This is a genomic window from Pseudomonas mendocina (genome assembly GCF_003008615.1).
GTDB classification, from domain to species: domain Bacteria; phylum Pseudomonadota; class Gammaproteobacteria; order Pseudomonadales; family Pseudomonadaceae; genus Aquipseudomonas; species Aquipseudomonas mendocina_C.
The window spans coordinates 4,763,330-4,821,000 of the sequence record NZ_CP027657.1 but is presented as its reverse complement, the minus strand read 5'-3'; the positions used below and the strand labels follow the sequence as shown (position 1 = coordinate 4,821,000).

General features: G+C 62.4%; 48 protein-coding genes (2 of these 48 running past the window's edge). 15 read left to right on the top strand and 33 right to left on the bottom strand.

Annotated features, from left to right (window positions below; all coding sequences use genetic code 11):
- The 5 genes from prpF to C7A17_RS22235 form a co-directional block, all read right to left on the bottom strand.
- On the bottom strand, positions 1-983 hold the 5' portion of the coding sequence (gene prpF, locus C7A17_RS22255; protein ID WP_106740639.1) for a 2-methylaconitate cis-trans isomerase PrpF. It extends 205 nt beyond the left edge of the window; only the first 983 of its 1,188 coding nucleotides appear in the window; its start codon is at positions 981-983; its stop codon lies off the left edge, out of view.
- 126 nt (positions 984-1,109) lie between these two features.
- Positions 1,110-3,719: a Fe/S-dependent 2-methylisocitrate dehydratase AcnD gene (acnD, locus tag C7A17_RS22250; protein WP_199796461.1), complete on the bottom strand. Its 2,610-nt coding sequence runs from the start codon at positions 3,717-3,719 to the stop codon at positions 1,110-1,112.
- A 14-nt stretch (positions 3,720-3,733) separates the two neighbouring features.
- Positions 3,734-4,891 (bottom strand): bifunctional 2-methylcitrate synthase/citrate synthase, encoded by a 1,158-nt coding sequence (prpC, locus tag C7A17_RS22245; RefSeq protein WP_106740635.1) that lies wholly within the window; start codon positions 4,889-4,891, stop codon positions 3,734-3,736.
- Between the two features lie 29 nt (positions 4,892-4,920).
- A complete protein-coding gene (gene prpB / locus C7A17_RS22240) occupies positions 4,921-5,808 on the bottom strand; it encodes a methylisocitrate lyase (RefSeq protein ID WP_106740632.1) in 888 nt (295 codons plus the stop codon).
- Complete coding sequence (locus C7A17_RS22235) at positions 5,805-6,542, bottom strand: GntR family transcriptional regulator (RefSeq protein ID WP_106740630.1); 738 nt, start codon at positions 6,540-6,542, stop codon at positions 5,805-5,807. The genes prpB and C7A17_RS22235 overlap by 4 nt, the downstream gene beginning before the upstream one ends.
- 299 nt (positions 6,543-6,841) lie before the next feature.
- Between C7A17_RS22235 and rloA the strand changes: the two genes are divergently transcribed.
- From rloA to C7A17_RS22220, 3 genes are read left to right on the top strand one after another with little or no spacing between them, the layout of a single operon-like run.
- On the top strand, positions 6,842-7,378 hold the full coding sequence (rloA, locus tag C7A17_RS22230) for a retropepsin-like aspartic peptidase RloA (protein ID WP_106740627.1): 537 nt from the start codon (positions 6,842-6,844) through the stop codon (positions 7,376-7,378).
- 5 nt (positions 7,379-7,383) lie between these two features.
- A complete protein-coding gene (rloB, locus tag C7A17_RS22225; protein ID WP_106740625.1) occupies positions 7,384-8,910 on the top strand; it encodes an osmotic stress tolerance membrane protein RloB in 1,527 nt (508 codons plus the stop codon).
- A gap of 4 nt (positions 8,911-8,914) precedes the next feature.
- Positions 8,915-9,901 (top strand): alpha-L-glutamate ligase-like protein, encoded by a 987-nt coding sequence (locus C7A17_RS22220; protein ID WP_106740623.1) that lies wholly within the window; start codon positions 8,915-8,917, stop codon positions 9,899-9,901.
- A gap of 169 nt (positions 9,902-10,070) precedes the next feature.
- On the opposite strand, the gene C7A17_RS22215 is transcribed toward C7A17_RS22220, so the two are convergent.
- From C7A17_RS22215 to C7A17_RS22185, 7 genes are all read right to left on the bottom strand, one after another.
- A complete protein-coding gene (locus C7A17_RS22215) occupies positions 10,071-11,222 on the bottom strand; it encodes a MalM family protein (RefSeq protein WP_106740620.1) in 1,152 nt (383 codons plus the stop codon).
- 4 nt (positions 11,223-11,226) lie between these two features.
- Entirely contained in the window at positions 11,227-12,816 is a 1,590-nt protein-coding gene (locus C7A17_RS22210; RefSeq protein WP_106740618.1) for an outer membrane protein transport protein, read from the bottom strand.
- Positions 12,817-12,834: 18 nt separating this feature from the next.
- Positions 12,835-13,839 (bottom strand): transporter, encoded by a 1,005-nt coding sequence (locus C7A17_RS22205; protein WP_106740616.1) that lies wholly within the window; start codon positions 13,837-13,839, stop codon positions 12,835-12,837.
- A gap of 38 nt (positions 13,840-13,877) precedes the next feature.
- A complete protein-coding gene (locus C7A17_RS22200) occupies positions 13,878-14,639 on the bottom strand; it encodes a C39 family peptidase (RefSeq protein WP_106740613.1) in 762 nt (253 codons plus the stop codon).
- A gap of 84 nt (positions 14,640-14,723) precedes the next feature.
- Positions 14,724-15,146 carry a DUF6160 family protein gene (locus tag C7A17_RS22195; RefSeq protein ID WP_106740610.1) on the bottom strand — a complete coding sequence of 141 codons (423 nt, stop codon included), beginning with the start codon at positions 15,144-15,146 and terminating at the stop codon, positions 14,724-14,726.
- A 238-nt stretch (positions 15,147-15,384) separates the two neighbouring features.
- Positions 15,385-18,108 (bottom strand): helix-turn-helix transcriptional regulator, encoded by a 2,724-nt coding sequence (locus C7A17_RS22190; protein ID WP_106740607.1) that lies wholly within the window; start codon positions 18,106-18,108, stop codon positions 15,385-15,387.
- Positions 18,105-20,819, bottom strand: a complete 2,715-nt coding sequence (locus tag C7A17_RS22185) for a LuxR C-terminal-related transcriptional regulator (RefSeq protein ID WP_106740604.1) — start codon at positions 20,817-20,819, stop codon at positions 18,105-18,107. The genes C7A17_RS22190 and C7A17_RS22185 overlap by 4 nt, the downstream gene beginning before the upstream one ends.
- A gap of 429 nt (positions 20,820-21,248) precedes the next feature.
- On the opposite strand from C7A17_RS22185, the gene pabB reads away from it, so the two are divergent.
- On the top strand, positions 21,249-22,592 hold the full coding sequence (gene pabB / locus C7A17_RS22180; protein WP_106740602.1) for an aminodeoxychorismate synthase component I: 1,344 nt from the start codon (positions 21,249-21,251) through the stop codon (positions 22,590-22,592).
- A gap of 63 nt (positions 22,593-22,655) precedes the next feature.
- Here the strand turns inward: pabB and thrH are convergent, their stop codons facing one another.
- On the bottom strand, positions 22,656-23,273 hold the full coding sequence (gene thrH, locus C7A17_RS22175; RefSeq protein WP_106740600.1) for a bifunctional phosphoserine phosphatase/homoserine phosphotransferase ThrH: 618 nt from the start codon (positions 23,271-23,273) through the stop codon (positions 22,656-22,658).
- A 174-nt stretch (positions 23,274-23,447) separates the two neighbouring features.
- Here thrH and C7A17_RS22170 point away from each other — a divergent pair, with 174 nt between their 5' ends.
- Positions 23,448-24,068: a phosphoadenosine phosphosulfate reductase domain-containing protein gene (locus C7A17_RS22170; protein ID WP_106740597.1), complete on the top strand. Its 621-nt coding sequence runs from the start codon at positions 23,448-23,450 to the stop codon at positions 24,066-24,068.
- Between the two features lie 56 nt (positions 24,069-24,124).
- Here C7A17_RS22170 and cysB read toward each other — a convergent pair whose 3' ends face one another.
- From cysB to C7A17_RS22145, 5 genes are all read right to left on the bottom strand, one after another.
- On the bottom strand, positions 24,125-25,099 hold the full coding sequence (gene cysB, locus C7A17_RS22165) for an HTH-type transcriptional regulator CysB (protein WP_037003999.1): 975 nt from the start codon (positions 25,097-25,099) through the stop codon (positions 24,125-24,127).
- A 103-nt stretch (positions 25,100-25,202) separates the two neighbouring features.
- Complete coding sequence (locus C7A17_RS22160; protein ID WP_106740595.1) at positions 25,203-25,703, bottom strand: universal stress protein; 501 nt, start codon at positions 25,701-25,703, stop codon at positions 25,203-25,205.
- A 128-nt stretch (positions 25,704-25,831) separates the two neighbouring features.
- Complete coding sequence (locus tag C7A17_RS22155) at positions 25,832-26,737, bottom strand: 5'-nucleotidase (protein ID WP_106740592.1); 906 nt, start codon at positions 26,735-26,737, stop codon at positions 25,832-25,834.
- A 2-nt stretch (positions 26,738-26,739) separates the two neighbouring features.
- Positions 26,740-27,696 (bottom strand): putative 2-dehydropantoate 2-reductase, encoded by a 957-nt coding sequence (locus tag C7A17_RS22150; protein WP_106740589.1) that lies wholly within the window; start codon positions 27,694-27,696, stop codon positions 26,740-26,742.
- Entirely contained in the window at positions 27,696-28,082 is a 387-nt protein-coding gene (locus tag C7A17_RS22145) for a thioredoxin domain-containing protein (protein WP_106740586.1), read from the bottom strand. The genes C7A17_RS22150 and C7A17_RS22145 overlap by 1 nt, the downstream gene beginning before the upstream one ends.
- Here C7A17_RS22145 and C7A17_RS22140 point away from each other — a divergent pair.
- Both C7A17_RS22140 and C7A17_RS22135 read left to right on the top strand, forming a co-directional pair.
- Positions 28,081-28,494 carry a PilZ domain-containing protein gene (locus C7A17_RS22140; protein WP_106740584.1) on the top strand — a complete coding sequence of 138 codons (414 nt, stop codon included), beginning with the start codon at positions 28,081-28,083 and terminating at the stop codon, positions 28,492-28,494. The two genes, C7A17_RS22145 and C7A17_RS22140, sit on opposite strands and share 2 nt — an antisense overlap.
- A 162-nt stretch (positions 28,495-28,656) precedes the next feature.
- A complete protein-coding gene (locus tag C7A17_RS22135) occupies positions 28,657-29,733 on the top strand; it encodes a 3-deoxy-7-phosphoheptulonate synthase (protein ID WP_199796358.1) in 1,077 nt (358 codons plus the stop codon).
- 61 nt (positions 29,734-29,794) lie between these two features.
- On the opposite strand, the gene C7A17_RS22130 is transcribed toward C7A17_RS22135, so the two are convergent.
- Both C7A17_RS22130 and C7A17_RS22125 read right to left on the bottom strand, forming a co-directional pair.
- Positions 29,795-30,073, bottom strand: a complete 279-nt coding sequence (locus tag C7A17_RS22130) for a GNAT family N-acetyltransferase (RefSeq protein WP_106740578.1) — start codon at positions 30,071-30,073, stop codon at positions 29,795-29,797.
- Between the two features lie 140 nt (positions 30,074-30,213).
- Positions 30,214-31,587 (bottom strand): GntP family permease, encoded by a 1,374-nt coding sequence (locus C7A17_RS22125; protein WP_106740576.1) that lies wholly within the window; start codon positions 31,585-31,587, stop codon positions 30,214-30,216.
- A gap of 263 nt (positions 31,588-31,850) precedes the next feature.
- Here C7A17_RS22125 and oprI point away from each other — a divergent pair, with 263 nt between their 5' ends.
- The gene (gene oprI / locus C7A17_RS22120; protein ID WP_106740573.1) at positions 31,851-32,102 is read left to right on the top strand and encodes an outer membrane lipoprotei OprI; all 252 of its coding nucleotides are present in this window, start codon (positions 31,851-31,853) and stop codon (positions 32,100-32,102) included.
- A gap of 129 nt (positions 32,103-32,231) precedes the next feature.
- Here the strand turns inward: oprI and C7A17_RS22115 are convergent, their stop codons facing one another.
- The 3 genes from C7A17_RS22115 to C7A17_RS22105 form a co-directional block, all read right to left on the bottom strand.
- On the bottom strand, positions 32,232-33,188 hold the full coding sequence (locus C7A17_RS22115) for a L,D-transpeptidase family protein (protein ID WP_106740571.1): 957 nt from the start codon (positions 33,186-33,188) through the stop codon (positions 32,232-32,234).
- A 70-nt stretch (positions 33,189-33,258) separates the two neighbouring features.
- Positions 33,259-33,540 carry a hypothetical protein gene (locus tag C7A17_RS22110; RefSeq protein WP_106740569.1) on the bottom strand — a complete coding sequence of 94 codons (282 nt, stop codon included), beginning with the start codon at positions 33,538-33,540 and terminating at the stop codon, positions 33,259-33,261.
- A 56-nt stretch (positions 33,541-33,596) separates the two neighbouring features.
- The gene (locus tag C7A17_RS22105; protein WP_106740567.1) at positions 33,597-34,202 is read right to left on the bottom strand and encodes an arylesterase; all 606 of its coding nucleotides are present in this window, start codon (positions 34,200-34,202) and stop codon (positions 33,597-33,599) included.
- Between the two features lie 11 nt (positions 34,203-34,213).
- Between C7A17_RS22105 and C7A17_RS22100 the strand changes: the two genes are divergently transcribed.
- Genes C7A17_RS22100 through greB form a run of 3 tightly spaced genes read left to right on the top strand, consistent with a single transcriptional unit; the run spans position 34,214 to position 37,947 of the window.
- Positions 34,214-34,897 carry an ABC transporter ATP-binding protein gene (locus C7A17_RS22100; RefSeq protein WP_106740565.1) on the top strand — a complete coding sequence of 228 codons (684 nt, stop codon included), beginning with the start codon at positions 34,214-34,216 and terminating at the stop codon, positions 34,895-34,897.
- Positions 34,897-37,395 (top strand): ABC transporter permease, encoded by a 2,499-nt coding sequence (locus C7A17_RS22095; protein ID WP_394337051.1) that lies wholly within the window; start codon positions 34,897-34,899, stop codon positions 37,393-37,395. Before C7A17_RS22100 ends, C7A17_RS22095 begins: the two co-directional genes overlap by 1 nt.
- A 54-nt stretch (positions 37,396-37,449) precedes the next feature.
- Positions 37,450-37,947 carry a transcription elongation factor GreB gene (greB, locus tag C7A17_RS22090; RefSeq protein ID WP_106740560.1) on the top strand — a complete coding sequence of 166 codons (498 nt, stop codon included), beginning with the start codon at positions 37,450-37,452 and terminating at the stop codon, positions 37,945-37,947.
- A 242-nt stretch (positions 37,948-38,189) separates the two neighbouring features.
- Here greB and C7A17_RS22085 read toward each other — a convergent pair whose 3' ends face one another.
- Complete coding sequence (locus C7A17_RS22085; protein ID WP_106740558.1) at positions 38,190-38,498, bottom strand: hypothetical protein; 309 nt, start codon at positions 38,496-38,498, stop codon at positions 38,190-38,192.
- A gap of 514 nt (positions 38,499-39,012) precedes the next feature.
- Here C7A17_RS22085 and C7A17_RS22080 point away from each other — a divergent pair.
- Both C7A17_RS22080 and C7A17_RS22075 read left to right on the top strand, forming a co-directional pair.
- Entirely contained in the window at positions 39,013-39,966 is a 954-nt protein-coding gene (locus tag C7A17_RS22080; protein WP_106740556.1) for a triacylglycerol lipase, read from the top strand.
- A gap of 85 nt (positions 39,967-40,051) precedes the next feature.
- Positions 40,052-41,080 (top strand): lipase secretion chaperone, encoded by a 1,029-nt coding sequence (locus C7A17_RS22075; protein WP_106740554.1) that lies wholly within the window; start codon positions 40,052-40,054, stop codon positions 41,078-41,080.
- Between the two features lie 2 nt (positions 41,081-41,082).
- On the opposite strand, the gene gntR is transcribed toward C7A17_RS22075, so the two are convergent.
- The 4 genes from gntR to C7A17_RS22055 all read right to left on the bottom strand — a co-directional run bounded on the left by gntR (position 41,083) and on the right by C7A17_RS22055 (position 45,813).
- Positions 41,083-42,102: an HTH-type transcriptional regulator GntR gene (gene gntR, locus C7A17_RS22070; RefSeq protein ID WP_106740551.1), complete on the bottom strand. Its 1,020-nt coding sequence runs from the start codon at positions 42,100-42,102 to the stop codon at positions 41,083-41,085.
- Between the two features lie 185 nt (positions 42,103-42,287).
- Positions 42,288-43,298 (bottom strand): TRAP transporter substrate-binding protein, encoded by a 1,011-nt coding sequence (locus C7A17_RS22065; protein ID WP_106740549.1) that lies wholly within the window; start codon positions 43,296-43,298, stop codon positions 42,288-42,290.
- Between the two features lie 45 nt (positions 43,299-43,343).
- Positions 43,344-44,621, bottom strand: coding sequence for a TRAP transporter large permease (locus C7A17_RS22060; RefSeq protein ID WP_106740546.1), 1,278 nt, complete (start codon positions 44,619-44,621; stop codon positions 43,344-43,346).
- 61 nt (positions 44,622-44,682) lie between these two features.
- Positions 44,683-45,813 (bottom strand): gluconokinase, GntK/IdnK-type, encoded by a 1,131-nt coding sequence (locus C7A17_RS22055; protein WP_106740544.1) that lies wholly within the window; start codon positions 45,811-45,813, stop codon positions 44,683-44,685.
- A gap of 363 nt (positions 45,814-46,176) precedes the next feature.
- On the opposite strand from C7A17_RS22055, the gene C7A17_RS22050 reads away from it, so the two are divergent.
- The gene (locus C7A17_RS22050) at positions 46,177-48,108 is read left to right on the top strand and encodes a sigma-54-dependent Fis family transcriptional regulator (RefSeq protein WP_106740542.1); all 1,932 of its coding nucleotides are present in this window, start codon (positions 46,177-46,179) and stop codon (positions 48,106-48,108) included.
- Between the two features lie 168 nt (positions 48,109-48,276).
- Here the strand turns inward: C7A17_RS22050 and aldA are convergent, their stop codons facing one another.
- Together aldA and C7A17_RS22040 are read right to left on the bottom strand one after the other, a co-directional pair.
- Complete coding sequence (gene aldA / locus C7A17_RS22045) at positions 48,277-49,710, bottom strand: aldehyde dehydrogenase (protein ID WP_106740539.1); 1,434 nt, start codon at positions 49,708-49,710, stop codon at positions 48,277-48,279.
- A 64-nt stretch (positions 49,711-49,774) separates the two neighbouring features.
- Positions 49,775-51,952, bottom strand: a complete 2,178-nt coding sequence (locus C7A17_RS22040) for a PQQ-dependent dehydrogenase, methanol/ethanol family (protein WP_106740536.1) — start codon at positions 51,950-51,952, stop codon at positions 49,775-49,777.
- A 610-nt stretch (positions 51,953-52,562) separates the two neighbouring features.
- On the opposite strand from C7A17_RS22040, the gene C7A17_RS22035 reads away from it, so the two are divergent.
- Positions 52,563-54,638: a TonB-dependent receptor family protein gene (locus C7A17_RS22035; RefSeq protein WP_106743104.1), complete on the top strand. Its 2,076-nt coding sequence runs from the start codon at positions 52,563-52,565 to the stop codon at positions 54,636-54,638.
- Positions 54,639-54,829: 191 nt separating this feature from the next.
- Here the strand turns inward: C7A17_RS22035 and C7A17_RS22030 are convergent, their stop codons facing one another.
- From C7A17_RS22030 to C7A17_RS22020, 3 genes are all read right to left on the bottom strand, one after another.
- Entirely contained in the window at positions 54,830-55,957 is a 1,128-nt protein-coding gene (locus C7A17_RS22030; RefSeq protein WP_106740534.1) for an acyl-CoA dehydrogenase family protein, read from the bottom strand.
- 94 nt (positions 55,958-56,051) lie between these two features.
- Positions 56,052-57,242, bottom strand: a complete 1,191-nt coding sequence (locus C7A17_RS22025) for an acetyl-CoA C-acyltransferase (protein ID WP_106740531.1) — start codon at positions 57,240-57,242, stop codon at positions 56,052-56,054.
- 158 nt (positions 57,243-57,400) lie between these two features.
- On the bottom strand, positions 57,401-57,671 hold the 3' end of the coding sequence (locus C7A17_RS22020) for a 3-hydroxyacyl-CoA dehydrogenase (protein WP_106740528.1). The gene runs 497 nt beyond the window's last position; 271 of the gene's 768 nt are visible here — the last part of the coding sequence; the start codon falls outside the window, past its right edge — the gene reads right to left on this strand; the stop codon is at positions 57,401-57,403.

Sequence of the window (57,671 nt, the reverse complement as noted above, 5' to 3'; positions counted from 1 at the left end):
GCCGCCGTACCGATGGCCACCGCGCAGGTGCCCATCATCGCGTGGTGCAGCTTGCCCATGGACAGCGCGCGCACCAGCAGGTCGACCTCCCCGGCCTTGATATCCTTGCCACTGGAGGTGCGGTAATCCTTGGGCGGACTGACGAAGGCGATCTTCGGGGTGTGCTGACGTGTCGCAGCCTCCTCGGCCGTCTTGATCAGTCCCATGCGCAGGGCGCCAGCGATACGAATCTGCTCGAAGCGCGCCAACTGCGCCGGGTCACCGTTGATGGCCTCACGCAGCTCGGTGCCCTGGTAGCCGATATCCTCAGCGTTGACGAAGACCGTCGGAATGCCCGCAGTGATCATCGTCGCCTTGAAGGTACCGATGCCGGGCACATCGAGGTCGTCGACCAGGTTGCCGGTCGGGAACATCGAGCCACCCTCCTCGCCATCATCGGACGGGTCGAGGAACTCCAGCACGATCTCCGCCGCCGGGAAGGTCACCCCGTCCAACTCGAAATCGCCGGTTTCCTGCACCTCGCCAGCCGTGACCGGCACATGGGCGATGATGGTTTTCTGGATATTGGCCTGCCAGATGCGCACCACACAGGTACCGTTTTCGGGAATCCGTGCGGGATCGACCAGGCCGGCATGGATGGCAAAGGCGCCGGCCGCGGTGGACAGGTTGCCGCAGTTACCACTCCAGTCGACGAAGGCCTTGTCGATGGAGACCTGGCCGTAGAGGTAATCGACGTCGTGCTCTGGCTGGCTGCTTTTCGACAGGATCACGCACTTGGAAGTCGACGAAGTAGCGCCGCCCATGCCGTCGATATGCGCCGAGTACGGGTCAGGGCTACCAATCACGCGCATAAATAGCCTATCGCGCGCCTCGCCTGGCACCTGGCAACGCTCGGGCAGATCCTGCAGACGGAAGAACACACCCTTGCTAGTGCCGCCACGAATGTAGGTAGCGGGGATTTTCACTTGAGGTACATGGGACATACACACAGCCCTGAAAAAGTAGCCCGGATGCAATCCGGGAATGACGGCGCGGTTCTCCCGGATTGCATCCGGGCTACGCGCACCTACAGGAGTTGTGCCGGCCCGTTGACGGGCCGGCATGTCACGTCAAGCCACAGCGCCCTTGAGGAAGTCCTTGGCAAAACGCTGCAGCACACCACCGGCCTTGTACACACTGACATCGGCTGCGGTATCCAGACGGCAGGTCACCGGCACGCGCACCACCTCACCGCTGCGGCGATTGACCACCAGGGTCAGGTCGCAGCGCGGCGAAATATCGCCCTCGATGTCATAGGTCTCGGTGCCATCCAGGCCCAAGGTCAGGCGCGTGGTGCCCGGTTTGAACTCTACCGGCAGCACACCCATACCCACCAGGTTGGTGCGGTGGATGCGCTCGAAGCCTTCGGCGACGATCACTTCCACACCCGCCAGGCGTACGCCTTTGGCCGCCCAGTCACGAGACGAACCCTGGCCGTAGTCGGCACCGGCAACGATGATCAGGTTCTGCTTGCGGTTCATGTAGGTCTCGATGGCTTCCCACATGCGCATCACCTGGCCTTCAGGCTCCACGCGGGCCAGCGAACCCTTCTTCACCTGGCCGTCGACCACGGCCATTTCGTTGACCAGTTGCGGGTTGGCGAAGGTGGCGCGTTGCGCGGTCAGGTGGTCGCCACGGTGGGTGGCGTAGGAGTTGAAGTCCTCTTCCGGCAGGCCCATTTTCGCCAGGTACTCACCTGCAGCCGAATCCGCCAGGATGGCATTGGACGGTGACAGGTGATCGGTGGTGATGTTGTCCGGCAGGATCGCCAGCGGCAGCATGCCCTTGAGCGTGCGCTCGCCAGCCAGCGCGCCTTCCCAGTATGGCGGACGGCGAATATAGGTGGACATCGGGCGCCAATCGTACAGCGGGCTCTCGGCCTCCTGCACGCTACCCAGATCGAACATCGGGATATAGATCTGCTTGAACTGCTCGGGCTTCACACTCGCCGCGACGATGGCGTCGATCTCCTCGTCGCTCGGCCACAGATCCTTCAGCGTGATGGGGTTGCCCTGAGCATCGGTGCCCAGCGCACCCTGCTCGATATCGAAGCGCACGGTGCCAGCGATGGCGTAGGCCACTACCAGCGGCGGCGAGGCGAGGAAGGCCTGCTTGGCGTAGGGGTGGATGCGCCCGTCGAAGTTGCGGTTACCCGAGAGCACGGCGGTGGCGTACAGGTCGCGATCGATGATTTCCTTCTGGATCACCGGATCCAGCGCGCCGGACATGCCGTTACAGGTGGTGCAGGCGTAGGCGACGATGCCGAAGCCGAGCTTCTCCAGCTCTGACAGTAGACCGGCCTCTTCCAAGTATAGCTTGGCGACCTTGGAGCCTGGCGCGAAGGAGGTCTTCACCCAGGGCTTGCGCACCAGACCCAGCGCGTTGGCCTTCTTCGCCACCAGGCCGGCGGCGATGACGTTGCGCGGGTTGGAGGTGTTGGTGCAACTGGTGATGGCAGCGATGATCACCGCGCCATCGGGCATCAGGCCTTCGGCCTCCTCAACCTTACCGCTCTGCAGCTTGGTCTCGTCGGCAATGCCACGCTCGGCCAGTGCCGAGGTCGGCAGGCGGCGATGCGGGTTGCTCGGGCCGGCCATGTTGCGCACTACGCTGCCCAGGTCGAAGCGCAACACACGCTCGTACTCGGCGGTTTTCAGCGCGTCGCTCCACAGGCCGAGGGTCTTGGCGTAGGTTTCCACCAGCGCCACCTGCTCAGGCTCGCGACCGGTGAGCTTGAGGTAGTCGATGGTCTGGCCGTCGATATAGAACATCGAGGCCGTGGCGCCGTATTCCGGGCACATATTGGAGATGGTCGCGCGGTCGCCGATGGACAGGCTGTCGGCACCCTCACCGAAGAACTCGACCCAAGCGCCAACCACCCTTTCCTTGCGCAGGAATTCGGTGATCGCCAGAACGATGTCAGTGGCAGTGATGCCCGGCTGACGCTTGCCAATCAACTCGACACCGACGATATCGGGCAGGCGCATCATCGACGGATGGCCGAGCATCACGGTCTCGGCCTCCAGACCACCGACGCCAATGGCGATCACGCCCAGAGCGTCCACATGCGGCGTGTGCGAGTCGGTGCCGACGCAGGTGTCGGGGAAGGCAATGCCGCCGCGCGCCTGGATCACCGGGCTCATCTTCTCCAGGTTGATCTGGTGCATGATGCCGTTGCCCGCAGGGATCACATCGACGTTCTTGAACGCGGTTTTCGTCCAGTCGATGAAGTGGAAGCGATCCTCGTTGCGACGATCCTCGATGGCGCGATTCTTCTCGAAGGCGTCCGGGTCGAAACCCGGCGCCTCCACGGCTAGCGAATGGTCAACGATCAACTGGGTCGGCACCACCGGGTTGACCTTGGACGGATCACCGCCCTGCTCGGCGATGGCGTCGCGTAGACCTGCCAGGTCGACCAACGCGGTCTGGCCAAGAATGTCATGGCAGACAACGCGCGCCGGGTACCAGGGAAAGTCCAGGTCGCGCTTGCGGTAGACCAGCTGCTCCAACGACGCGGTCAGATCCTGCGGGTCACAACGGCGGACCAGTTGCTCGGCGAGCACCCGCGAGGTGTAGGGGAGCCTCGCCCAGGCGCCGGCCTGGATCGCCTCGACCGCCTCACGAGCATCGAAGTAATCCAGCGCGGTACCGGGCAGACGCTTGCGGTATTGGCTATTCACGGTGTCGTTCATGGTTATTTACGATCCTTGAGCGGCACGAACTTCAGGTCTTCAGGGCCTGTGTAGTTGGCGCTCGGGCGGATGATCTTGCCGTCGATGCGCTGCTCGATGACGTGAGCGGACCAGCCGGCGGTACGGGCGATGACGAACAGCGGGGTGAACATGGCGGTGGGCACGCCCATCATGTGGTAGCTCACGGCGCTGAACCAATCGAGATTGGGGAACATCTTCTTGATTTCCCACATCACGCTTTCCAGGCGCTCGGCGATGTCATACATCTTGGTATTGGACTGCTCAACGGACAGCTGCTGGGCAACTTCCTTGATCACCTTGTTGCGTGGGTCGGACACGGTATAGACCGGGTGGCCGAAGCCGATCACCACTTCCTTCTTCTCGACACGGGCGCGGATGTCGGCCTCGGCCTCGTCCGGATTGTCGTAGCGTTTCTGGATCTCGAAAGCCACTTCGTTGGCGCCGCCATGTTTCGGGCCACGTAGCGCGCCGATGGCACCGGCGATGCAGGAGAACATGTCCGATCCGGTACCGGCGATCACCCGCGAGGTGAAGGTCGACGCATTGAATTCGTGCTCGGCGTACAGATTCAGCGAGGTGTGCATGGCGCGCACCCAGGACTCGCGCGGCTTCTCACCGTGCAGCAAGTGCAGGAAGTGGCCGCCGATGGAGTCGTCGTCGGTTTCCACGTCGATGCGCTTGCCGTTGTGGCTGTAGTGGTACCAGTACAGCAGCGCCGAGCCGAGGGAGGCCATCAGCTTGTCGGCGATATCGCGGGCACCCGGATGGTTATGGTCGTCCTTTTCCGGCGCCAGGCAACCCAGCACGGATACGGCGGTGCGCATCACGTCCATCGGGTGAGCCGAAGGCGGCAGGGTTTCCAGCGCGGCCTTGACGCCAGCCGGCAGGCCGCGCAGAGCCTTCAGTCTGGTCTTGTAACCGGCCAGTTCGGCGGCATTGGGCAGCTTGCCATGCACCAGCAGGTGGGCGATTTCCTCGAACTCGCAACGGTTGGCGAAGTCGAGCACGTCATAGCCACGGTAATGCAGGTCGTTACCAGTGCGGCCAACGGTGCACAAGGCCGTATTGCCGGCGGCAGTGCCGCTCAGGGCGACGGATTTCTTCGGTTTGAAGCCAGGGGTGGTTTCAGTGGCACTCATGGTTATCTCCTCGAATCTTCTTGTTCTTTTTACTTCTTGCCGGCGGCGAACAGCGCATCGAGCTTCTGCTCGAAGGCGTGGTAGCCAATACGGTCGTAAAGCTCGACGCGGGTTTGCATCAAGTCGATCACGTCTTTCTGGTGGCCGGTCTGGCGGATCGCGGTGTAGACAGTTTCCGCCGCCTTGTTCGCGGCACGGAATGCCGACAGCGGATACAGCTGAATGGCCACGCCGACCGAGGCCAGCTCGTCACGGGTGAACAGCGGCGTAGCGCCGAATTCGGTGATATTGGCCAGAATCGGCACGTTCAGCGCATCGACGAAACGTTTGTAGGTAGGCAGGTCGTAGGCCGCTTCAGCGAAGATGGCGTCGGCACCGGCTTCGACGTAGCGCAAGCAACGCTCGATGGCTGCGTCCACGCCCTCGGCCTGGATGGCGTCGGTGCGGGCAATGAGGAAGAAATCCGGATCGGTCTTGGCATCGGCGGCGGCCTTGACCCGGTCGACCATTTCCTCGCAGGAGACGATCTCCTTACCCGGACGATGACCGCAGCGCTTGGCACCTACCTGATCCTCGATGTGCGCGGCGGCGGCACCGGCCTTGATCAGGCTCTTGATGGTGCGCTCGATATTGAAGGCCGAAGGGCCAAAACCGGTATCGACATCCACCAGCAGCGGCAAGTCGCAGACATCGGTGATGCGGCGCACGTCGGTCAGCACGTCGTCCAGGGTGTTGATTCCCAGATCAGGCAGCCCAAGGGAACCAGCGGCCACACCGCCACCGGACAGGTAGATCGCGCGAAAACCCGCACGCTTGGCCAGCAGCGCATGGTTGGCGTTGATCGCACCGATTACCTGCAGCGGTTGCTCTTCGGCGAGGGCCTGGCGGAAGCGTTGGCCGGCGGAAAGCTGGGTCATGAATCACCTCGGGTCTTGGATGAAGTGGCGAGCGCACCTTGCCCGTTCTGAGCAACATAGTGGCGCTCGATATTGCGCTTGGAAGCGCCGATGTGACGGCGCATCAGCAGTTCGGCCAGTTCGCCGTCACGGTCGGCGATGGCATCGAGAATGCGGTGGTGTTCGGCAAAGGCCTGGTGTGGCCGATTCGGGGTAGCGGAGAACTGCAGGCGGTACATGCGCACCAGTTGGTACAGCTCATCGCACAGCAGCTTGGCCAGGGTGCGGTTACCACTGCCCTGGATGATCCGATAATGGAAGTCGAAATCACCCTCCTGCTGGTAGTAGCCGACGCCAGCCTTGAAGGCGGCGTCCTGCTCATGCAGCTCCAGCACACGACGCAGTTCGTCGATCTCTTTCTGGGTCATGCGCTCGGCAGCCAGGCGGCAGGCCATGCCCTCGAGCGATTCACGAATCTCATACAGCTCGATCAGTTCGGCATGGCTGAGCGAAACCACTCGCGCGCCCACATGCGGCACCCGCACCAGCAGCTTCTGCCCTTCCAGGCGATGAATCGCCTCGCGCAGCGGGCCACGGCTGATGCCATAGGTACGTGCCAACTCAGGCTCGGAAATCTTGCTGCCGGGAGCAATCTCACCCTTGACGATAGCGGCCTGAATCAGGCGGAAGACGTGTTCGGAAAGTGTTTCCGAATCCACCTGAGGCGCTGCGGGAACCTCTGATTCGAGCAACATGATTGTCGACACCATTGATATTAGGCACCGACAAAACTACGCCAAAAAGCCAAAATCGTCAAAGCAGACCAAAGCATTGTCGACAATATTATTGAACCAACCGACAGCATCGACCGCTGACGTTACTTGCAGAAAGCTACATAAGCGTCTGTCTGCATGGAAAATCTCCATGCTAGAATGGCGCCCGCTCACGCCGCGCCACATGCCCGGCTATGCCTGCTAGACTCCTGACAGGCAAATGCGTCGGTAAATTGCCGTCAGTCGCCCACATGCCCCTGGCAACATCCCTTCAAGGACTTATGACACTCAAGCCCTTCGCCCTGTTGCTTTGCCTGCTCGCTCTCTCCTGCCCAAGTCTTGCGGCCGGCAAAACCATTTATGGTCTCAACGAATACATCCTCATCCAGGATCTCGATCTGGTCGTTGCAGGCAAACTCGACACTGGCGCCAAGACTGCCTCGCTCAGTGCGCGCGATATCAAACGCTTCAAACGTGACGGGGAAACCTGGGTTCGTTTCGTCCTGGCCATCGACGGTGCAGAAGATCAGATCGTCGAGCGGCCACTGGCGCGTATCAGCAAGATCAAACGCCGTGCCGGTGACTTCGATCCGGACGAAGGCAAGACCTACACACCACGCCCGGTTATCGAGCTTCACCTGTGCATGGGACAGGCCCTGCGCACGATCGAAGTGAACTTGACCGACCGAAGCGCATTCCAATACCCGCTGCTGATTGGCTCCGAAGCGCTGAAAAACTTCGAAGCCGTGATCGATCCAAGCCTTAAATACGCTGCCGGCAAGCCCGGCTGCGATTCTGACGCAACCCCTGGCGAGTAATTCCCATGCGCTCTCTGAACCTACATCTGAAAATCCTGATCACCTTGCTGGTGGCTCTGGGTGTTCTGATTACGGCATATCAAATCTTCATCCTCGGCATTCCGGTGACCGAAGACGAGACCGACGACCTGTGGAACATCGACGCCAAGGTCGAATTCCAGGCCAGCCCGCGCGAACCGGTGAAACTGCAGATGTTCGTGCCGCCGCTGAACCAGGATTACGTGAGCCTCAACGAGAGCTTCATCTCCAACAACTATGGCGTGAGCGTCAACCGTGTCGACGGCAACCGCCGCGTCACCTGGTCCGCCCGCCGCGCCAACGGCAAGCAGACCCTCTACTACCGCCTGGTACTGACCAAGCGCTACAGCGGTGAACAGACTCAGGCCAAAGGCCCGATCTTCCGCGATAGCCTGCCTGTGGAAGGCCCGGAGAAAATTGCCGCAGAAGCCCTGCTGGCACCGATCCGCCAACACTCGGCGGATGTCGAGACCTTCATCAGCGAGACCATCAAGCGCGTCAACAACGTGGGTGACGATAACGTCAAGCTGCTGCTTGGCGGCGATGCCTCCACGGTAAACAAGGCCAAGGTGGTCGACCTGCTGCTGTCCATCGCCCACGTGCCGATGGAGCGCGTGCACACCATTCGCCTGCAAGCCGAAGTCGCTCAGTCGCCTGAACTCTGGCTGCGCAGTTTCAATGGCCAGAAATGGCTGTACTTCAACCCTGAATCCGGCGAGCAGGGCCTGCCTGCCGACCGCCTGGTCTGGTGGATTGGCGACGGCGACCTGGTCAGCCTCGAAGGCGGCCGCCAAGCAGCCGTCAGTTTCAGCCTGAACAACAGCGAGATGAACGCCATCCGCCTGGCCAAGCTGACCGACGAGAACACCGACGCCACCTTCCTGGAGTACTCGCTGTATGGCCTGCCACTGCAGACCCAGCAAACCTTCATGATCATGGTGATGATCCCGATCGGCGTACTGGTGATCCTGATCCTGCGCAACCTCGGTGGCCTGCAAACTCTGGGTACCTTCACCCCGGTGCTGATCGCCCTCGCCTTCCGCGAGACGCAGCTGGGCTTCGGCATCTTCCTGTTCACGGTAATCACCGCGCTCGGCCTGTCATTACGTTCCTATCTGGAGCACCTGAAGCTGCAGATGCTGCCACGCCTGTCGGTGGTGCTGACCTTCGTTGTGGTACTGATCGCCACCATCAGCCTGTTCAGCCACAAGCTGGGCCTGGAACGCGGCCTGTCCGTCGCCCTGTTCCCGATGGTGATTCTGACCATGACCATCGAACGTCTGTCGATCACCTGGGAAGAACGTGGCGGTGGCCATGCCTTCAAGGTGGCCATCGGCACCCTGTTCGCCGCGACCATCGCGCACCTGCTGATGAGCGTGCCGGAGCTGGTCTACTTCGTGTTCACCTTCCCGGCGGTTCTGCTGATCCTGGTCGGTTTCATGCTGGCGATGGGGCGTTACCGCGGCTACCGCCTGACCGAACTGTTCCGCTTCAAAGCCTTCCTCAAGGACTAAGCCTATGTTCGGTCTGATCAAGACATGGAAGGCCCTCGAAGCCAAAGGCATCATGGGCATCAACCGACGCAACGCGGACTACGTGCTGAAGTACAACAAGCGGCACCTGTACCCGATCGTCGACGACAAGATCATCACCAAGGAGCGGGCCATCGAGGCCGGTATCGATGTGCCCGAGCTGTACGGCATCATCGATACCGAGAAAGGCATCGACAAGCTCGACGAGATCATCGCCGGGCGTACCGACTTCGTCATCAAGCCAGCCCAGGGTGCTGGCGGTGACGGCATCCTGGTGATCGCCGACCGTTTCGAGGATCGCTTCAAGACGGTGTCCGGCAAGATCGTCAGCCACGAGGAGCTGGAGCAGCAGATTTCCAGCATCCTCTCCGGCCTGTATTCGCTCGGCGGCCACCGCGACCGCGCACTGATCGAATACCGAGTGACCCCGGACACCATCTTCAAGAGCATCAGCTACGAAGGCGTACCGGACATCCGCATCATCGTGCTGATGGGCTACCCGGTGATGGCCATGCTGCGCTTGCCGACCCGGCAGTCGGGCGGCAAGGCCAACCTGCACCAGGGCGCCATCGGCGTCGGCGTCGACCTCGCTACCGGCGTCACCCTGCGCGGCACCTGGCTGAACAACAAGATCAGCAAACACCCGGATACCACCAACGCGGTCGATGGCGTGCAGTTGCCGAACTGGGATGGTTTCATGAAGCTCGCGGCCGGCTGCTACGAGCTGTGCGGCCTGGGCTACATCGGCGTGGACATGGTGCTGGATCAGGACAAGGGCCCGTTGATTCTCGAACTCAACGCCCGCCCAGGTCTGAACATCCAGATCGCCAACGACTGTGGCCTGACCCATCGCGCCCATGCGGTGGAAGCCCGCCTGGAAGAGTTGAAGGCCAAAGGCATCCAGGAGAACGCCGAAGAGCGTGTGCACTTCTCCCAGGAGCTGTTCGGTCACGTCGCCAGCAAGGAAGTCTGACGCTCGCCGCGCGCACCACCAGTTCGTAGGACGGGTGCAACCCGCCAGCCCGCTAATAGCGAGTTGCACCCGCCCTACCTGGTAGTTCACGTAGCCCGGATGAAATCCGGGGGATTCGCCGGCAAACAGCCCCGGATTGCATCCGGGCTACGGGCTGATACCGCCAACCCTACCGCACTATCGCCAGCTCGAACTCTCCCTCATCGGCATGCGCATGACGCTGCATGCCGGCCTCGTCCACCGCCAACTGCTGCAACGGCCGCTTGAACGGCTTGTTGTCGAGGGTCTGCAAGCTGCGGTCTTCGTCGGTGGTGATCAGCAACACATAGCGCTCGCCACGTTCAGCCCGTACCTGCACCGTGCCTTCGATGAAGGCATAGCGGTACCAGGTTTCCGGATGCAACTGGTACACCGCATCACTGACCAGCCGCGTCGGCCGCTTGGCCTCATCGAGAAACAGCAGCGACGGATAGACCACCTGGCGGTTGGCGAAACTGCGCACGCGCAAGCCATAGCTTTGCCGTGAGGCCGGTAACTTCAACGCGGCGTAGTAACTGCGGCCCATGGGAAACTCGAAACTGGGCGAGAATCGACCCAGCTCCTCGAAGCGCGGCTCGTCCGCCGATAGCGCGGTGAAGTCGCTTTCTCGCAACTGGCCACAGCAGCGTGCCGACAACTCACCGTAGAGACTATCGCCACGCGCCTGACTGCCTTCGAGTAGCGCCTGCATGGCAGCGGTGGGCTGGCCGTCGAGCATCGGCAGCGCTGGCTTGCTGCGCTCGAACTCGATCTGCCGACCTTCGCTGTAACGAACCGTAGAGGGCGTCGTACCTGACTGGCCATCGCGCGATTTAGCGGGAACCGGCGAGTTGTGCATCCGCCCTTGCTCGTCGACCCAGGTGTAATAAGGGCTATCGTAGCTGTCGCGCGCAAAGCCACGACCTTCCAGCACCGCCGAGTCGATGTAACCCCCTGCCCGCTCACCGCTGGCCAGCACCTGATCACGCCCCGACGCACCTGCGACCTGCGTGCCGGCATAGAAGCTGTTCTGCAGCTGGCCGCTGCCATCGACCCAGGTGAAATAGCGCCGCTTGCTCTCCCCCGTGCTTGGCGCACTTCCAGGCCAGGCGCCGCCATCACCGAGGCGGGCCTGATCGCTCTGCTCGGCACGACGCTGCGCCAGTTGCTGCTGTTCAGCGAAACGAGTGTCGACGAAGGTGTTGTGCACCCGCCCCAGCTCATCGACCCAGGTCAGGTAACGGCTGCTGGCAGTGGCATGCAGCACGGGCAGCAGCATCAGGAGCAACAACAGACTGCGCATCGCCTCAGAACCTCGAGGTGTAGGTCATGGCGAAGATATAGGCCTTGACCGTGGTTTCGATATGGAGCCCGGCATAGGGGTTATAGACCAGGTTATCCAACCCTTCGCAGCTGGCGTTGCAACTGCTGCCAGCGGGAATGTTCTGTTTGGAGACGAAGTAATTGAAGCCGACATCGATGGTGGTGTCCTTGTCCCAGCGATAGCCCAGGCCAAGACCGTAGAGGTCGGCATCGCCCACCGGTGCCAGCACGTCGGCCTTGTTCTTGGGAATGGCCGAAGGACGGTACTCGTAGCCGGCGCGCAGGGCCAGGCGATCATTGACGTCGTACTGCACGCCGACGCCCCAGCTCCAGGTGTCGCGGTAACCGCGGTCGAGAATGATGCTGCGATCGGTGGCATTGCCACCGCCGAAGGTCTTGGCGATGCGCAGCAGATCCAGCTCGCGATCGAACTCGATCTCGAAGTTGTTCCAGTCGCTGTAGCCGACCCAGCGCAAATCCAGGTTGAACTGCCACTTGTCGAACGGGCGCACCTTGATACCGGTGCTGAAGGCATCCGGATAGGTCAGTTTCAGCGAGGCGTTACCGCTCTCCTCGTCGGCGCCATAGGGAAACATTGAACTAAGAATTTGACCAGCAAGAGCTTGCTGGAAGCCTTGCCAAAATCCCGCCCAGTTTTCTGTGTAATCCACACGGTATTTGCCCTGGAGGTTCATCCGCGCCTCGCTCTGGTAGGTAGCTCCCCAGGCGAACCAATCGGTCGGTTCCCAGAGAATACCCAGGTTGTAGGTCGGTGACAGGCTCTGCTGCAGATCCAGATCGAGATTGGCCAGGGAGTCGAACGGGCCGATCTTGCCACCACACACGTTGATCAATGGACCAATAATTTCCTCCAGCCCGGGCAGACACAGTGCCTCATTGAGAAGGCGGGTCAGACCGGTAAGCATGCCGGGGTTGCGAAAGTCCTGATTGAGCGCCACCGCTTGATGAGAAAAGCCAATGGACAGCCCCAGCGACAGCTCGTCATTGACCTGATAGGCCAGCGACGGCGAGAAATAGGTGATGCGCTGCAAGGACACCTGACGCCCCTGGAAACGCCCTGGATCATCGTCGGAATCACGCGAATAGCCCAGCGCCATCGGCGCATAGACGTTGGTGGCGAAAGTGAACTTGGAGCCAGGCGGATTGATCGACAAACCGGCCAGCGGCGCCACCAGCACCGGCAACTCAGTCATACCGCCGACACCCGGCAGGTACATGGTCGGCGTCAGGGTGCGGCTACTGGAGTTCTTGTAAGGATCGTCGTCATAGCCCATGAAACCGTAGTCTTTCTTGGCATTGAACTTCGCGCGGATATCCATCACGCCACTGAGCAGCTTGACCGTGGTCTGCCGCCCCTTGAGCTTGCTCAGTGCCGCCGGGTTGTAGTGCACGGCATCGATACCGGTGACATCGGCGGTGACGGCGTTGCCCATGGCCATGGCCTTGGGATTGCCGATGGTCAGGTTGTTGGCCAGTTGCGCCTGGGCAGGCAGGACGCAACCCGCGCCGAGCCCAACCAGCAGCAGAGCCTGCAGCTTGGCAAGATGAGTCATATCAGGTTCGCTCGCTGCTTACTCGGCCTTGAGGCCCTTGATATCCAGGGGCATGGAAATCCCGAGCAGGACATCGGGCGAATCTTCGGTCATACCGAAACCGGCATTGACGTTGACGATGGTATTCGGCGACGTGCGCAGGCCCAGCGAGAAGTTCATCACTGCACTGGTCTGTTCGTTACCTTCGAAGGTGGCGTCGCTGAACTTGAATTTCGGCGCCAGGTTGTGCGCCATCTGGAATGACGTGGCCAGCGACACGTCGTAAGACAGCGCGTAAGCGAAGCCCATGCTCAGCGACAGGCTCGAACCCGGGTCGACCTCCTCCAGCAAGCGCCCGCCACGCACCTGATCAGCATCGCGAATTGGCAGGTTGTAGGTGTAGCCAAGCGAGCCGAACAGCACCACCGGATCGATCACGTAGGAGAGGTTCGCGCCCACGCCCAGGCTGTAGTAACCGCTGCCGGTGGCCAGGCCGTTGTCCAGGCTGACGTCGTATGGGCTGTCGCCGGTCGGCAGGCCAAGGGTGGCGAACAAGGTGGTGACGGGGCGGCCGCGCGCCGACGACCAGGGCTGCCAGCGAAAGCTCGCGGAAATGTCGCCGAGGCTATAGGTACTCAGATCGCGTTCGGTGTCGTACTTGGCCAGGAACGGCACACGCATGCTGAAGGTGAGGTTGTCCCACACCCCGTAATCGAAGGTGAAGGAGTTGGTGAAGGTATGCTGCGCCTCGCTCTGGCCGATCACGCTGTAGACGTTCTGCCCGGTGCGGACGGTCTGGATCTGCGTATCGCGTAGCAACGAATAGTCGAAGCCGTAAGTCAGGGTACGCTCGCCCTTCTTGAGTAGCGTGTAGCTCTTCTCAGCGGCCTGGAACACCTCCTCCAGCGCCTTGGCGCTATCGGCGTCGTCGTCTTTCTTGGTCAACGCATCGCGCGCGTCGTCGACCGTGGCTTCTTCGGCCATCAACGGCTGTGTCGCAACCAGCGTCAGCATGGCCAGCCATGCATACCCCCAAACTCCCATGACGCTATCCCCAGATCGTTATTGTTATGCCGGGTGAATCACTTGCGGCGAATGTATTGAATGTCGCCTCCCGACCCCAGTTGGTCGGCCTGATTCGTCGTGAACTTGGCCATCTGCGGAAATTCGCGGAAAGCCAGCATGCTGATGGTGCGGTCGTCGATGATGCGCAGGTCGCGGTCGGTCAGCGCCATGGCATTGGGCGGCTCGTTACCACTGGGGAAGATCACGAACAGCACGTTCTGATCCCAGATTTCCTCGAAGCGCACGCGGGTGAAGCTGATGTTGCCGAGCGCAGGATCGGCAACGAACACGTGGTCGTTGTAGACGTCGCGCACCACCACGAAGTGTTTGAAGCCGGCGTACTCGATGGGCACGATGGCCGGGTGTTCGAGCTGGGCCAGATCATCGAATCCGGCGCGAAAACCACCGCTCTTGTAGCCCAGGGCGGTGACGAAGCGTTTCATGTCCAGCAGCGAGAAACCGCGGCGCTCGACGATCTTCTCCGCCTCGCCGAAGTGCAGCAGCCCTTCCATCACCTGGCGCTCTTCCAGGTTGCGCCCGAGGTAATAGTCCAGCAGCGTGGTCAACGCCGCAGAGCCGCAGCTGTAGTCATAGGCCTGGCGGATCACGTTGCGAAACTGCAACTGGCTCATCGGCTCGAGAACCACCGACTCGCGCAGCGGGCCATTGGGCACCAGTTGCTGAGTGATGTTCACGGTACCGGCGGGCTGCGGCTTGATGTCGACAGCCTCGGTAAAACCGTACAAACCGATCAGGCTGCCCACGAGAATTTCGATCATTGGTCAATCCGCAACTGCGTACAACAGGGCAGGAGCCCGGCCGCGAACGGCAGCAGAGCTCCTGTGAATCAGATCAGACGAGGATCAATGACCCCAGATCTTGACGGTGGAGCCGGCCATGTCCAGACCATTGATGGCCACGCCACCAATGCTGTTGGCGCCAATCTTCACCGCACCGACCGAAACGCCGCCGTTGATGCCCGGCAGACCGATTTCCAGTTTGTTGTCCTTGACGTCGATGGTCAGCGGGTTGGACTCATCGATGTTGAAGCCGGACAGGCTGACGGTGTTCAGGCTCAGGCTGTTGCTGCCATCGCTGACACCGGTCTCGGTGTCGGTGTAGACGATGGAGCCGATGGTGGCATCGAAGTTACCGGCGATGCTGATACCGGCCTGACCGGTTACGCCAGCCAGGTCGGCGTCGTCCAACGCCTTCAGGTCGGCCTGGGCCATGAACGGGACGGCCATGACGGCGGCGGCAAGAGCGAGTTTTTTCAGGGTCATCATTGTTGTTATCTCCACAGTTCAAATGGGGGTTCCCCGGGCTCTGCCGGTGACGTCCTGTCACGAGCAGCCTGATCGGCCCATGCCGACCACCAGACCTGTCGCGGCTTCCCTAAGTACGCCAGGTTTGGATTCGCGAAACGCACTGCGCTTCGAGATGGCTACAAGCTACTAATCCACCATTGAACTGCCAGCCCATCCAAGGGATGGAGCATGACGCTCCCAACCCCTACCACTTCCATCACGCCTCACTCAGCAGCCCCAGGCTCTTGCCCTTGAGCACGGCCTGAGTACGGCTGCGTACCCCCAGCTTGGAAAACAGATTGTGCAGATGCCACTTGATGGTGGCCTCCGACAAGTGCACTGCCTGAGCGATATCACGGTTGGAAAGCCCTGCCGCGACGAGCCGCAGGATCTCTCGTTCCCGATGGCTAACATCCTGATTTTCCTCAAAACTTTCAGTATCCACGGCCAGTCTGCGGCACTGCTCGCGGAGCATTTCAGCGACGCCCTGCCAGGCTGCGGCGCGCTTGGGCTCGGCGCTGTTCCAGGCGTCCCAGAGCGGCAGCAACCACAGGGCATCATCCTGGAACAACCGGCGATAGCCGCATTGCCAGGCTTCTTCGAGGGTCGCGCGCAACAAGGTGAAGGCTTTTTCGCTGTTACCTTTGCGCCAGTACGCCACAGAAAGTAACAGGCTCAAACGCAAACGCCGGTCGCGTTGGTGCTCGGCGCCCTGCTTGGCCAGGCATGCTTCCAGGCTGGCCTGGGCCTTATCCACCCGTCGCTCGCTCAACGCCAGCCGCGCCTGGCTCAGCGCCAGGGCAGTGTGAGCATCGCCATAGCGTTCGATGGGCAGCGCAGCCAGATGACGCTCCAACTGCATGTAAATGCGCTGCGCCTCGTTAGGCCGACGCAACCACAACAGGAACTGCACCTTGCAACCCATACCGAGGGCGAACACCCGCTCGTAGCCTGGCCCTTGCAAACCAGCCAGCCACTCGTCGAGTTCTTCCAAACCCTGCTCAGCGGCACCGGCGAAGAAACGCGCACGTGCCATGACCAGCTTGCCGCGGCTGATCAACTCGACTGGCGTGGCGACATCGCGCCAGGTCGTGGCCAGCGGCAATTCGGCGAGGATCGCGCCATGGCGATCCTGCTCGTACAACAGATCGGCATACGCCAGCCCCAGCGGGCCACCGACCCGACTGCGCCGGCCGAACACCTGCTCGACCCGCGCCCGCGCGGCCTCGGCCAGGGCGCGGCCACGCTCCAGTTCGCCATATTCCTTGCAGATCAGCGCCTCGATCAGGCTGGCCATCACATGCAGGTATTCGCTCTCGCACTCGCGCAGGCACTCGCGCGCGACGGCAATGGCCTTGGCCGCTTCGCCGAACTCGCCCAGTAGAGCGAATGCCGCGGCCTGCACGCACGCCAGGCTGGCACGAAACACCGGCTGGTTCTGCGGCACCAGGGCCAGCCAGTGACCGGCGACCTTGAGGCAGGCCTCGAGTTTGTCCTGATACAGCAGCACCAGTGCCTTGAGCACCTGGGCCGCGGCCAGCAACTCGATCAGGCCGAAATGAATGCCCTTGCCACGCCCTTGGGTCAGACGCGTGCTGACCTCTTCGATCAGCGCCTCGGACTCGGCGAACTTCTGTTCGAAAGCCAACTGCCAGGCGTAGAAGATCTGGAACACCGGTTGCTCGGCGATCACCACCGACGGAATGTCCTTGAGAATGGCCAGGATGCCGTACACCCGGTTGCCGGCGATCAGGCGCGCACCCTGGCGCTCCAGCAGTTCGGCAGCGAAGGCGTAATCGCGTGCGCGCAGGGCGTACTTGATCGACTTGTCGGCCAGATCATGGCTTTCGCACCAGCGCGCGGCGGCATGCAGCAGATGTGCCGGGTCACCCCGCTTGGCCAGTCGCGCCTGGAGAAACTCGGCGAACAGGTGGTGATAGCGAAACCATTCACCCTGCTCGTCCAGTGGTATCACGAACAACTGCTCGCCTTGCAGCCTACGCAACATGTCACGCCCGTCGTGACGACCAGTCAGTGCGTTGCACAGGTCGGCATTGAACTCGTCGAGCACCGAGGTCTGGTCGAGAAACAACTGCAGGGCCTCAGGCAAACTGGCCACTACATCCTCGGCCAGGTAATCGGCGATATTGCGCTCAGAGCCCGAGATACCGGCCAGAAAAGCCGCACGATCATGCTGCCGCGGCAGCGCCAGGGCGGCCAGGTGCAAGGCGGTGATCCAACCCTCGGTGCGGGCATAAAGCTGGTTGAGTTCACCTTCATCCAAAGCCAGGCGCTTGATGTCGCGGAAATAGGCTGCGGTCTCGGCACGCGTCAGGCGCAAATCCTCGGCCTTGAGCCAGAATGCCCAGCCGCCGAGCGACGGCGGCTCTTCGAGAAAGCGCGGCTGATAACGCGTACTGACCGCCAACCGCACATGCTTGGGTAGACGCTCTACCAGGTAGCGCGCGCCCTGCCCGAGAGAGGGATGCCGAATGCGATGAAAGTCATCCAGCATCAGGTACAGCTCGCCAGGAATTCCCTTGAGGTCTTCGAGAAAGGCATCGATCACGGCTTCGATCGGCCAGTTGACCTCGCCCTGGAGCAGCGCCGAAGCACTGCGACCCACACCCGGGCAAGCCGCTTCGATGGCCGCCACCAGGTACTGGAGAAATCGTGGCGGCTCACTGTCGGCCTCATCGCAGGATAGCCAGGCGACTCGCGCGCCTTGCTCCTGCAGGCGACGACGCCACTGGCTGAGCACGGTGCTCTTGCCAAATCCGGCCGGAGCACTGAGCACGATCAGGCGTTGCTCGCGGGCAGCCTGCAAGCGTTCCAGCAACGCCGAACGTTCCAGCAGCGGAGCGCCTTCGCCATGGGCGGGATAGAGCTTGGTACGCAGCAATGGAATAGGGGACGGACAGGACGGGGTCTGATTGATCATGATTCGAGCAGGCTCAATTCGCGGGCACGGCGGATGGCTTGGGTGCGGTTACGCACCTTGAGCTTTTCGTAGATGTTGTGCAGGTGCCACTTGACGGTTCCCAGCGCCAGCGACAGTTGCTGACCAATCTCTTCGTTGGACATGCCCTTGGCGGCGAGACACACGACTTCACGCTCGCGATCGGTCAGCCCCTCCTCCAGCACATCCAGCGCCTGGCGGGAGTCCTGGCCAGGCCAGATCGTCAGCAGGCTACGGATGAAGCCCTGCAGCGCCGGCTGACGCTCCGCCGACTCCAATTGCTGCAGCAGTTGGCGAATGGCCTCGCCCTCTTCGATGAACAGGCTGCGTGCTTCCTCTCGCTCAGCGCCAATCAGGCACTGCACCAACAGGCTCTGCGAACGCTCCTGATAGCCCAGGCGCTGATAGCTCAGCGCTGCCAGCAGATCCAGTCGCAGGCGCTGCAGTCCGTGCCAGTTGTTCTGTAACTGGCTGCGCAGTTGGGTGATCTCGTGCAGGGCTTCACTGTAATGGCCACGCGCCTGCTGCAGGCGAATACGGCTCAGGCCCAGTACCCAATTGACCGGATTGAAATTGCGCTGCTTGTAATGGTTGGCCAGCTTGGCCCAGTCCACCGATTTCAGGCGCTGCTCGGCACGCTTGCTGCGATCGGCGGCAGGCTCCTGCAGGATCAGCGCAATTTCATCGCCAATCGCTTGTACATAGAAACGCCAGGAATGGTTTCGCGCTGCCAGGTTCTGCATCAGCACCAGCGTCGCAGCCGCCTCCTTCGGCGTATCCTGCAAACGCTGCACGCGCGCCAGGCAGAGCATGGCCTGGGCGTAGAGATCGATGGGGTTGATCACATCGACCGTGGCCAACGCCCAACGCAGCCGCTCCTGCAAACCCTCCATGCGTCCCTGATGGTAGGCGATCAGCGCTTCACTGATGGTCGGCAGCACCAGTGCCCGCGACTTCTCGCCGAACCAGGGCATCATTCGCGCACGCAGTTGCTCGAATAGCAGTTGCGCCTGCTTGACCCGTCCCTGCTCCAGGCAAAGCAGGACTTCCACGTTGGCCAGTTGCATGTCCAGGTAGCGGCCTTCGAGAAAATGATTGCGCTGCTGCGCCAATGCCAGCAGTTTGCGCGCCTGCTCGACCTGACCGAGCATGACGTTGGCCAACGCCCCAACGGTGAGAATCGCCACCTCGAGAAATGCAGTGTGCTGGCCGAGTTGCGCCTCGATGCGTCGCGCCAGGTTCACGCAGGTGTCCAGATCGTCCTTCTGCAAGGCGATCACCGCCTTGATCGCGAGGGTCGCCAGCAACTTGTCGCTGAGCGGGCCGGACGTGCGGGATTCGCCCCAGCGCTCCAGCAGCTCGTCGAGCATGCGATTGGCCTCGCTCAGACCCAACTCGGTCGCGCGCGTCCAGACATCGGCCAGTACCAGCACGGGGAAACGTGCGGCAACCTCATCCGGCACATGCTGGCGCCACTTGTAGATGAGATTGAGCTGCCCGCGGTTGATCAGCTCCAGACCGCAGCCGTCGAGCAGCGCGGCCAGCATCTCGGCATCCTCGGCAAGACAGGCATGCTCAATGGCCAGGTTCTGCATATGGTGATTGGTAAACCACAAACTGGCGTTGAAATGCAGCTGCTTGAAGCGCTCCGGATCCCGCTCCTTGAGGCGGTTGCGCAAGAACTCAGCAAACAGGTTATGAAAGCGATACCACTGTCGCTCACGATCCAGCGGCAACAGGAACAGCTGCATGGCCTCCAGTTCCTCCAGCAACTGCTGGCCGTCGTGCCGCCCAGTCAGGGCGTTGGCCAGGTCACCGCTGAGCTGCTGCGCCACGCCCAATGCCAGCAGTTGCTCCTGGCGATCGGCGGGCAGTTGCTCGAACACCGAACGCAGCAGGTAATCGCCGACTGCCGTTTTGTCAGCGCCCAGTTCGGTCATGCGTTCGACCGGCCGTGGTTGATGGCGCAGCCACAGGCTGGCCAGGTGTACGCCAACCATCCAGCCCTCGGTATGGCTGTACAGCTCGCCGAACGCTTCGTTATCGAGCTGCAGACCGCTGCGTTCGAGGTAACCGCGCGCTTCCTCCGGATTGAGCCGCAACTCTTCGCTGCCGAGCTCCAGAAGCAAACCCTTGGCGCGCAGCGTGGCCAGGCTCAACGGCGGTTGCGAGCGGCTGCCGATAGCCAGGGTGAAGGTCGGCGGCGTCAGTTTGATCAGGCGATTGAGGGCAGCCAGCAACTCTGCATCCTGAATCAGGTGCAGATCGTCGAGCACCAGCAACAACGGCTCCTGATGCTGCGCCAAATCCACCAGCAGGCTTTCCATCACCGCTTCGACCGGCACCCGCATGGTGTTGCGCAAATAGCCCAGCGCGTCTTCGCCCAGTCCCGGTAGCACACGACTCAGTGCTTCGATGAGTTGCTGAAAGAAACGCACCGGGTCGTCATCACCAGGACCAAGCGAAAGCCAGGCAACAGCGGAGCCGGCATTACGACGCTCGGCAGCGAACATCGCCAAAGCCGTAGTCTTGCCAAAGCCGGCAGGCGCGGAAAACAGCACGAGACGAGCATGAGGATGGGCACAAAGCGCGGCTTCGACCTGGGGTCTTGCCAGATAGTCAGCGCAAGCCTGGGGCGGCGAAAGCTTCGAGCGCAGCAGGCTGCCAGCGGCTGGACCTACGACGTCATCCATAGCCTGGATCCCTTCATTAATTATTGTTCTGGTACTAGGGTTGTTCCCATTTCATTCGCGGCCGCGCCGGAGCCAGTTTTAGCGCGGGGCTAGGCGCGAGACGCAAAGTTTGGCGCCCCAATGAGCCGTCGAGTAACAACGCCCCCACGCTAAAACTGGCCCGGCCCTTCGGGTTGCGCGGGAAATGACCCCGCTGTCGTTGCAGGACTTGGCAAGGGAATCACCATTACCGGCGTCCTGCGCCTAATCGGGAGCTATTTCTCGCGGCAACGGGGCTAGCGATGAAACGGGAACAGACCCTAAATTCAACGTCCTGGCACCGCTCCATACTAATCAGCAGGACACATCCGAGTAAACACGGGCAGAAGCTCTAGGATGAATGTTAGCGGCAGACTACAATCGTTCTTCCACCCCTCCCGACGACCACGCATGCCCAGCTGTTCCCTGCACCCTCTGCCTTATCGCGCCGACCCTGCGGAGTACTTCCAGCGTATCCGACAAGCACCGGGCGCTGTCTTGCTGGATGCCGGGCGACCGGGTGCCGAGCGTGGACGCTATGACCTTATGAGCGCTTGGCCATTGGCAGAGCTGGCACCGACTGCCGACGAATCGGCCAACGCTTTCCTGCAACGCCTACGCGACGCGCTGCAGAGCCTTGGGCCGGCACAATTGGCGGACGGCCACAGCGCACCATTCGTCGGCGGGCTGATCGGATACCTGGCCTATGACTTCGGTCGTCGCCTGGAAGAGCTGCCCAACCAGAGTCGCGATGACCTGGGCCTGGAGGATGCGTGCTTCGGCCTGTACGGCTGGGCGTTGATCAGCGACCACCTGCTTGGCACCAGCGAGCTGCTGTTCCATCCCGCCCTGGCGCAACCCGAACGTGAGCGTCTGCTGGCGTTGTTCCAGGCGCCACACACGGATGTGCCTGCAAGCTTTCGCCTCAGCCAGGCCTTTCATGCCGATCTGACTCAAGCCGACTATCGTCAGGCCATCGAACGCATCCAGGCCTACATCCTTGCTGGCGATTGCTACCAGGTGAACTTCGCTCAGCGCTTCCAGGCACCGTGCGAGGGCGATCCGTGGGCTGCCTATCTGGCGCTGCGCAAGGCCTGCCCTACGCCCTTCTCCGGTTTCCAGACCCTGGCCGATGGCGGCGCCATTCTCAGCCTGTCACCCGAACGTTTTCTCAAGGTCAGCGCTGGCCAGGTGGAAACCCGGCCCATCAAGGGCACCCGCCCACGTGGCAGCGATGCCCAGGACGACCTGGCACAGGCGCAGGAACTGCTGAGCAGCCGCAAGGATCGTGCAGAGAATCTGATGATCGTCGACCTGTTGCGCAACGATCTCGGCCGCAGCTGCCGCACAGGCTCGGTACGAGTGCCTGAGCTGTTCGCACTGGAGAGCTACCCCAACGTGCATCACCTGGTCAGTTGCGTCACCGCCGAACTGGCGCCAGGCAAGGATGCGCTCGACCTGGTTGCCGGCAGCTTCCCCGGGGGCTCCATCACTGGCGCGCCGAAGATTCGCGCCATGCAGATCATCGACGAGCTCGAACCGACCAGGCGCGGCCTGTACTGCGGCTCGTTGCTGTATCTGGACGTACGCGGCGAGCTGGACAGCTCCATTGCCATCCGCAGCCTGCTGGTCAAGGATGGACAGGTCAGCTGCTGGGGCGGCGGCGGCATCGTCGCCGACTCCAACTGGCAGGCCGAGTATCAGGAGTCGATCACCAAGGTGAAGGTGCTGCTGGAGACGCTGGAGGGGCTTTAGAAACGTAGGGCCGGGTGCAACCCGCCAGATCGCGATGGCGAGTTGCACCCGGCCCTATGTCGGCTACAGGCTCAGCTTGCGGTTCGATGCCTTGAGGAATTCCTGCTTCAGATCCTCGTAGGTATGCACAGCCGGAAACTGCGGGAACTCGCGGATCACGTTGTCCGGCGCATGGAACAGGATGCCGGCGTGGGCCTCGCTGAGCATGGTGGTGTCGTTGTACGAGTCACCGGCCGCAATCACGCGGTAGTAGAGGCTCTTGAAGGCGAGAACGGATTGGCGCTTGGGATCCTTCTGGCGCAGCTGGTAGCTGACCACGCGATCATTTTCGTCAGTGATCAGACGATGGCACAGCAGGGTCGGGAAACCGAGCTGACGCATCAGCGGTTGGGAAAACTCGTAAAAGGTGTCAGAGAGAATCACCACCTGGAACCGCTCACGCAGCCAGTCGACGAACTCCACCGCGCCATCGAGCGGTTTGAGCGTGGCGATCACGTCCTGGATATCTTTCAGCTTCAGACCATGCTCATCGAGAATGCGCAGGCGCTGCTGCATCAGCACGTCGTAATCGGGGATGTCGCGGGTGGTCGCCTTGAGCGACTCGATGCCGGTTTTTTCCGCGAAGGCGATCCAGATTTCCGGAACCAGTACACCTTCCAGGTCGAGACACGCGATTTCCACAGGCCACTCCTCGGTTGAGCCAAAAAGGAGCCGGCACTCTAGCCGCTGGGCCTGCCAGGCGCAATGCAGCTGTTTATAACCATATTGAAGCTCTACCATCCAGCTAGTTATTTAGCGGCATAACCCGCCTTTGCTACCATCGCGCCCTCACGCACACGATCTGGAATCCTCACCATGGAACTCGACCTGGACGCGCTCAACGCCGAATTCGGTAACCAACCAGAAAAGCTGGTTCAGTGGGCCATAGGGCTGGGAAAACCCGCCATCTGCACCACCAACTTCCGCCCCTTCGAAGCGGTGATCCTGCACATGGTCAGCCAGGTCAAGCCGGATATCCCGGTGGTCTGGATGGACAGCGGTTACAACACCGAAGCCACCTACCGCTTCGCCGATGAGGTGGCCCGCAAGCTCAACCTCAATCTCATCACCTACCTGCCCAAGCGCTCGCGTGCGCACCGCGAGGCCATCGACGGCCCGGTACCTGGCCTGGATGATCCGCGTCACGCCGCCTTCACCGAAGAGGTGAAGCTCGAGCCGTTCGCCCGTGCCCTGCGCGAGACGGCGCCCAGCGTCTGGTTCACCGCCCTGCGCGCAACCGACACCGCCGTACGCGCGCAGATGGAGCCGATCAGCATCAACCCGGATGGTCTGATCAAGGTTGCCCCGCTGCTGCACTGGTCGTCCAAGGATCTTTATCAGTACCTGGTGGCCCATGACCTGCCGAACGAGTTCGATTACTTCGACCCGACCAAGGGCGAGGACAACCGTGAGTGCGGGCTGCACCTGAGCCACTGATCCTCTCCAAAAACGAAAATGGCGCCCAAGGGCGCCATTTTCATTTGCGGACGGACTCAGTGCATCGGCAACTCGACACCGCTGAACAACTCTTCCAGCTCGGACTTGTTGTGGCACTGCACCGCCTTGGCCAGCATGTCGCGGGTCAGGTGCGGAGCGAAACGCTCGATGAAGTCGCACATGAAACCACGCAGGAAGGTACCACGACGGAAACCGATCTTGGTCACGCTGGGTTCGAACAGGTCATCGGCATCGAGCACCACCAGATCCGGATCGAGCTTGGCGTCGACGGCCATCTTGGCCACGATACCCACGCCCAGGTTCAGGCGCACGTAAGTCTTGATCACGTCGGCATCGGCTGCGGTGAACACCACCTTCGGCGTCAGGCCACGGTGGCTGAAGGCCTCGTCCAGTTTCGAGCGGCCGGTGAAACCGAATACGTACGTGACGATGGGATGCTCGGCCAGGGCTTCGAGGGTCAGCTTCGGCAACTTGGTCAGCGGATGCCCCTGCGGCACCACCACGCAGCGGTTCCAGCGATAGCAAGGCATCATGATCAGGTCGTTGAACATCTCCAGCCCTTCGGTGGCGATGGCGAAATCCACGCTGCCGTCGGCCGCCATCTCGGCGATCTGAGTCGGCGTGCCCTGATGCATGTGCAGCGCGACGTCCGGGTACTGCTTGATGAATGCACTGATCACCGGCGGCAAGGCATAACGCGCCTGGGTGTGCGTGGTGGCGATGGAGAGCGTGCCCTTCTTCTCGTTGGAGAACTCCTGGGCGATCTGCTTGATGCTCTCGACCTTGCGCAGAATCTCACCGGCAGTGGTGATGATTCGCTCACCGGCCGGGGTGACACGAGTCAGGTGTTTGCCACTACGGGCGAAAACTTCCACGCCCAGCTCGTCCTCGAGCAAACGAATCTGTTTGCTGATCCCTGGTTGCGAGGTGTACAGGCTTTGAGCGGTAGCCGATACGTTGAGGTCGTGGTGCGCGACTTCCCAGATGTAGCGCAGTTGCTGAAGCTTCATATATTTCCCTCAGAGCAGTAAGGCAGACCAGTAGCCGCCAATGCCGTATATAACCATATTATTGGTTTAATCGCACATCCTAGATCATTTACTAATTTATCTCCTATAACTCACCATGCCCACGATGCTGCAGCATCGGCACCAGATAAACCGGAACATCGGCCAGCTGTACCAGCCTCGCGGCCGTGCGCCCCAGCGGTACGGCCAATGCAGGTCCATGGCTATGACTGCCTACGACCAGCAGATCCACGCCGAGTTTCTGCGCCTCCCCAAGAATCACTGCAGGCGGGTCGCCTTGCAGCACACGCACAGCTCGAATCATTTGCAGATCCTGCTGACCATCCCCCAACTCATCGCGAAAACCTTCGAGCACACGCTGTTCGATGCTTGCCATCACCGTATTCAGACCATTGCGCCTCAGCTCGACCAGGGTGTCCTCATCAAGGTAGGTCTGCAGCACGGACTCGGCGAACAGTCCCATCGGTTCGACCGCATGCACCACGTACAGATCAGCCTTGAAGCTGCGAGTCAGCGCCAGGGCATGCTGCAATACATAGGAGGCATAGAGGCCGAGATCGGTGGCATAGAGTATGGAGCGGATCACGTGGCCTCCTTGACTGCTGGCTCAGGCCCTTGATTGAGCTTAGCAGCGCGCCAGATAAAGCAAGGTGGGAGGCCTTATTTAGGACGAATGGCTATATGCAGCCATTCATATGAATGACGCACGGGCGCTCAGGGCAACAGCTCATTGCTCACGCCATGCGGCACATGACCGGTCGCCACCACCTGGCGCGCCTTCTCGCAATGCCCGGTCTGGTCATCGAAGAACACATCGGCAGCGAAGGCCTCGAGCACTGCCGACTTGTCCAGCCCGCCCAGGAAGAATGACTCGTCCAGACGGATGTTCCATTCGCGCAGGGTGCGAATCACCCGCTCATGTGCCGGGGCCGAACGCGCGGTGACCAACGCGGTACGGATCGGGCAGTCTGCCTCGGGGAACTCCTGCTGCAGGCGGTGCAAAGCTGCCAGGAAAGGCTTGAACGGCCCACCCAGCAGTGCCTGCCGCGCGGCTTCGCGCTCATGATCCTGGAAGGCATGCAGACCGCCACTCTGGTAGACGCGCTCGGAATCGTCAGAGAACAGCACCGCGTCGCCATCGAAGGCGATACGCAGCTCGTTGCTATTTGCCCGCCGCGCGCCACCGGACAGCAGGGTCGCAGCACCGAAGCCAGCCTTCAGCGCGTTGCGCACGTCATCGGCGTGGGTGGAAAGGAACAGGTGGCAACCAAAGGCCGCCAGATAAGGGTCAGGGCTGCGGCCACCCACGAAAGCAGCACGAGAGATGCCCAGGCCATAGTGCTGGATCGAATTGAACGCCCGCAGGCCGGTATCGGCGCTGTTGCGCGAAACCAGGATGACCTCGACACGCTGCTCACTGAGCCGCGTGTTGAGCCCGAGCAGCTTCTCCACCAGCGGGAAGGCGTCGCCCGGCATCAGCACTTCATCTTCGTGCTCGATCTGATATCGGCGGTAGGCCTCGACCCCTTCGCTCTCATAGATCTGGTGGCTCTCACTCAGATCGAACAGTGCTCGCGAAGAAATCGCCAGCACCAGTTTGTCCCCCAGCCCCTTGCCCATGCTCAGGCCTCCTGACGAGTCTGAATAAAACGAAGCGCCTGATACAACGCGCGCACCTTGGGCATGTCGAAACCACTAGCTTCAGCAGCTACCAGAGGTGCTTCGTAGATCGCGTGCAGTTCCGCCGGTCGCCCCTGGGCGAAGTCGTGGTACATGCTAGGCAGGTAATCGGGCATCCGCTCGGTGGCCGCCAGCAGCTTGTCGGCATAGTTCTCCGGCATGCCATGGCCGAGCGCCTGGGCGGCCTGGATCACTTCCAGCATCATGTCGCGAATCAGCGCACGACTGTCAGGGTTGGCCATCAGACGACGCGTATCGGCATCGAGCAACACGGAAAGACCGTTGTAAGGCACGTTCCACACCAGCTTCTGCCAGCGCGTCTGCGCCAGGTTGTGCATGACTGCCGAATCCAGCCCGGCCTTGCGCAGCAGGTCGGCCCCCTCCTCGACCAGCGCCAGACGCTGCCCTTCATCGCTCGCAGGGCCGGAATGGTAAGCCAGGTTGATTGCCCCCAGCGCCTGGTGCTCGATCACTCCAGGCGCGCTGCGGTGAACGCAGATGTAGCAGAGCCCGCCAAGCAGATGCAAAGCGTCGGGCAGCAAGGGGCGCAACTCGTCCTCCACAGCCAGGCCATTCTGTAGCAGGACGACCTTGGCACCAGGCGCGGCTGCCTGGGCGATCAACGGTGCCAGCTCGGCATTACCGGTAGTTTTCGCACCGACCAACAGCCAGTCGCACGGCGGCATTTCATCGACCCGCCGGTAAGCCTGTACCGACTGCAGAGACTGAGTGCCATGCACGGCGCTATTGAGCTGCAGGCCATGCTCGACCACCGCGGCATATTCGCTGCGCAGCAAAAAGTGCACGTCATAACCAGCACGTGCCAGCAGCAAGCCATAAAAGCCACCAATGGCGCCTGTGCCGATGATGCCAATACGCGGCGTGGAGGGTTGGGACATCAGGGAAGCTCCTCAGCCGGGCGAAGCGCTGCTTCGTTGATCGCGGCAACAAGATCGGTAAGGGTTAGACGTGACTGCAACGCGCCAAGGAATTGACCGTCACGCACCAGAAACAGTGCAGGCAGGTGAAAAACCTCGTAGCGCGTCACCAGACCGGCATTGTGGCCCGCATCGACCCAGCACAGACGCTCCACCGGCAGCGCCATCTCCGGCAAAGTCTGGCGCGCCCAGCGGCAGCTGGCACAGCCCGTGCTAGTGAACACCAGTAGCGACGTACCGGGCAGGTCGAGCAGAAGACGATCCGCATCCAGATCGGTCAGCTCCAATTGCGCCGCTATACTGGATTCACTGATATCAGTTTGCCTGCATTCGAGGTCGGTGTTCATGCGTAAGTTTTTGCGTCATCCAAGCGATATGCCCGTGGAACTGGTGCTGCGCAAACAGGCCTGCATTCCCAGGCAAAGGCTGAACAATATCAGCCTCGGCGGGGTCGCGTGCAACTCACCACGCGGCTTTCGCCGTGGCACTTCGGTGGAGCTGCGCATCCCGCTACTCGGTGAGCAGGCCCGCTACCCCGGCGTGATCGCCTGGTGCAAAAGGCAGGAGGCAGACTATCTGGTGGGCATCGCCTTTATCGACGAAGACACGCTGTTCCGTGCACGCATGGTCGAACAGGTCTGCCAGATCCAGCATTACCGCAAACAACTGGAGCAAGAGTCCGGTGAAACCAGAGCCATCGAACAATGCGCCAGCGAGTGGATCGCTCAACATGCCGCTGAATTCCCCTATACGACCTGATACTCCCAATCTATGAGCCTCATTGGACTTAACGCCCATTGTCGCGACGCCGCGTACGCGCTAAGGTTCCGCTCCCCCTGCGCAAACTAGCTGTGCACCGCCATAGGGGATCGCTGGCGGCCGGCACCCGTGACCTGACGACCTGACCCGATGAATAGCACGATGGCTGATTTACCGATCGACGACCTCAACGTCGCCTCCAACGAAACCCTGATCACCCCCGACCAGCTCAAGCACGAAATTCCCCTGACCGATGCTGCCCTGAAGACCGTCGCACATGGCCGCCAGGTCGTACGTGACATCCTCGATGGCAAGGATCACCGTCTGTTCGTGGTGGTTGGCCCCTGCTCCATCCATGACATCAAGGCCGCCCACGAGTACGCCGAGCGCCTCAAGGTGCTGGCCGCCGAGCTGTCCGACAGCCTGTTTCTGGTCATGCGCGTGTATTTCGAAAAGCCGCGTACCACCGTCGGCTGGAAAGGTCTGATCAATGACCCCTACCTGGATGACTCGTTCAAGATCCAGGACGGCCTGCACATCGGCCGCAAACTGCTGCGCGACCTGGCGGAGATGGGCCTGCCCACCGCTACCGAAGCGCTCGACCCGATTTCCCCGCAATACCTGCAGGATCTGATCAGTTGGTCCGCCATCGGTGCTCGCACCACCGAATCGCAGACCCACCGCGAAATGGCATCGGGCCTTTCCTCGGCGGTCGGCTTCAAGAACGGCACCGACGGTGGCCTGACCGTGGCGATCAACGCGCTGCAATCGGTCTCCAGCCCGCACCGTTTTCTCGGCATCAACCAGGAAGGTGGCGTTTCCATCGTCACCACCAAGGGCAATGCCTACGGCCACGTGGTACTGCGCGGCGGTAACGGCAAGCCCAATTATGACTCGGTCAGCGTTGCCATTTGCGAGCAGGAACTGAGCAAAGCCGGCATCCGTCCGAACATCATGGTCGACTGCAGCCACGCCAACTCCAACAAGGATCCGGCGCTACAGCCACTGGTGCTGGAGAACGTCGCCAACCAGATCCTCGAAGGCAACAACTCCATCGTCGGCCTGATGGTGGAAAGCCACCTGGGCTGGGGCAGCCAATCGATTCCGAAGAATCTTGGCGATCTGAAGTACGGTGTTTCCATCACCGATGCCTGCATCGACTGGGAAACCACCGAGAAGAGCCTGCGTAGCATGCACGCCAAGCTCAAGGACGTGTTGCCCAAGCGCCAACGCGGCTGAGGGTACTGCGCACATGAAAACGCCGGGCAATGCCCGGCGTTTTCGTATTCGATTCCAGCCCTTAGCTGGCCTGGTGGTGCTGGCGCCGCTCCATGTAGCGTTCCACGTAGGAGCAGGACGGGATCACCGTGTAGCCACGGCCTTCGGCATAGCGCAGCGCGTGCTCGGTCAGGGCCGCCGCAATGCCGCGCCCGCGCAGGGAGTTGGGCACGAAGGTGCGATAGATATCCAGCGTCTGCTTGCCCAGATCCATGTAGGCCAGATACGCACGATCACCCTCGACCGTGGTCACGAACTGGTGACTCGCCTGATCATGCTGGATGGACAACGCCTCGCTCATCTTCACTCCTCTAGCCACGAACCCGTCGCGACACCTTTGTATTTCTTACCGGCGCTTTGATAAAAGCGCAACTTTTCGTCCACACCCGGACGCTGCTTGACCCAAGCTTATCAGGCGGCAGACCGGCCAGTCATGCGCTATCACAGGCCCAGCAGCGCAATGCAGAGCAGAACGGCCACGACTGGAATCAGCACGGTGATGACGAATATATCCTTGTAGGCCTGCTTGTGAGTCAAGCCCATGATCATCAGCATGGCGATCACCGCCCCGCAGTGCGGCAACGAATCCAGGCCACCGGCAGCGATGTTGGCGATACGGTGCAGCACTTCCGGTTCGACGCCCATTTCCAGATAGTGTGGCGCCAGGGTCTGCATGAAAATCTGCAAACCGCCAGAAGACGAACCGACGATACCGGATACCACGCTGATCGAAGCGAATACCGAGAGCAGCGGAGGCAGATCCGCTGCCAGTATCCACTGCACAAACTGGCCGAAGCCTGCGGTCTGCGTGACCACCCCGCCGAAACCGATAACCGCTGCGGTATTGAGCAGCGGCATGATCGCGTCATCCGCCCCCTGCCCCAGCAACGCCAGGGTATTGCGCCGCAACGGCGCGAACATCAGCACGGCGACAACGGTGGCCAATACCAATGCCAGACTCGGCCAGAGGATCGGCTGAGCATGACTGAACGCCAGAATTGCGCCCCAAACACCATCGGCGGACAGCTCGACAGCGAACAACATCAGCAACCGCGGCAGCAGAATCACGCCCAGCACCACAATGATCGGCACCAGCGCCATGCCCCAGTGCGGTCCTGCTTCCGGAACACCAGCCAATTGCGCCATACGCTCGTCCTGAGCATTGGGCTCGAAGCCCTCGCCACACTCGCGAGCCAGCCGCCACTGCCGCTGCAGATAGGCCATTCCCAGCACCACCATCACCACCGAGGCGAACAAACCGATCCAGGCACCGGCGAACAGGTCGGTACCCAATGCACTGGCGGCGATGACGTTGTGGATCGACGGTGACCCAGGCAGCGCGGTCATGGTGAAGGTTCCCGCCCCTAGGGCGATAGCCGCGCAGAACAGACGCTTGGGCAGATTGGCCTCGCGCATCAACGTGATCCCCAGCGGATACATGGTGAAAATCACCACGAAGACCACCACGCCGCCATAGGTCAGCACCGCGCACACCAGCATCGCCACCCAGAGCGTGCGTTGAGTGCCCAGCCCCCGAGTGATCGCCTGCGCGATACTGCTGGCAGCCTGACTGGCCGCCATGACCTTGCCAAAGATAGCCCCACAGAGAAACAGCACGAAGAATTTGCCGGCAAAGGTGAATGCACCCAGCGGGCCAAAAGGAAAATGTTCGAGCAAGGCGGTCGGCACGGAGAGCGCATTGCTCACTGCAACCAGAATGGAGCAGACCAGCGCCGCGATGAAGATGTTCACGCCGCGCAACGCCATGAAAATGAGCAAGCCCAACCCCAGCAAGAGCCCTACATTACCGAGCATATTCGCCCCCGTATTTATTGTTCTAGTTTTCTAACCGGGACAGTTATAACAGCCCCCATGACGGCATGCCCTGACAACTTTGATTGTTTTTTATACAAGTAACGCAGATTCGGCACTGGCTCACCCCATCTGCTATAAAAAAAACTGCAACTCTTGCTCTACCTCCGTTTACTTACTAAAAGTAATAGGTAGTATGTAGGCCGGCTAATTTCCCGCCGTTGGGGAATTGCTTTTATGGAAAACTCCACCTCAAGGGGAACACGATGAACAACGTTCTGAAATTCTCTGCTCTGGCTCTGGCCGCAGTTCTGGCTACCGGTTGCAGCAGCATCTCCAAAGAAACCGAAGCTCGTCTGACTGCTACTGAAGACGCAGCTGCTCGCGCTCAAGCCCGTGCTGATGAAGCCTACCGCAAGGCCGACGAAGCTCTAGCTGCCGCTCAGAAAGCTCAGCAGACCGCTGACGAAGCCAACGAGCGCGCTCTGCGCATGCTGGAAAAAGCTAGCCGCAAATAAGCGACTCAGCTTTCGAAAGCCGACCCAGGCAACTGGGTCGGCTTTTTTATTGCCCGCGTTTGGCTAACTTTTCCCTCGGGCAATAAAAAGCCCGCCGGTACAAGTACGAGCGGGCGTTTGTCAGATGCGTTAGAACGGGTTGTCGCTGCTCGCGACGACATGATCGTCTTGCGTGGCGATCGGCACTGGCAAACCATCTTCCGAGGCCACCACTTCGCGCACCATCTCCCAATCCAGACGCAGGCCGCTGAGCTCTTCACGCTTGAGCAGGGTGTTGATCACCGCAGTGTGCTTGTCGACCACCGACGGGTCACCTTCATCATCCAGCGGTGCATGGGCCTCCAGATAGACCTTGCCACCACTCACGCCAAACTTGTATGGCTCGTTGAGGATACGCACTGGCGTGCCCACCGGCACCATCGCGGCCAGTTCCAGAACATTGTGGTTGAGCATGCGGAAGCAGCCATGACTAACGCGCATGCCGATACCGAACTTCTTGTTCGAGCCATGAATCAGGTAGCCGGGGAACGACAGGGTCATCTTGTAAGGCCCCAGCGGGTTGTCCGGACCAGGCGGCACCACGGTCGGCAGGATGTCGCCGTCAGCTGCGTGCTCATCGCGGATCGACTGCGGCGGATACCAGGCAGGATTCGGTGTCTTCACCGTCACGCGGCCCACACCCAGCGGCGACCCCCAACCCTCGCGGCCAATACCGAGAGGATAGGTATGCACCACGTTCTCACCTTTCGGGAAGTAGTACAGGCGGTACTCGGCCAGGTTGATCACGATGCCTTCGCGTGGGCCTGGCGGCAGCACATAGCGTGTCGGCAGGATGACCTCGGTGCCTTCGCCCGGCAACCAGGGGTCGACGCCGGGGTTGGCGGCGACCATTTCCAGATAGCCCAGGTCGTTCGCAGTTCCCAGATCAGCGAAGGTGTCCTCGTACTTGGTCTTGATCACCTGTACCTGGCCGACCACATCTTCACCCGGCGGCGGCAGTGGCAGTTCGAGCGCCTGTACGGCTGCGCTGGAGCACAGCGCCATGAGCGTCAGGCAACGGTTGACCGCAGAGAATCGCGACAACATCCGGGATGTCCTTGATGAGTTGAATGAAATTGCTGTGATTGTACACCGCCATACGGGCGTCGGGCAGACGTCAGCTATCCGCCCAATTCGAACACAGCCCCTGGCGTTGCGCCTCGAAGGTAGCCAGGCACGCCGGGCACAAGCGGCGGTCACGCAACAGAGGCTTGTCCAACTGACGCCAGCGCGGCTGCGCCGGTAACAAGCCGCCGCACAGGGTGCGGTCGGCGTGGCCGCCCAGACGCAGCTGCCGGGCAACCAAATGCAGACGCACTTCGCGGCAGGCGAACAGATCCAGCTGCTCGTCTGGCTCGATCAGTTGGTAGGCGTAAAGGGACCAGGCAAGACGCGGCATCTGGGGCTCCATGGCAGGCCGGCCACATTAGCCGAAAGGCCGGAGGCCGAAAAGCCTCAAAGCAGCGGTTTCAGGGCTGGCCAGGCATTCTCCAACAACCGTGGCTGCGCGCCCTCGGTGGGATGGATGCCATCGCTCTGCATCATCCCCTGCACGCCTCCCACCCCGTCGAGAAAGAACGGCACCAGCGGCACCTGCTTCTGCTCAGCCACATCGGTGAAGACCTGAGCGAAGGCCGTGGTGTAGCGTGCGCCATAATTGGGTGGCAGACGCATCCCCAGAAGCAGAACCTTGGCCCCGGCCTGCTGCGACTTCTCAACCATCGACGCAAGATTCTGTTGCAATTGCGCAGGGGCTTGCCCACGCAAGCCATCGTTGCCTCCCAGCTCGATGATCACCAGCTCCGGCTTGTGCTCGGCAAGCAGCGCAGGCAGCCGCGCGGCGCCGCCTGCGCTGGTATCACCACTGATCGAAGCGTTGATCACCTTGTGCTCGAAACCTTCATCGGCGAGGCGTTTTTCCAGTAGTGCGACCCAGCCCTGGCGGCTATCCAGGCCAAAAGCCGCGCTGATACTATCGCCGACCACAAGCAGGGTGCCTGCAACCGCTCCCTGGGCCCAGAACAGCAGGGCCAAGGCACCACTCAGCCACCATGCACGCATTTGGAATCTCCATGACTTCGAGCATTCTCGTTGCGCGGAACCTTAGCAAAGTGGTCAGCAGCACGGAAGGTGAGCTGACCATCCTTCACGACCTCGATCTCAGCCTGGAAAAAGGCGACAGCCTGGCAATCGTCGGCAGTTCGGGCTCGGGCAAATCCACCCTCCTCGGCCTGCTCGCCGGACTCGACCTACCCAGCGGCGGCGCAGTGCTACTGGCCGGCAAGAATCTCGGCGAACTCGATGAAGACCAGCGCGCACGCCTGCGCGCCGAGCACGTCGGCTTCGTCTTCCAGTCATTCCAGCTGCTCGACAGCCTCAACGCCCTGGAAAACGTCATGCTGCCGCTCGAACTGGAGGGCCACGCCGATGCCCGTCAACGCGCTCGGGCACTGCTCGAACGTGTCGGCCTGGGTCAGCGCCTCACTCATTACCCGCGGCAGCTGTCTGGTGGCGAACAACAGCGCGTGGCCATCGCCCGCGCCTTCGCCGCCGAACCGGATGTGCTGTTCGCCGACGAGCCCACCGGCAACCTCGACAGCCACACAGGCGAACGCATCAGCGACCTGCTGTTCGAACTCAACCAGGAACGAGGAACCACCCTGGTACTGGTCACTCACGACGAGCGCCTCGCCCACCGCTGCCATCGCCTGATCCGCCTGGAAGCCGGCCGCCTGATCGACAGCGTGGAGCCCTGATGAAACAGCCCTTCACTCGCCTGCTGTCGCTAGCTGCTCGCCAACTGCTGCGCGACGCCCGCGCCGGCGAGTTGCGCGTGCTGTTCTTCGCCCTGCTGGTGGCAGTAGCGGCCAGCAGTGCCATCGGCTATTTCAGTGCGCGTCTGAACGACGCCATGTTGCTGCGTGCCAGCGAATTTCTCGCTGCCGATCTGCGCCTGAGCGGCAGCTCGCCAGCCAGTGCCGAACAGATCGAAGCCGGGACACGGCTCGGGCTCGACCACGCCCGGATGGTGGAGTTTTCCAGCGTGGTAGCTGCCGACAACGGCATTCAGCTGGCCAGTATCAAGGCCGTCAGCAGCAGTTATCCATTGCGTGGCGAATTGAAGAGCGCAGCCGCGCCCTATGCAGCAGAAGAAACAGGATCTAGCCCGGCATCCGGAGAAGTCTGGGCCGAAGCACGGCTGATGGTCGCGCTGGATCTGCAGGTCGGCGATGAGATCGAAGTCGGCGCCAAGCGGCTGCGCCTGAGTCGCGTCCTCACCTATGACCCAGACAGCGCAGGCGACTTCTACAGCCTTACCCCGCGCGCGCTGATGAATCTCGATGACCTGGCCGCCACCGAGGTGGTGCAACCAGGTAGCCGCGTGCGCTTTCGCGAACTCTGGCGCGGCGACAGCGATACCCTGGCAGCCTACCGTCAGGCCGTGGAAAGCAGCCTTGAGCCCAGCCAGAGCCTGGATGACGCACGTGATGGCAACCGTCAGATCGGCGGAGCCCTCGGCCGTGCCGAGCGTTACCTGAACCTGGCCAGCCTGGCTGCGGTGCTCCTCGCGGGGGTGGCAGTCGCCCTCTCGGCCGCACGCTTCGCCGCACGCCGTTTCGATGCCAGCGCTCTGCTACGCTGCCTGGGCTTGTCGCGACACGAGGCGCTCGCCCTGTTCGGTTTGCAACTGGCCTTGCTCGGCCTGCTTGCCTGCCTGTTGGGTGCCCTGCTTGGCTGGGCCGGCCAGCACATTCTGTTCTACCTCCTGCAGGGCCTGATTCCGGCTGATCTGCCGCCCGCCAACCTGTGGCCAGCACTGGCGGGCATGGCCACCGGCCTGGTGGCGCTGGCCGGTTTCGCCTTGCCGCCGCTGGCCGCACTCGGCCGCGTACCGCCGCTGCGCGTACTGCGTCGTGACATGCTGCCGGTACCGGCCAGCTCCTGGCTGGTCTATGGCGCCGCGCTGATCGCGCTTGGCCTGATCATGTGGCGTCTGAGCCTGGATCTGCGCCTGACCCTGGCACTGCTCGGCGGCGGTCTATTGGCAGTGCTGCTGCTTGGTGGCCTGCTCCTGCTCGGCCTGCAGAGCCTGCGTCGCCTGCTGCAGCGCGCCGCCCTACCCTGGCGCCTGGGCCTGGGTCAACTGCTGCGCCACCCGCTGGCCGCCGCCGGCCAGTCGCTGGCTTTCGGTCTGATCCTGCTGGCCATGGCGTTGATCGCCCTGCTGCGTGGCGAGCTGCTCGACACCTGGCAGGATCAGTTGCCAGAAGATGCCCCGAACCACTTTGCCCTCAACGTACTGCCCGCCGAACGTGATGCCTTCGCCGCCCGCCTGGCAGAGCTTTCGCCGCACCCTGCGCCACTGTATCCGGTGGTTCCAGGCCGCCTGGTGATGATCAACGACGAGCCAGTACGCCAGTTGGTGACCAAGGAAAGTCGAGGCGAACGCGCCATCCAGCGCGATCTCAGCCTGACCTGGTCGCAGGAGCTGCCGGCGGACAACCGCATTACCAGCGGTGCCTGGTGGTCAGGGCAAGATGACGGCTTGCCTGGCGTCTCGGTCGAATCCGAACTGGCGGAAAGCCTGCAACTCAAACTGGGGGATCGCCTGCGCTTCAATGTCGGCGGGATCGAACGCGAAGCACAGGTCACCAGTTTGCGCGAGGTGGACTGGGACAGCTTCCAGCCCAACTTCTACATGATCTTCGAGCCGCAGACTCTGCAGGATCTGCCCGCGACCTATCTGACCAGTTTCTATCTGCCGCCCGGACAGGATGCCGAACTGGTCAGCCTCAGCCGCGCCTTCCCCAGTGTCACCCTGCTACAGGTCGACGCCCTGCTGGCGCAGCTGCGTAGCATTCTTGCGCAGGTGACCCTGGCCATCGAATACGTGCTGCTGTTCGTGCTCGCCGCCGGCATCACCGTACTGCTGGCCGGGCTGCAGGCAACCCTCGATGAGCGCATCCGCCAGGGCGCCTTGCTGCGCGCGCTCGGGGCCGAACGCAAGCTGCTGATCAACGCTCGCCGTGCCGAGTTCGGCCTGCTCGGCGCCGCCGCTGGCCTGCTGGCCGCCGTCGGATGCGAGTTGGTGAGTTTCCTGCTCTATCGCTACGCGTTCGACATGAGCTGGCAACCACACCCATGGCTACTGTTGCTGCCGGTGATCGGCGCCTTGCTGATCGGTATGGCGGGCGTGCTTGGCACCCGTCGCGCCTTGAATGCCAGCCCGCTGAGCGTGCTGCGTGAGGGCTGAGAAGGATCGGAGGGGTTTGCTAAACTGGCGCCCCCTCCAAATACCTGAGACACCATGAGCCGCTATCGCCCTCCACGCCCCGCTGGCACGCCATTGATCACTCCCGAGGGCGAAGCACGCTTGCGTGCCGAGCTGCATGAGCTTTGGCACGTGCGCCGCCCCCAGGTGACCCAGTCGGTCAGCGAAGCGGCGGCACAAGGCGACCGATCGGAAAACGCCGAATACACCTACGGCAAGAAGATGCTGCGCGAGATCGACAGCCGCGTGCGTTTTCTGACCAAGCGCCTGGAAAAACTCAAGGTCGTCAGCGACAAACCGTCCGATCCGAACAAGGTGTATTTCGGCGCCTGGGTCACCATCGAGGACGAGGACGGCGAACAATCGCGTTATCGCATCGTCGGCCCCGACGAGTTCGATCTGAAACAGGGCCTGATCAGCATCGATTCTCCGCTGGCCCGTGCCCTGGTCGGCAAGGAACTGGACGCCGAAGTCCGGGTACACAGCCCCAGCGGCGAGAAGACCTGCTACATCGTCGAGATCGAATACCTCTGAAGCCCGAACAGGCTGGCCAGGTCATCGACTCTCGAACCACCGCCATCCATTTCTCCAGCGACTCGACTGGCCAATAGCTGCCAGGCGTGAACACGCTCGGATCATGGATTCACGGAGGACAAGCGAAGTAATTGACCCAGCCCAGCCCCGTAATCTGCGCCAGAGGGACGTCGAATTCCTTGGCATAGAAGCGAGCGTCTTTCGGAAGCGGCACAGGTGACGGCAGTTGCACATCGGCACGCTCAGCGTCGGGTGATCAGCCCCTGACGCGCGACCCGCACCAGTTGGTGAACAGTGTCCGCCAGCACATCGGCGCTTGGCGCCTGGATAACCGCCAGATCGAAGCTGTCATGGGCGAAACGCGCCAGCGACTCACCGTTCTGCACGAACTGGATGCGGAAGGCACGCGATCCACTCCAGCGCTTGGGCCAGCCTTCGAGATAACGCAACAGGGTAGGTTGATGGCTGCCACCGAGCAATACACGCGGATTGCGCAGCAATAGGCCCGAAGTGATGGGCGCCAGACGAATCAGGGGTTGGGGACAGATCATTATCGAGTCTCCGCCTCGGAAATCCCGCTGGGCAGCGGTGAGAGGCGACACCGAACCAGCGCTTTAGCGGAATTTCAGGCGCTGCAAACAACACCCTGTGGCGCCCCGCAAGTAGCTGTTTAAATCGGCGCAGGGCGCATCCTAGAGACTCCCACGCAGAACTGTCAAGGCGCGCCATCATCGCACCCCAACCTTCGATTGGCCGCCTCACATTTTCACCGCTGGACGCGGGTCAAACGGCTCCGCCTGCACTCGTCAAACCGCTGCCGAGCTGAACGATTGCGGCCTGCCATCACAGCTCGGCTGTGTCGCCACGTAACAGAAAAGCTGCCGCAATCTCGCTGACAAAACAGGGTTATCTTCGGGAAAGCGCCGCAATAGAGGGGTTAATCGGGAAAACCTGGCGATGGCATGTTTCCTGCCATCGTTCTGTCGCCGTACGTGCCATGGGATGGACACGCTTGTGTTGCAGGATGCAGCCTGACTGCCTCAATAAACCCCATCGAGAGCGCCCATGAAGAACAATAAAACCCTGCTCGCCCTCTGCCTCGGCGCCGGCCTGCTCGCCAGCGGCCAGACCCAGGCTTTCTGGTTCGGTTCGTCCGGCTATACCCAGACCAAATACCCCATCGTCCTCGGCCACGGCATGCTGGGTTTCGACAGCATCCTCGGCGTCGACTACTGGTATGGCATCCCGACTGCTCTACGCCGCGACGGCGCCAGCGTCTACGTGACCGAAGTCAGCCAGTTGGACACCTCTGAAGCACGCGGCGAACAATTGCTGCAGCAGGTAGAGGACATCGTCGCCATCAGCGGCAAGGGCAAGGTCAATCTGATCGGCCACAGCCATGGCGGCCCGACCACCCGCTATGTCGCCGCCGTGCGCCCGGATCTGGTCGCTTCGGTCACCAGCGTCGGCGCTCCGCACAAGGGTTCGGCCACTGCCGACTTCCTCAAGGGCATCAGCGACGGCCCTGCCGGGCCGGTAGCGACCCCGGTGCTGGCAGGCATCATCAACGGCCTGGGCGCGCTGATCAACTTCCTCTCCGGCAGCCCCAGCACCACACCGCAGAACGCGCTCGGCTCGCTGGAGTCGCTCAACAGTCAAGGTGCCGCTCGCTTCAACGCCAAGTTCCCGCAGGGCATCCCGACCAGCGCCTGCGGCGAAGGCGCCTACAGCGTGAACGGCGTGCGTTACTACTCGTGGAGCGGCACCAGCCCGTTGACCAACCTGCTCGACCCGAGCGACCTGCTGATGGGCGCGTCCTCGTTGACCTTCGGCAGCGAAGCCAACGACGGCCTGGTCGGCCGCTGCAGTTCGCGCATGGGCCAGGTCATTCGTGACAACTACCGGATGAACCACCTCGACGAGGTCAACCAGACGCTGGGGCTGACCAGCCTGTTCGAGACCGACCCGGTGACCGTCTACCGTCAACACGCCAACCGCCTTAAGAACGCCGGGCTCTAGACTCACGGATAACTTCCGCCCGAGCCGTGCGCATCGAGATATCGGTGCGCACGGCGCATCCTACCCCTGACATCCAGAGCCGCACGTGAAGAAAGCCCTATTCGCCCTGCCTCTACTGATCGGCGCCGGCCTGGCGTTGATGCTTTACCTGCAACCCGGACATCAGCCCACCCACGTCAGCTCTCCTGCCACGGCTACAGTGACGAAACCTGTGCCGCAGGCACCTGCCGAAGCCATGACGCCGGCTGCAAGTGACACGCAGAAGAAGGCGCCCAAACTGGCCCTGCCCGCCTCCTTCGCCGGCACCGACGTCGACGGCCGCTTTCGCGTCGATGCCGCTGGCAATCTGATCATCAGCGAGGACATCCGGCGCATCTTCGACTACTTCCTGGCGAGCATTGGTGAAGAAAGCCTGCAAGCCAGCGTCGAACGCCTGCGTGGTTATATCGACGGCCAGTTGCAGGAACCTGCGCGTGCACGCGCCCAAGCCCTGCTCGATCAGTACCTCGCCTACAAGCGCGAGCTGGTGCTGCTGGAACGCGATCTACCGCAGATGGCAAACCTGGACGCCATGCGTCAGCGTGAGGCTGCGGTGCAGGCACTGCGTGCGCGCCTGTTCGATAGTGAAACCCACCAGGCCTTCTTCGCCCGAGAGGAAGGCTACAACCGCTTCACCCTGGAGCGCCTGGCCATCCAGCACGACAGCAGAATGAGCGCCGAAGAGAAAGGCCAGGCCGTCGACCGGCTGCGCGCCGCACTACCGGAGGATCTGCAAGATGCCGTACTGCCGCAATTGCAGCAGGAACTGCGGCAGAACACCGCTCGCCTGCAGGCAGAAGGCGCCAGCGCGGCGCAGATCCGGCAGATGCGCCAACAACTGGTCGGCGCTGAAGCCACGGTCCGCCTGGAAGTGCTGGATAACCAGCGGCAGAACTGGCAACGCCGGCTGGACGACTACCTCGCAGCCAAGGCACGGATCGAGGCTAGCGAAGGGCTCAGCAGTAGCGACAAGCATGCAGCCATCGAGGCGCTGGCAACGGAGCGCTTCGATGAGCGTGAACGTCTGCGCCTGGATGCGGCCGAGCAACTGGCAGCCGCCAACAAGCAGCAATAGCCTCAGGCACTGTCGCGCATGACCAGCTCGAAGCCGACGTCGATGCAGTGCTGGTCGGGCGTTTCACCGCGCATCAGGCTGAGCAGCATGTTGGCCGCCAACTCACCGATGCGGCCGCGTGTAGTGCGCACCGTGCTCAACGCCGGATGCATCCAGGCCGCCGCCGGCAGATCGTTGAAACCGGCGATGGCCAGACGGCCCGGTACGTCCAGGCCCAACTGGCGGGCACGGAATAAGGCGCCCATGGCCAGGTCGTCGTTGTTGAAGAACACCGCATCGATCTGCGGCTGCTGAGCCAGCAGGCGGTCGAGCAGCTCGGCGCCCAGGCCGATGGACGACAACTGCGGAGTCAGCAATTCCAGCGCCGGATCATGCCGGTCGAGATACTGCATCACCTGACGATAGCCCTCGGCGCGCTGCAGCGTGCGCGGGTCGAGCTGGGCTGCGGCGAAGGCGATGTGCCGATAACCGCGCTGCACCAGCGCGCGGGTCATGGCGGCGCCCGCCTCGACCTGGGAGAAACCAACGCAGTAGTCCTCGGGCTCCTCGCTCAGCTCCATCAGGGTCACCAATGGGCAACTGCTGGCACCGAGAATCTCGCGGGCTGCGTCGCTGCGCTCGAAGCCGGTAACCAGCAGGCCCGCCGGCTGGTGGGCGAGGTAGGAACGCAGCAGGCGCTCGTCCTCTTCGACCCGATAGTGGCTGACGCCGATCATCATCTCGAAACCGGCCGGCATCAGCACCCGCTGGATGGCCTCGACGGTATCGACGAATACCGAGTTGGACAGCGACGGAATCACTACGGCCACCAGGTTCGAACGCGAACTGGCCAACGCCCGCGCCGCCGGGTTGGGCACGTAGCCCAGCGCTTTGGCAGCGCGCATCACCTGCTCGCGCAGGGCATCGGAGACCCGTCCCGGTTGTGACAGCGCGCGCGAAGCGGACATGAGCGAACAACCGGCGGCTTTGGCCACATCGGACAGGGTGACGCGTTCGGCGGAACGACGACGGCGTTGAGTCATGGCGCCTCCATTGATTACCAGAGGCCAAGTCTAACAGCCCTGCCGATGAATAAAGCGCGGGACACGCCGCCCGGGGTACCACCACCATGCAATGAGTAGCACCACCTGCGTGCCCCGCGAAACCGCGTCTGTTCACATGCCTACAGGCCTGGGAGGCTACGACCTGCAGGAGCATGAACGGACTCTCAGGAAGCCGCCTTGGCGGCCTCCTGCTGAACCTGCTCGAACAGCTCCGAGCCAACGGTATCGATCACCTTCCGTACCGCCGGCGCGGCCTGCTCACGCATGCGTTGCACCTCGGCCGCCTCGATCTGATTGACTTGCATGCCCTTCTCCTGCAGTTCGGCCAATGCCCGGGCCGCCTCGTCGCGGGTGTCCTGGCGCTCGAAATCACGCGCCTTGCGCGCAGCCTCCAGGAGGATGCCCTGCTCGGCCTTGGACAACTGATCCCACCAGCGCTTGGACACGGTCACGATCCACGGGCTGTAGGCATGATTGGTCACGCTCAGGTACTTCTGCACTTCGTAGAAGCGCGAGGTGAGAATGGTGTTGAAGGGGTTCTCCTGACCGTCCACGGCTTTGGTCTCCAGCGCGGTGAACAGCTCGGAGAATGGCAGCGGCACGGCGTTGGCACCCATCAGCTTGAAGGTCTCGAGAAACACCGGGTTGGGCATCACCCGCAGTTTGACCCCGGAGAAATCCTCCAGCGCGTTGATCGGCCGGGCATTGTTGGTCAGGTTGCGAAAACCGTTCTCCCAGTACACCAGGCCAACCAGCCCTCTTTCCGCGAGCTTGTCCATGACCTGGCTGCCGACCGGGCCATCGAGCACCGCATCGGCCTGCTCGGCACTGCTGAACAGGAACGGCGTGTCCCACACCGCCATTTCCTTGGTGATACCGACCAGAGTGGCGGTCGAGCCCACCATCATTTCCTGCGCCCCACCGATCAGCGCGCTCTGCATCTGATCGTCCGAGCCGAGGCTGGCGGAACCGAACGTACGCACTTTCAGCTTGCCGTCGGAGGCCTTGGCCACCTCCTCGGCGAACAGCTTCACCGCCCGCCCCTGGTTGCTGTTTTCATTGAGGCCGTAGCCGAAGCGGATCATCCGCGAACGGACTTCGTCGGCCTGGACACTGGTGGCGAGCGGGCCGCACAGGATGGCGGCAACGAGGATGGCGATGAGCGGACGTTTCATGGGGTATGACCTCTTATTGTTGTTTAGGTGAACAGCGGGCCGGGCTCAACGCAGCCAGGCCAGAGGAGTCGTGATGATCTGCGGAAAGGCGATCAGCATCAGCACGATGCACAGGTAGGTGAGGAAGAACGGCATCACCCCGCGTACCAGCACTTCGATACGGATGCGGCCAATTCCACCGACCACGTTGAGCACGGTGCTGACCGGCGGCGTGATCAGGCCGATGGAGCAAATCAGCACGAACATCACGCCGAAATACACCGGGTCGATGCCAGCCTTGGCGGCAATCGGCGCCAGCACCGGGGCGAGAATCAGCACCGTCGGGGTCAGATCCAGCACCATGCCGACCAGGATCATCAGCACCATCACGCCCAGCATCAGCAGTTGAGGATGCTGCGCCAATGGACCGAGCATGGCGCCGATCTCGTCCGGCAACTGGGCCAGCGTGACCATGTAGGCCGAGGCCGTGGCCGCAGCGCAGAGGAACATCACCGAGGCCGTGGTGCGGCTGGCGCGTGTCAGGGTTTCGATCAACCCGGCCCAGGTCAGCTCGCGGTAGAACAGCGTGGAAACGCCCAGGGCGTAGACCGCCGCCACCACCGCCGCTTCGGTCGGCGTGAACAGGCCAAAACGCAGGCCACCGACGATGATCACCGGCAGCATCAGTGCTGCCAGACCATCGACCAGCACCCGCCGCCGCTCGGCAGTACTCGCCTTGGGTGGAGTGGGCTCGGTGAAACCACGGGTGATCAGGCTCCAGGCGATGATCAGGCCGGCGCCCATGATCAAACCCGGCACCACGCCGGTCATGAACAGCTGGCTGATCGAGGTATTGGTCACCACGCCATAGATCACGAAGGCCATGGAGGGCGGCAGGATCAGCGCGATGATGCCGCCAGCCGCCACCAGTCCCGCCGACGAATGCAGCGGATAGCCACGCTGGCGCATCATCGGCAGCAGCAGCGTAGCCAGCGCCGCGGTGTCGGCCAGCGCCGAACCGGACATGCTCGCCAGCAGCATCGCAGCGGCAATCGCCACGTAACCCAGACCACCGCGCAGGTGGCCGAAATAGGCCTGGGCCATGGCGATGATGCGCCGGGAGATGCCGCCGGCATTCATCAACTCGCCGGCCAGGACGAAGAACGGAATGGCCAGCAGCGGAAAGCTGTCGGCGCCAGCGAGCAGGTTCTGCGCCAGCAACTGCACGTCCCAGAACTCCAGGTACCACATCAGCACCGCGGCGGTGAGCAGCAAAGCGAACGCGATGGGCATGCCGAAAGCCATGAAACCCAGCAGTGACGTAAGGAAAACGGCGACAGTCATCGACAGATCCTCGGTGGGCAGTGCCCGATCTTGTTATTGGATAAGGTGAGGCGCGGAAGAGTCAGTCCGCCGTGACGTTGACCAGGGCGACGGTGCTGTCCACTGGCCGTCGCCAGACGTTCACCAGTTGCACCAGGGCGAGGATCGCCAGTACCGACATGCACGCCAGTATCGGCACCATGGTCAGCACCACCGGGTAGCCCACCACCGTGCTGACGTTGCCCCAACCGAAGTGCACCTGGCTCCATGCGCCCATGGCTGCCAGCACGCTGGCCACAGCCACCAGCAGCCAACTGCAGGAGTCCACCAGGCGGCGGGTGAATTGCGGAAAGCGATCCCGGATCATGCGAAAACTCATCAGTTCGCCGCGGCGCATGCTCGACGCCACGCCAACGAATACCAGCCAGACGAACGCCAGCCGCGACAGCTCCTCGGCTCCCGCCCAGCCGGTGCCGAAGGCGTAGCGCAGCACCACGTTGCCGAATACCGCCACCACCATGAAGGCCATCAACAGCGCCATCATGCCGTCGGTAAGCTGGTCGAACAGTCGCGCCAGGCGGCCGCCATAGATGTGTTCGGTACCTGTCACGCTGACACTGTTAGCGCTATCAACTTCGCTGACGAAAACGGTCTCGGCATCCGACAACTCCAGGGCATCACGTTGCAACCAGGTGCAGACATCCGCCACCAGCTCCTCACGCGGGCGAGCAGCGTCCAGCACCAGCACATGAGGCTCATCGAGAGGTGCTTCGAGGGTGGCGAACTGGCTGTCGACCAATGATGGCGGCATGAAATGCCCTGGGCGCTCACCGACACGCTGCAACGCGGTAGCCTGGTCGATCTGCAGGTGCACGAATTGCAGGCCTGGCACGGCATCGCGCAAGCGCTCGCGGTAGGCCCGCTTGAGCGCCGAGCAGGCCAGAACGAAGCCCTGCCCGCTCAGTTGCGCCGCCTGCATCTCCTGACTCAGGGTAGCCAGCCAGTGCTGGCGGTCGGCATCGCTCAGCGCAATCCCGGAGCGCATACGCTCGACGTTCTCACGGGAATGGAAATGATCGGCTTCGATATGCCGCCAGCCAAGGTGGGTGGCGACGGCCCGGCTGATATCACTCTTGCCAGAACCACTGACACCCATGACCACCAGGGTCATGGCGGCGGGCACAGCAACAGGTGCGAGAGGCTGCGGTTGCATGGGAACTCCTGGGCACCATCGACGTGGGCCGCTCATTGTTTGAGCTGGATGTTGGCGCTATCCAAATCGTTCGACAACCCTCCTTTTTCAACATTTCATCGTTCACCACCCAGCCTCTCGAAATCGATCTGGCGCTGATCATCACGTAGCCCGTAGCGCACTCGCAGCGCTGACGGAAACCTGCAGAAAACGGCATGCAGACAGCGCCTGGCATGCACGGTCGCCATCAGACCTGTCGGTTCCCAACCCGCCTGATTGCGGCTAGAGTTGCAGTCGTTACGGTCGCACCCACGGTCTATCCGCCGGGCGAGCCGACACAACAACAAGAGGCTGCGAGCCAACGCACCATTGTCAGGAGTGCCCATGAGCATCCATGCACCTGGGGTATGCCCTAGTGATCTCACTGCCTTCGTGGCCGATCATTTTCCGGAGCGCTGCATCCATCCCGACGAGCAGATCGCCCGCTCCTGGTACCGCAGCGTGATGCAACATCGCCTCGATCCGTATGGCCACGGCGAGAAACACGTACTGACCGCGGACGAGCTACGCGAACACCAGCGCGCACATCAGGACTATCTGAACATCGCTGGCCAGGGCGTCACCGGGCTCGCCAGGCGCGTGGTTCCGGCCGGGTTCGCGGTACTGCTCAGCGATGAGCACGGCGTCACCCTCGACACTCGCCTGCCATTGCAGTACGACACCTACACCCAGGCCGGGCTCATCGTTGGCGCCTGCTGGGACGAATCCACGGTGGGCACCAATGGCATCGGCACCGCACTGGCCTCGCGCCAGGCGATGACCATCCATCATCAGGAACACTTCCTGATCTCCAACTTTCGCCTGAGCTGCTCGGTCTCGCCCATTTACGATGCGCAGAACGTGCTGCGCGGCTGCCTCAACGCCACCTGCCTGAACAGCGAGGGGCCCAAGCAAACGCAGTATCTCACCCTGCAACTGGTGATCATGTATGCGCGGATGATCGAGAACGCCAGCTTCCGCCAACGCTATCGCGACCGCATGACCCTCTCGGTGAAATCTCACGACGACATCAGCGACCTGGCCAACGAGCAATTGCTGGCACTCGACGAACAGGGGCGGATCATCGGCGCCAACCACGCGGCCTTCGTCAGCTACCAGCAAGAGCACCAGATCGACCTGCTCGGCAGTCGTATCGACCAGTTGCTGCCGGCGGGCGTCGATGAATTGCTGAGCCTGAGCAACGGTGGCGCCCGCAGTCTGAACCTGCGCACGCTGGCGAACGAAGCGCTGGTCGGTGTCAGCCTGCGCGTGCCGGCAACACCGTCCATGCGTATCCGCTCGAGCACAGCCACAGCGGGCGAACACCCGGATCTGCAGCGCCTTGGCGGCCAGGATACGCGTCTTCTGGAGGGTGTACGCCGCCTGCGCAAAGTGCTGGACAAGGACATCCCGATCCTCATCACCGGCGAAACCGGCACCGGCAAGGAAGCCTTCGCCCGTGCCATTCACCAGGCCAGCGCCCGCGCCCGCGGCCCATTCGTCGCACTGAACTGCGCGGCGATTCCGGAAAGCCTGATCGAAAGTGAACTGTTCGGTTACCGCGGCGGCAGCTTCACCGGCGCCAACAAGAAAGGCATGAAAGGCAAACTGGAACAGGCCAATGGCGGCACGCTGTTTCTTGACGAGATCGGTGACATGCCGGCCCATTTGCAGACACGCCTGCTGCGCGTGCTGGCCGAGCGCGAAATCTCTCCACTGGGTGCCGAGAACCCTGTGCCGCTGGACGTGCAGGTGATCTCCGCCACCCACCAGAACCTGGCGCAAATGATCGGCAACAAGACATTCCGCGAAGATCTGTTCTATCGCCTCAACGGCATGCCGCTGGCCCTGCCAGCGCTGCGTGAGCGCAGTGACCGCAATGCCCTGGTCGACAGCCTGCTGCGCAGCCATGGTCAGTTCCGCCTGACCGATGAGGCGCGCCAGCGCCTGCTCAATCACCCATGGCCCGGCAATATCCGCCAACTGTCCAGCTGCCTGCGTTATGCCGCGGCGCTGGCCGAGGATGGTTGCATCGACGTGGACTGCCTGCCAGCCGAACTACAAGCGTTGAGCCAGTCTGGCGAGGAATCGGTACGTGCGCCCGAAAGCCGTCTTGCTGATCGGCTGGAAAATGACGAAGAACGCCATCTGCGCGCGGCGCTACGCGAACATCGCTGGAACATCAGCGCCGTGGCCGAAACCTTCGGCGTGGCCCGCTCGACCCTCTACCGCAAGATGAAGAAGCACGGCATCGTGCAGCCCAACGCGTTGTTCTGAAAACCAGGGAGCGGTAGGCATGTCGCACCCTACCGGTAGTGTCAGATGGCACCGTTCGGCCCCACCACCAGGTCGGCTGAAGCGTAGTCCCGCCTGTGTATCGCCTCACTCGAACAGACAAAAAGAGCGAACTGGCACTCACGCGCCGGCCCGCTCAAGCATCGCTCGTTATTCCTGCGCGTAGATCACATGGGTATGGGTGTACTCGTACAGCCCATGCTTGCCATCCGCGCCGCCGATGCCGGACTTGCGCGTGCCGGCATGGAAGCCCTGCATCGCCTCGAAGTTCTCACGGTTGATGTAGGTCTCGCCGAAGTCCAGCTCACGGCTGGCCTTGAGCGCAGCACTGAGGTTACGGGTGTAGATCGACGAGGTCAGGCCGTACTCGCTGTCGTTGGCCCGCGCGATAGCCTCGTCGAGATCATCGACGATCTGGATCGGCAGCACAGGACCGAAGATTTCCTTGCGCATGATTTCCATGTCGGTGGCGCAGCCGGCAAGCACCGTCGGCTGATAGTGAAAGCCCTTGCCCAGGTCAGCAATATTGCCGCCGGTAATCACCTGCGCGCCCTGCCCGACTGCCGTGCGCACCATCTGCGCCACCTTGTCCAGACCGGCCTGGTTGATCAGCGGCCCCATGTCCAGATCGGCCTGGGCGGACGGATCGCCATAGCGGGTAGCCGCCATTGCCGAGGCGATTCGATCGATGAACTGATCCGCCACCTTGCGCTCGACGTAGACGCGCTCAGCACAGTTGCACACCTGTCCGGTGTTGATCACCCGCGAAGCCTTGATGGCGTTGACCGCCAGATCCAGATCAGCATCGGCCAGGACGATGGCCGGCGCCTTGCCTCCCAGTTCCAGGTTGAGCTTGGTGATATGTGGCGCAGCGGCGGCCATGATCCGCGAGCCGGTGCCGACGCTGCCGGTGAAGCTGATCAGGTCGACGCCAGCATGACGGGTCAGTGCACTGCCGGCCCCTGCGCCAGTGCCACCGACGACGTTGAACACACCAGTCGGCAGCTCGACTTCAGCCACCAGCCTGGCGAACTCGAAGCAGTTGATCGGGGTTTCCTCGCTGGGCTTGATGACGATGGTGTTACCGGTCAGCAGCGCCGGCGCCATCTTGCGCGCGATCAGGAAGAACGGGAAATTCCACGGCAAGATGCCGGCCACCACGCCCAGCGGCTTGCGCAGCAGGAAGATATGCTCGCCGGCGCGATCGCTGGTCAACACCTCGCCTTCCAGGCGGCGTGCCCATTCGGCCATGTAATCGAGGTAGTCGGCGGTGAAGTTGACTTCCACCTCGGCCAGCGCCGGCACCTTGCCGCCTTCCTGGGTGATGATCCGGGCCAGGCGCGGCGCATTGGCGCGCACCTTTTCGGCAATACGGCGCAGGTAGCCGGCACGTTCGATAGCCGGCTTGGCGGCCCAGCCCTTCTGCGCCTGGCGTGCGGCAGCGATGGCGTGGTCGACCTGCTCGCTGCTGGCCTCTGGGATACGCGCCAGCAGTTCGCCGTTGGCCGGGTTACGCACTTCGATCAGCTTGTCGCTGCCGACGAAGGCGCTGTCGATGTAGTTTTGGTAGGTGGTTTCGCTCATGGTCGCTCTCGCTATGCGGAGTGGGCGGACGAGCGCATGCCAGGCCGGCATGCGCCCGTATGGGTCAGTTGGCGCTGAATTTCTTCCAGGCGTCGCCTTCCTGCTGAAGGTCGTGGGCACGCTTGATCAGGTACTGGTGAATCTGATCGACTTGCTTGGCATCGAAGGCCTCGGCGAACGACGGCATGCCGTCGGGCACGCGGCCGCCATAGAGGATGCCGAGGAACATCTCGTGCTTCTCCGGCGCCAGCTTGCGCAGATCCGGCAGCACACCACCGCTCACGGCGTGGATGCCATGGCACTGCGAGCAATAGCCGTCGTACAGCTTGGCGCCGGCCTCGACGGTGGCGGCATCGGCTGTCAGTGCCGGCGGCTTCGGCGCATCGGCAGGCGGCGCCGGCTCCTGCAGCTTGGCGGTGCCGCCGAGCTTGTAGGTCAGCACCTGAGCGAAAGGCTGCACGCCGGCCCGTAGCGACAGGGCGCCAGCGAAGGTGGAGAACGCCCCACCCCAGCCAGCCATGAAGGTCACGTATTGCTCACCGTCCACCGAGTAGGTGATCGGCGCAGCCATCACGCCACTAGCAGCCGGCTGTTCCCAGAGCTTCTTGCCATCCTCGGCGGCGTAGGCGATCACCCGACCATCTGCGCTGCCCTCGAACACCAGATTGCCGGCAGTGCTCAGCGTGCCGCCGTTGAAGATGGTGATGTAGGGCACCTCCCAGGCGGCCTTCTGCTTCACCGGATCCCAGGCGATCAGCTTGCCGGACCAGGTCTTGGCCATCTCCAGCAGGCCATCCGGGCCTTCCGGCATCATGCCGGTGCGCAGGCCGAGCTGGTACATGCTCTTGAACGGGTTGCGCGCAGGCGCCTGCGGGATGTGCTCGTAGTAGGCGGACATGATGTGCGCCGGAATGTAGACCAGGCCGGTCTTGGGGTTGAACGACATAGGGTGCCAGTCATGCGCCCCCCAGAACGCCGGGGTCACCAGCTTGCGCTTGCCATCTTTCCAATAGGCGGCGGCCTCGTCGTCGACGATGGGTCGACCGGTCTTCATGTCGATGCCCTTGGCCCAGTTCACCGGCACGATGTTCTCGGCCGACAGCAACTCGCCCGTGGCACGGTCGATGACGTAGAAGAAGCCGTTCTTCGGCGCCTGCATCAGCACCTTGCGCTCCTTGCCGTCGATCTGCAGCTCGGCGAGGATCATGTGTTGGGTGGCGGTGAAGTCCCAGGCGTCGCCCGGTGTGGTCTGGTAGTGCCAGGCATACTCGCCGGTATCGGCATCGATGGCGACGATTGACGACAGGAACAGGTTGTCGCCCTTGGCCTGGCTGCGCCACTTCGGATCCCACAGCGAGCCGTTGCCGACACCGATGTAGAGCAGGTTCAGCTCCGGGTCGAAGGCGAAGGAATCCCAGGCGGTACCGCCGCCGCCCTGTTCGGCGAAGGCATCGCCGTGCCAGGTCTTGGCAGCAATTTCCATGGCTTTGTCTTCCGGTGGCAGCTTGGGGTCGCCCGGCACCGTGTAGAAGCGCCAGGCCTGCTTGCCGCTTTCGGCATCGTAGGCGGTCACGTAACCGCGCACGCCAAACTCGGCACCGCCATTGCCGATGATCACCTTGCCGTTCACCACGCGCGGCGCACCGGTAATGGTGTAGCTACGCTTGTGATCGGCGCGGGTGTCGACGGACCAGACGCGTTCGCCCGTCTTGGCGTCAATAGCCTCCAGACGGCCGTCTAGCACTCCGACGTAGACCTTGCCCTTCCACACGGCCACGCCACGGTTGACCGCGTCGCAGCAGGCTTCGCCGGCACGGCTGCGGTCGGATTTCGGGTCGTACTTCCACAACAGCTTGCCGTTACGCGCATCCAGGGCGTAGACCACCGAGAACGGCCCGGTGGTGTACATCACGCCATCGACCACGATAGGCGTGGCTTCCACACCACGATCGATGTCCAGCTTGTAGCTCCAGGCCAGGCCGAGCTGGTCGACGTTCTGCTGGTCGATCTGCTCCAGCGGGCTATAGCGTTGTTCGTCGTAGGTACGCCCGTGGCTCATCCAGTTACCGGGTTCCTGGTCGGCGGCGATGATGCGCTTGCCGTCGACATCGGCGGCCTGCACCGCCTGACAGAAGCCGGTCAGCAGCAAAGCTGCGACCAGGGCAGTACGTGGGAGGCGCAAGGTGGGTTGCCTGTCGAGCGTCGAGCGGGCGATAGGCAAGTCGAGGCCAATCGAACTCATGGTTTTTCTCCAGTTCTTGTTGTGACCGCGAACGCGATATCGCGGCTTGCAAGCGCTGGAGCAACGGCTGTGCCAGGGCCTGGAGAATGGGCGCAGCCCTTGTTTTATGGGGCCTTGCGCAGTTGACGACGACAACGCATGGAGCACTGTCGCGCAACAGGTGTAGCGCCGAACGCGACAGCTGTTGCAGCGACGCTACAGCAGCAGGCCGCAGTGCCGCGGCAAATGCGGGGAAACAAATTCACCTCGCTCACGACCGTATCCCGTAGGTTCGCCTGCTACCCTGCGAGGCTCGTCTTGCATACTTGGAAACCACGCAGAGCCGCACAGCACCAGCATGCGACCAAAGAACCACGACCAATGTCGAAGCCGCTGGAAACCTTCTGGCCATGGTCATTGGACGGCATTTTCGAGACAACTCAACCCTTGCGCGCACGTGGCTCGCCAAGCGTTCATCAAACCTGGCACGGCCCATGGATGTCACTCGCTCCAGCGGCCATCGATGACCTTGCCCTGCGACGCGATACAACGTCGGCAACGTCTGCGTCGCGATGAACATCGACCGCACCTGTACGGTACGCACAAGAAGAACCTGAAGAAGGATCGCTCCATGCGCCTCAAGTTGACCTGCATCGCTCTGCTCCCGGGACTGACACTGGCCGAGCAGACGCCCTACGAGATCGACGAACTGGTGATCACCGGCAGCCGCTATCAGGCCAGCGGCTGGCAACTGCCCTTCTCCGTCAACCGCATCGACGCCGAACAGGCCACCCTGGGCAAACCGGGCGTCAACCTGTCAGAAGCGCTCGGCAGCGTGCCGGGGCTGGTGGTGCAGAACCGGCAGAACTACGCCCAGGATCTGCAGATCTCCTCGCGCGGCTTCGGCGCCCGCTCGGCCTTCGGCATTCGCGGCATCAAGCTATTGGCCGATGGCGTGCCGCTGTCCAACCCGGATGGTCAGGGTCAGGCGGCGACCTTCGACCTCGACACCCTGGAACGCATCGAAGTCCTGCGCGGCCCGTTCGCCAGTGTCTACGGCAGCAACTCCGGCGGCGTGATCCAGTTGTTCTCGCGCGATGGCGAAGGCGCGCCCAAGGTATCGGTCGACACCTCCCAGGCCGCCTACGGTACCAGCCGTACCCGCGTCGCCGCCGAAGGTGGCAACGACAAGGCCGGTTTCATCATCAACCGCTCGCACTTCGAAACCGACGGTTATCGCGACCACAGCGGCGCCATCCTCGACAAGACCTTCGCCAAGCTGACCCTGTACCCGGACGATGTCAGCAAGCTCAGCCTGAGCTTCAGCGAGCTGGATCAGAACGACACGCAAGACCCACAGGGTTTGACCTGGCAACAGGTACAGAGCGACCGCCGTGCCGCAGCCCCCAGCGCCCTGGAATTCAATACACGCAAGACCGTCGACCATCGTCAGCTCGCGCTCAACTACGAACGCAGCTTCGCCCACGGCACCTGGCAGAGCACGCTGTATAGCGGCACGCGACGGGTGATTCAGTACCAGTCGATTGGGAAGGCGTTCCAAGAAAACAACCCAACACAATCTGGTGGAGTGATCGACTTCGAGCGACGCTTCCATGGCATCGGTAATCGCTGGATTCAATCATTCGACCTGGGCAGCAGCCTGCTGACGGTTACGACAGGGTTGGATTACGACTACTCGCGCGATGACCGCCAGGGTTACGAGAACTTCGTCGGCACCACCCTGGGCGTGAAAGGCAACCTGCGCCGCGACGAGCGCAACGAGGTCACCAGCCTGTCGCCCTATGTCCAGGCAGCCTGGCAACTGGGCAAGCTCGACCTGCAGGCCGGTCTGCGCCACAGCCAGGTAGAATTCGACGTGGATGACCGCTTTCTGAGCAATGGCGACGACAGCGGCTCGGTGACCTACCGCGAGCTCACACCGACCCTGGGCGCCAGCTATGCCCTGCTGCCAAGCCTGAATATCTACGCCAGTTGGGGCAAGGGCGTGGAGACGCCGACGCTGAACGAGCTGTCCTATTCCGGCAACGGTGGCGGTTTCGGCTTCGACCTGAAACCAGCCACCAGCGAGCAGATCGAAGTCGGCCTAAAGGCGCGCCTGGCCGAGGCCACCAGCCTGCAACTGGCACTGTTCCAGATCGATACCGACGACGAACTGGTGGTGGAATCGGCCAGCGGTGGCCGTTCACGTTTCCAGAACGCCGCCCAGACCCGCCGCCGTGGCATCGAGCTGGCGCTGGAAAGCCGCCTGAGCGAAACCCTGCGCGCCAACCTTGCCTACACCCATATCGATGCCACATACAGCAAGGATTTCACCAGCAACGGCCGCCTGATCGAGTCGGGTAACCATCTGCCGGGCATTCCTACCCGCAGCCTGTATGGCGAACTCGCCTGGCAGCCGGTGGGTTGGTTCAGCACCGCCGTCGAAGGCCTGTACCGCAGCCAGCTGTACGTCGAGGACAGCAACACCGCCAAGGCGGCGCCCAGTTATGCACTGTTCAACTGGCAGGCGCGCTTCGAGCAGAAAGCCGGTGCGCTGACCTTCAACCAGGTGCTCCGTATCGACAACCTGTTCGATCGCGAATACATCGGCTCGGTGATCGTCGGTGATGGCAACGGCCGCTATTACGAGCCTGGCCCGGAACGCGCCTGGTACGTCGGTGCGGGCGTGCAGTACCAGTTCGACTGATCAGCGCTCATGGTGGATCGGTAACCCGTGATCCACCCGACGCAATGACGACATCACGTAGGGTGCGCCGTGCGCACCGCCAGGCCTGGCACCGAGTTCGCCACAGCGCAGCAGCTTCCTTTGCACAGCATGTAACAAGGGATCTCATGACACCGCGGCGTCAGCCACGGTGCGCACGGCACACCCTACGCTTACAAACCGCGGGCAATCACCATCCGCTGCACATCGCTGGTGCCTTCATAGATCTGGCACACGCGCACGTCGCGGTAGATGCGCTCGACCGGGAAGTCCTTGAGGTAGCCATACCCCCCCAGGGTCTGGATCGCCGCCGAGCACACGCGCTCGGCCATCTCCGAGGCGAACAACTTGGCCATCGACGCCTCGGTCAGGCACGCCTGGCCCGCTTCGCGCAGGCTGGCAGCGTGATGCACCATCTGCCGCGCCACGGCGATCTGCGTGGCCATGTCCGCCAGGCGAAACGCCACCGCCTGATGCTCGATGATCGGCTTGCCGAAGGTCACCCGCTCATGGGCGTAATCACGCGCCGCCTCGAACGCGGCCCGCGCCATGCCCACCGATTGCGCGGCGATGCCGATGCGTCCGCCTTCGAGGTTGGCCAGGGCGATGCGATAGCCCTCGCCCTCCTCGCCCAGGCGTAGATCGACCGGGATGCGCACGTCGTCGAGCTGCAGCTGGCAGGTGTCTGAGGCATGCTGGCCAAGCTTGTCCTCCACTCGCACCACCGAAAACCCCGGTGTATCGGTCGGCACGATAAAGGCGCTGATGCCCTTCTTGCCCGCTTGCGGATCGGTGACGGCGAACACGATGACCATACCGGCGTGGCTGCCGGAGGTGATGAACTGCTTGGCACCGTTGAGCACGTAATGGTCGCCATCGCGCCGCGCACGGGTGCGCAGATCGCTGGCGTCGGAACCTGCCTGCGGCTCGGTCAGGGCGAAGGCACCGAGCATGCTGCCCTCGGCCAGCGGACGGAGAAAGCGCTGCTTCTGCTCCTCGCTGCCGTATTTGAGGATCGGCATGCAGCCCACTGAGTTATGCACGCTCATGATGGTCGAACAGGCGCCATCGCCAGCCGCCACTTCCTCCAGGGCCATGGCATAGGCCAGATGGCCGGTTTCGGCACCGCCCCACTGCTGCGCCACCAGCATGCCCATGAAACCCAGCTGCCCCATCTCGGCGATGGCCTCGGCAGGAAAACGATGCTCGCGATCCCAATCAGCGGCGAAGGGTTTCAGCCGCTCCTGGGCAAACTGGCGGGCCATGTCACGGATAAGGATGTCTTCTTCGTTAGGCAGCATGGCTGGCTCCGGTAAACGGGTTAATCACTGTGGGAGGCGCTTCAGCGGCGACTGTCGCGGCTCAAGCCCCTCCCACAAGTCATTTGCGCAGTGCTCAATACAACTCGATGGCCACGGCAGTGGCCTCGCCGCCACCAATGCACACGGACGCCACACCACGCTTGAGACCCCGCTGCTGCAGCGCCGCCAGTAGCGTCACCAGGATGCGCGCGCCGGACGCGCCGATGGGATGGCCCAGAGCGCATGCGCCACCGTGTACATTGAGTTTGGCGTGGTCGATGCCCAGCTCGCGCATGGCGACCATGGGCACCACGGCGAAGGCCTCGTTGATCTCGAACAGATCGACCGTCTCCAGCGCCCACTCGATACGCGTCAGCAGGCGCTGGATTGCTGCCACCGGGGCTGTGGTGAACAGGTTCGGTGCCTGGGCGTGGCCGGCATGCCCGACGATACGCGCCAGCGGCTCCAACCCTCGCTCCTGAGCCTCGGACAGACGCATCAACAGCAGCGCGGCGGCGCCATCGGAAATGGAACTGGCATTGGCCGCCGTCACCGTACCGCCCTCACGGAACGCCGGTTTCAGGCCAGGGATCTTGTCCGGTCGGGCCTTGGGCGGCTGCTCATCGGTATCGACCAGGCGCCGCTCGCGGCCCAGTGGCGCCTCCACGGCGACGATTTCGCCGGCGAACGAACCGTCCGCTATCGCCTGCTGGGCGCGACGCAGCGACTCCAGCGCATAGGCGTCCTGTTCCTCGCGGCTGAAACGATACTGCTGCGCGCAGTCTTCGGCGAAGGTGCCCATCAACCGGCCACGCTCGTAGGCGTCCTCCAGACCATCGAGGAACATATGGTCGAGCACCTGGCCATGGCCCATGCGATAGCCACCGCGGGCACGAGCCAGCAGGTACGGCGCGTTGGACATGCTCTCCATGCCGCCGGCCACCAGCACGTCGGCGCTGCCGGCGAGCAACTGGTCATGGCCGAGCATCAGCGCCTGCATGCCGGAGCCACACATCTTGTTCAGCGTGGTGCACTGCACCGCCTGGCTCAGCCCGGCGCCCAGCGCCGCCTGACGCGCCGGTGCCTGGCCCTGTCCGGCCTGCAGCACGCAGCCCATCAATACGGTGTCCACCGCCTCGGCAGCCAGGCCGGCACGCTCCAAGCTCGCGCGAATCGCCGCTGCACCGAGTTCGGCCGCCGTAAGGCCGGCCAGATCGCCGAGAAAGCCGCCCATGGGCGTGCGCGCGACACTGACGATGACGACGGGATCGAGTTGTTGTTTCATGAGTTTCACCTTCGAATCGCGTAGCCCGGATGCAATCCGGGAAGATTGTTCTGCGTGTGCCGATCGTGGGCCTGAGCGTAGGAGCGGCTTCAGCCGCGATCATGACGAGGCTGGAATGCCGCCCCAACCGCTCCGACAAAAACACCTGGTCGCTCCGGCTATTTCGCCGCCATGCGCAGCGCGCCATCGAGGCGGATCACTTCGCCATTGAGCATCGCGTTCTCGACGATATGCCGCACCAGCGCGGCGTATTCGTCGGGGCGACCCAGGCGCGGTGGGAACGGCACGTTGGCCGCCAACGAATCACGTACCTCCTGCGGCATGCCAGCCATCATTGGCGTCTCGAACACACCGGGGGCGATACACATCACGCGGATACCCGAGCGCGCCAGATCGCGCGCTGCCGGCAACGTCAGCGCGGCAACGCCA

Bases quoted from the DNA above. Each gene is read 5' to 3' on its own strand.
- C7A17_RS22125 (WP_106740576.1), bottom strand. From the start codon at position 31,587: ATGCTCGGTAATGTAGGGCTCTTGCTGGGGTTGGGCTTGCTCATTTTC.
- C7A17_RS22170 (WP_106740597.1), top strand. From the start codon at position 23,448: ATGGAACTCGACCTGGACGCGCTCAACGCCGAATTCGGTAACCAACCA.
- rloA (WP_106740627.1), top strand. From the start codon at position 6,842: ATGACACTCAAGCCCTTCGCCCTGTTGCTTTGCCTGCTCGCTCTCTCC.
- C7A17_RS22195 (WP_106740610.1), bottom strand. From the start codon at position 15,146: ATGATGACCCTGAAAAAACTCGCTCTTGCCGCCGCCGTCATGGCCGTC.
- C7A17_RS22065 (WP_106740549.1), bottom strand. From the start codon at position 43,298: ATGAAACGTCCGCTCATCGCCATCCTCGTTGCCGCCATCCTGTGCGGC.
- aldA (WP_106740539.1), bottom strand. From the start codon at position 49,710: ATGAGCGAAACCACCTACCAAAACTACATCGACAGCGCCTTCGTCGGC.
- C7A17_RS22130 (WP_106740578.1), bottom strand. From the start codon at position 30,073: ATGAGCGAGGCGTTGTCCATCCAGCATGATCAGGCGAGTCACCAGTTC.
- C7A17_RS22215 (WP_106740620.1), bottom strand. From the start codon at position 11,222: ATGCGCAGTCTGTTGTTGCTCCTGATGCTGCTGCCCGTGCTGCATGCC.
- cysB (WP_037003999.1), bottom strand. From the start codon at position 25,099: ATGAAGCTTCAGCAACTGCGCTACATCTGGGAAGTCGCGCACCACGAC.
- C7A17_RS22035 (WP_106743104.1), top strand. From the start codon at position 52,563: ATGCGCCTCAAGTTGACCTGCATCGCTCTGCTCCCGGGACTGACACTG.
- C7A17_RS22140 (WP_106740584.1), top strand. From the start codon at position 28,081: ATGCGTAAGTTTTTGCGTCATCCAAGCGATATGCCCGTGGAACTGGTG.
- C7A17_RS22050 (WP_106740542.1), top strand. From the start codon at position 46,177: ATGAGCATCCATGCACCTGGGGTATGCCCTAGTGATCTCACTGCCTTC.
- C7A17_RS22235 (WP_106740630.1), bottom strand. From the start codon at position 6,542: ATGTTGCTCGAATCAGAGGTTCCCGCAGCGCCTCAGGTGGATTCGGAA.
- C7A17_RS22200 (WP_106740613.1), bottom strand. From the start codon at position 14,639: ATGATCGAAATTCTCGTGGGCAGCCTGATCGGTTTGTACGGTTTTACC.
- prpB (WP_106740632.1), bottom strand. From the start codon at position 5,808: ATGACCCAGCTTTCCGCCGGCCAACGCTTCCGCCAGGCCCTCGCCGAA.
- C7A17_RS22210 (WP_106740618.1), bottom strand. From the start codon at position 12,816: ATGACTCATCTTGCCAAGCTGCAGGCTCTGCTGCTGGTTGGGCTCGGC.
- pabB (WP_106740602.1), top strand. From the start codon at position 21,249: ATGCCCAGCTGTTCCCTGCACCCTCTGCCTTATCGCGCCGACCCTGCG.
- C7A17_RS22100 (WP_106740565.1), top strand. From the start codon at position 34,214: ATGACTTCGAGCATTCTCGTTGCGCGGAACCTTAGCAAAGTGGTCAGC.
- greB (WP_106740560.1), top strand. From the start codon at position 37,450: ATGAGCCGCTATCGCCCTCCACGCCCCGCTGGCACGCCATTGATCACT.
- C7A17_RS22095 (WP_394337051.1), top strand. From the start codon at position 34,897: ATGAAACAGCCCTTCACTCGCCTGCTGTCGCTAGCTGCTCGCCAACTG.
- C7A17_RS22060 (WP_106740546.1), bottom strand. From the start codon at position 44,621: ATGACTGTCGCCGTTTTCCTTACGTCACTGCTGGGTTTCATGGCTTTC.
- C7A17_RS22025 (WP_106740531.1), bottom strand. From the start codon at position 57,242: ATGAAACAACAACTCGATCCCGTCGTCATCGTCAGTGTCGCGCGCACG.
- rloB (WP_106740625.1), top strand. From the start codon at position 7,384: ATGCGCTCTCTGAACCTACATCTGAAAATCCTGATCACCTTGCTGGTG.
- C7A17_RS22110 (WP_106740569.1), bottom strand. From the start codon at position 33,540: ATGCCGCGTCTTGCCTGGTCCCTTTACGCCTACCAACTGATCGAGCCA.
- C7A17_RS22185 (WP_106740604.1), bottom strand. From the start codon at position 20,819: ATGGATGACGTCGTAGGTCCAGCCGCTGGCAGCCTGCTGCGCTCGAAG.
- C7A17_RS22115 (WP_106740571.1), bottom strand. From the start codon at position 33,188: ATGTTGTCGCGATTCTCTGCGGTCAACCGTTGCCTGACGCTCATGGCG.
- C7A17_RS22150 (WP_106740589.1), bottom strand. From the start codon at position 27,696: ATGTCCCAACCCTCCACGCCGCGTATTGGCATCATCGGCACAGGCGCC.
- C7A17_RS22080 (WP_106740556.1), top strand. From the start codon at position 39,013: ATGAAGAACAATAAAACCCTGCTCGCCCTCTGCCTCGGCGCCGGCCTG.
- C7A17_RS22085 (WP_106740558.1), bottom strand. From the start codon at position 38,498: ATGATCTGTCCCCAACCCCTGATTCGTCTGGCGCCCATCACTTCGGGC.
- gntR (WP_106740551.1), bottom strand. From the start codon at position 42,102: ATGACTCAACGCCGTCGTCGTTCCGCCGAACGCGTCACCCTGTCCGAT.
- C7A17_RS22105 (WP_106740567.1), bottom strand. From the start codon at position 34,202: ATGCGTGCATGGTGGCTGAGTGGTGCCTTGGCCCTGCTGTTCTGGGCC.
- C7A17_RS22205 (WP_106740616.1), bottom strand. From the start codon at position 13,839: ATGGGAGTTTGGGGGTATGCATGGCTGGCCATGCTGACGCTGGTTGCG.
- C7A17_RS22135 (WP_199796358.1), top strand. From the start codon at position 28,657: ATGGCTGATTTACCGATCGACGACCTCAACGTCGCCTCCAACGAAACC.
- oprI (WP_106740573.1), top strand. From the start codon at position 31,851: ATGAACAACGTTCTGAAATTCTCTGCTCTGGCTCTGGCCGCAGTTCTG.
- C7A17_RS22040 (WP_106740536.1), bottom strand. From the start codon at position 51,952: ATGAGTTCGATTGGCCTCGACTTGCCTATCGCCCGCTCGACGCTCGAC.
- C7A17_RS22220 (WP_106740623.1), top strand. From the start codon at position 8,915: ATGTTCGGTCTGATCAAGACATGGAAGGCCCTCGAAGCCAAAGGCATC.
- prpC (WP_106740635.1), bottom strand. From the start codon at position 4,891: ATGAGTGCCACTGAAACCACCCCTGGCTTCAAACCGAAGAAATCCGTC.
- C7A17_RS22190 (WP_106740607.1), bottom strand. From the start codon at position 18,108: ATGATCAATCAGACCCCGTCCTGTCCGTCCCCTATTCCATTGCTGCGT.
- C7A17_RS22145 (WP_106740586.1), bottom strand. From the start codon at position 28,082: ATGAACACCGACCTCGAATGCAGGCAAACTGATATCAGTGAATCCAGT.
- C7A17_RS22055 (WP_106740544.1), bottom strand. From the start codon at position 45,813: ATGCAACCGCAGCCTCTCGCACCTGTTGCTGTGCCCGCCGCCATGACC.
- C7A17_RS22155 (WP_106740592.1), bottom strand. From the start codon at position 26,737: ATGGGCAAGGGGCTGGGGGACAAACTGGTGCTGGCGATTTCTTCGCGA.
- C7A17_RS22030 (WP_106740534.1), bottom strand. From the start codon at position 55,957: ATGCTGCCTAACGAAGAAGACATCCTTATCCGTGACATGGCCCGCCAG.